This is a genomic window from Methylobacterium isbiliense, assembly GCF_022179325.1.
GTDB lineage: Bacteria > Pseudomonadota > Alphaproteobacteria > Rhizobiales > Beijerinckiaceae > Methylobacterium > Methylobacterium isbiliense.
Genome location: NZ_BPQQ01000056.1, coordinates 1 through 54,702, shown reverse-complemented (window position 1 = coordinate 54,702; position 54,702 = coordinate 1). Strand labels below are relative to the sequence as shown.

At 73.4% G+C, this 54,702-nt stretch carries 51 protein-coding genes, 1 tRNA gene and 1 pseudogene; 19 read left to right on the top strand and 34 right to left on the bottom strand.

Annotated features, from left to right (window positions below):
- Window positions 1-102: 102 nt before the first annotated feature.
- From rpsO to MFF61_RS22160, 3 genes are all read right to left on the bottom strand, one after another.
- The gene (rpsO, locus tag MFF61_RS22170) at window positions 103-372 is read right to left on the bottom strand and encodes a 30S ribosomal protein S15 (protein WP_238238771.1); all 270 of its coding nucleotides are present in this window, start codon (window positions 370-372) and stop codon (window positions 103-105) included.
- A gap of 239 nt (window positions 373-611) precedes the next feature.
- The gene (locus MFF61_RS22165; RefSeq protein WP_238238768.1) at window positions 612-1,358 is read right to left on the bottom strand and encodes an SDR family NAD(P)-dependent oxidoreductase; all 747 of its coding nucleotides are present in this window, start codon (window positions 1,356-1,358) and stop codon (window positions 612-614) included.
- A 4-nt stretch (window positions 1,359-1,362) separates the two neighbouring features.
- Window positions 1,363-2,223, bottom strand: coding sequence for a 2,4-didehydro-3-deoxy-L-rhamnonate hydrolase (locus MFF61_RS22160; RefSeq protein WP_238238766.1), 861 nt, complete (start codon window positions 2,221-2,223; stop codon window positions 1,363-1,365).
- A gap of 217 nt (window positions 2,224-2,440) precedes the next feature.
- Between MFF61_RS22160 and MFF61_RS22155 the strand changes: the two genes are divergently transcribed.
- Window positions 2,441-3,226 (top strand): IclR family transcriptional regulator, encoded by a 786-nt coding sequence (locus tag MFF61_RS22155; protein WP_238238763.1) that lies wholly within the window; start codon window positions 2,441-2,443, stop codon window positions 3,224-3,226.
- Between the two features lie 331 nt (window positions 3,227-3,557).
- The gene (locus tag MFF61_RS22150) at window positions 3,558-4,595 is read left to right on the top strand and encodes a PAS domain-containing protein (protein WP_238238760.1); all 1,038 of its coding nucleotides are present in this window, start codon (window positions 3,558-3,560) and stop codon (window positions 4,593-4,595) included.
- Window positions 4,596-4,634: 39 nt separating this feature from the next.
- Here MFF61_RS22150 and MFF61_RS22145 read toward each other — a convergent pair whose 3' ends face one another.
- The 3 genes from MFF61_RS22145 to MFF61_RS22135 all read right to left on the bottom strand — a co-directional run bounded on the left by MFF61_RS22145 (window position 4,635) and on the right by MFF61_RS22135 (window position 10,453).
- Window positions 4,635-5,444 carry an exodeoxyribonuclease III gene (locus tag MFF61_RS22145; protein ID WP_238238757.1) on the bottom strand — a complete coding sequence of 270 codons (810 nt, stop codon included), beginning with the start codon at window positions 5,442-5,444 and terminating at the stop codon, window positions 4,635-4,637.
- 112 nt (window positions 5,445-5,556) lie between these two features.
- On the bottom strand, window positions 5,557-6,486 hold the full coding sequence (locus MFF61_RS22140; RefSeq protein ID WP_238238754.1) for an outer-membrane lipoprotein carrier protein LolA: 930 nt from the start codon (window positions 6,484-6,486) through the stop codon (window positions 5,557-5,559).
- 139 nt (window positions 6,487-6,625) lie between these two features.
- The gene (locus tag MFF61_RS22135) at window positions 6,626-10,453 is read right to left on the bottom strand and encodes a DNA translocase FtsK (RefSeq protein WP_238238751.1); all 3,828 of its coding nucleotides are present in this window, start codon (window positions 10,451-10,453) and stop codon (window positions 6,626-6,628) included.
- Window positions 10,454-10,766: 313 nt separating this feature from the next.
- Here MFF61_RS22135 and MFF61_RS22130 point away from each other — a divergent pair, with 313 nt between their 5' ends.
- On the top strand, window positions 10,767-12,806 hold the full coding sequence (locus tag MFF61_RS22130) for an NAD(+) synthase (protein ID WP_238238749.1): 2,040 nt from the start codon (window positions 10,767-10,769) through the stop codon (window positions 12,804-12,806).
- A 164-nt stretch (window positions 12,807-12,970) separates the two neighbouring features.
- Here MFF61_RS22130 and MFF61_RS22125 read toward each other — a convergent pair whose 3' ends face one another.
- Both MFF61_RS22125 and MFF61_RS22120 read right to left on the bottom strand, forming a co-directional pair.
- On the bottom strand, window positions 12,971-13,606 hold the full coding sequence (locus MFF61_RS22125) for a PilZ domain-containing protein (RefSeq protein ID WP_238238746.1): 636 nt from the start codon (window positions 13,604-13,606) through the stop codon (window positions 12,971-12,973).
- Between the two features lie 168 nt (window positions 13,607-13,774).
- The gene (locus MFF61_RS22120) at window positions 13,775-14,362 is read right to left on the bottom strand and encodes a PAS domain-containing protein (protein ID WP_238238744.1); all 588 of its coding nucleotides are present in this window, start codon (window positions 14,360-14,362) and stop codon (window positions 13,775-13,777) included.
- Between the two features lie 446 nt (window positions 14,363-14,808).
- On the opposite strand from MFF61_RS22120, the gene MFF61_RS22115 reads away from it, so the two are divergent.
- Both MFF61_RS22115 and MFF61_RS22110 read left to right on the top strand, forming a co-directional pair.
- Window positions 14,809-15,633 (top strand): rhomboid family intramembrane serine protease, encoded by an 825-nt coding sequence (locus tag MFF61_RS22115; RefSeq protein ID WP_238238741.1) that lies wholly within the window; start codon window positions 14,809-14,811, stop codon window positions 15,631-15,633.
- A gap of 144 nt (window positions 15,634-15,777) precedes the next feature.
- Window positions 15,778-16,209: a CBS domain-containing protein gene (locus tag MFF61_RS22110; protein WP_238238739.1), complete on the top strand. Its 432-nt coding sequence runs from the start codon at window positions 15,778-15,780 to the stop codon at window positions 16,207-16,209.
- A gap of 62 nt (window positions 16,210-16,271) precedes the next feature.
- On the opposite strand, the gene MFF61_RS22105 is transcribed toward MFF61_RS22110, so the two are convergent.
- The 3 genes from MFF61_RS22105 to folE all read right to left on the bottom strand — a co-directional run bounded on the left by MFF61_RS22105 (window position 16,272) and on the right by folE (window position 18,558).
- Complete coding sequence (locus MFF61_RS22105) at window positions 16,272-17,333, bottom strand: patatin-like phospholipase family protein (RefSeq protein ID WP_238238736.1); 1,062 nt, start codon at window positions 17,331-17,333, stop codon at window positions 16,272-16,274.
- Between the two features lie 125 nt (window positions 17,334-17,458).
- Window positions 17,459-17,899, bottom strand: a complete 441-nt coding sequence (gene hisI / locus MFF61_RS22100) for a phosphoribosyl-AMP cyclohydrolase (RefSeq protein ID WP_238238734.1) — start codon at window positions 17,897-17,899, stop codon at window positions 17,459-17,461.
- A complete protein-coding gene (gene folE / locus MFF61_RS22095) occupies window positions 17,899-18,558 on the bottom strand; it encodes a GTP cyclohydrolase I FolE (RefSeq protein ID WP_238238732.1) in 660 nt (219 codons plus the stop codon). Before folE ends, hisI begins: the two co-directional genes overlap by 1 nt.
- A 295-nt stretch (window positions 18,559-18,853) precedes the next feature.
- On the opposite strand from folE, the gene MFF61_RS22090 reads away from it, so the two are divergent.
- The 3 genes from MFF61_RS22090 (at window position 18,854) to thrS (ending at window position 21,833) form a co-directional block, all read left to right on the top strand.
- Complete coding sequence (locus MFF61_RS22090) at window positions 18,854-19,318, top strand: iron-sulfur cluster assembly scaffold protein (protein ID WP_238238730.1); 465 nt, start codon at window positions 18,854-18,856, stop codon at window positions 19,316-19,318.
- Window positions 19,319-19,320: 2 nt separating this feature from the next.
- A complete protein-coding gene (yidD, locus tag MFF61_RS22085) occupies window positions 19,321-19,689 on the top strand; it encodes a membrane protein insertion efficiency factor YidD (protein WP_238238804.1) in 369 nt (122 codons plus the stop codon).
- 131 nt (window positions 19,690-19,820) lie between these two features.
- On the top strand, window positions 19,821-21,833 hold the full coding sequence (thrS, locus tag MFF61_RS22080; RefSeq protein WP_238238727.1) for a threonine--tRNA ligase: 2,013 nt from the start codon (window positions 19,821-19,823) through the stop codon (window positions 21,831-21,833).
- Window positions 21,834-21,936: 103 nt separating this feature from the next.
- Here the strand turns inward: thrS and MFF61_RS22075 are convergent, their stop codons facing one another.
- From MFF61_RS22075 to MFF61_RS22065, 3 genes and pseudogenes are all read right to left on the bottom strand, one after another.
- Window positions 21,937-22,377 (bottom strand): type II toxin-antitoxin system HicB family antitoxin, encoded by a 441-nt coding sequence (locus MFF61_RS22075; protein ID WP_238238802.1) that lies wholly within the window; start codon window positions 22,375-22,377, stop codon window positions 21,937-21,939.
- Window positions 22,377-22,562 (bottom strand): annotated as a pseudogene (locus tag MFF61_RS22070) (type II toxin-antitoxin system HicA family toxin); the annotation flags it as partial. The pseudogene MFF61_RS22070 and the gene MFF61_RS22075, both read right to left, overlap by 1 nt.
- Before the next feature lie 52 nt (window positions 22,563-22,614).
- Window positions 22,615-24,051, bottom strand: a complete 1,437-nt coding sequence (locus tag MFF61_RS22065; protein ID WP_238238704.1) for an aminotransferase-like domain-containing protein — start codon at window positions 24,049-24,051, stop codon at window positions 22,615-22,617.
- Between the two features lie 132 nt (window positions 24,052-24,183).
- Between MFF61_RS22065 and MFF61_RS22060 the strand changes: the two genes are divergently transcribed.
- Window positions 24,184-25,053: a DMT family transporter gene (locus tag MFF61_RS22060; RefSeq protein WP_238238799.1), complete on the top strand. Its 870-nt coding sequence runs from the start codon at window positions 24,184-24,186 to the stop codon at window positions 25,051-25,053.
- 144 nt (window positions 25,054-25,197) lie between these two features.
- On the opposite strand, the gene MFF61_RS22055 is transcribed toward MFF61_RS22060, so the two are convergent.
- Both MFF61_RS22055 and MFF61_RS22050 read right to left on the bottom strand, forming a co-directional pair.
- Window positions 25,198-26,112, bottom strand: coding sequence for an RgsD C-terminal domain-containing protein (locus MFF61_RS22055; protein ID WP_238238702.1), 915 nt, complete (start codon window positions 26,110-26,112; stop codon window positions 25,198-25,200).
- Window positions 26,084-28,471: a YfhO family protein gene (locus tag MFF61_RS22050; RefSeq protein WP_238238700.1), complete on the bottom strand. Its 2,388-nt coding sequence runs from the start codon at window positions 28,469-28,471 to the stop codon at window positions 26,084-26,086. The genes MFF61_RS22055 and MFF61_RS22050 overlap by 29 nt, the downstream gene beginning before the upstream one ends.
- A 117-nt stretch (window positions 28,472-28,588) precedes the next feature.
- Here MFF61_RS22050 and MFF61_RS22045 point away from each other — a divergent pair, with 117 nt between their 5' ends.
- The 4 genes from MFF61_RS22045 (at window position 28,589) to MFF61_RS22030 (ending at window position 32,258) form a co-directional block, all read left to right on the top strand.
- Window positions 28,589-29,152, top strand: coding sequence for a nitroreductase family protein (locus MFF61_RS22045; RefSeq protein ID WP_238238689.1), 564 nt, complete (start codon window positions 28,589-28,591; stop codon window positions 29,150-29,152).
- A gap of 42 nt (window positions 29,153-29,194) precedes the next feature.
- A complete protein-coding gene (locus tag MFF61_RS22040) occupies window positions 29,195-29,821 on the top strand; it encodes a flavin reductase family protein (protein ID WP_238238687.1) in 627 nt (208 codons plus the stop codon).
- Between the two features lie 165 nt (window positions 29,822-29,986).
- On the top strand, window positions 29,987-31,009 hold the full coding sequence (locus tag MFF61_RS22035) for a lytic transglycosylase domain-containing protein (RefSeq protein WP_238238685.1): 1,023 nt from the start codon (window positions 29,987-29,989) through the stop codon (window positions 31,007-31,009).
- Between the two features lie 28 nt (window positions 31,010-31,037).
- A complete protein-coding gene (locus tag MFF61_RS22030; RefSeq protein ID WP_238238682.1) occupies window positions 31,038-32,258 on the top strand; it encodes a DUF2336 domain-containing protein in 1,221 nt (406 codons plus the stop codon).
- Window positions 32,259-32,304: 46 nt separating this feature from the next.
- Here MFF61_RS22030 and MFF61_RS22025 read toward each other — a convergent pair whose 3' ends face one another.
- The gene (locus MFF61_RS22025; protein ID WP_238238679.1) at window positions 32,305-33,108 is read right to left on the bottom strand and encodes a TspO-related membrane protein; all 804 of its coding nucleotides are present in this window, start codon (window positions 33,106-33,108) and stop codon (window positions 32,305-32,307) included.
- A gap of 65 nt (window positions 33,109-33,173) precedes the next feature.
- Here MFF61_RS22025 and MFF61_RS22020 point away from each other — a divergent pair, with 65 nt between their 5' ends.
- Window positions 33,174-33,794 carry a TetR/AcrR family transcriptional regulator gene (locus tag MFF61_RS22020; RefSeq protein ID WP_238238676.1) on the top strand — a complete coding sequence of 207 codons (621 nt, stop codon included), beginning with the start codon at window positions 33,174-33,176 and terminating at the stop codon, window positions 33,792-33,794.
- Window positions 33,795-33,831: 37 nt separating this feature from the next.
- Here MFF61_RS22020 and MFF61_RS22015 read toward each other — a convergent pair whose 3' ends face one another.
- The 3 genes from MFF61_RS22015 to MFF61_RS22005 form a co-directional block, all read right to left on the bottom strand.
- Complete coding sequence (locus tag MFF61_RS22015) at window positions 33,832-35,313, bottom strand: methyl-accepting chemotaxis protein (RefSeq protein ID WP_238238673.1); 1,482 nt, start codon at window positions 35,311-35,313, stop codon at window positions 33,832-33,834.
- Window positions 35,314-35,839: 526 nt separating this feature from the next.
- Window positions 35,840-36,145 (bottom strand): hypothetical protein, encoded by a 306-nt coding sequence (locus tag MFF61_RS22010; RefSeq protein WP_238238670.1) that lies wholly within the window; start codon window positions 36,143-36,145, stop codon window positions 35,840-35,842.
- Between the two features lie 270 nt (window positions 36,146-36,415).
- Complete coding sequence (locus MFF61_RS22005; RefSeq protein ID WP_238238667.1) at window positions 36,416-37,186, bottom strand: NAD kinase; 771 nt, start codon at window positions 37,184-37,186, stop codon at window positions 36,416-36,418.
- Between the two features lie 80 nt (window positions 37,187-37,266).
- Between MFF61_RS22005 and cutA the strand changes: the two genes are divergently transcribed.
- Complete coding sequence (gene cutA, locus MFF61_RS22000) at window positions 37,267-37,638, top strand: divalent-cation tolerance protein CutA (RefSeq protein ID WP_238238665.1); 372 nt, start codon at window positions 37,267-37,269, stop codon at window positions 37,636-37,638.
- 24 nt (window positions 37,639-37,662) lie between these two features.
- On the opposite strand, the gene MFF61_RS21995 is transcribed toward cutA, so the two are convergent.
- From MFF61_RS21995 to MFF61_RS21985, 3 genes are all read right to left on the bottom strand, one after another.
- Window positions 37,663-38,637, bottom strand: coding sequence for an MBL fold metallo-hydrolase (locus MFF61_RS21995; protein ID WP_238238663.1), 975 nt, complete (start codon window positions 38,635-38,637; stop codon window positions 37,663-37,665).
- Window positions 38,638-38,854: 217 nt separating this feature from the next.
- Window positions 38,855-40,093, bottom strand: a complete 1,239-nt coding sequence (locus tag MFF61_RS21990) for a Zn-dependent hydrolase (RefSeq protein WP_238238661.1) — start codon at window positions 40,091-40,093, stop codon at window positions 38,855-38,857.
- A 93-nt stretch (window positions 40,094-40,186) separates the two neighbouring features.
- Window positions 40,187-41,149: an NAD(P)H-dependent flavin oxidoreductase gene (locus MFF61_RS21985; protein WP_238238659.1), complete on the bottom strand. Its 963-nt coding sequence runs from the start codon at window positions 41,147-41,149 to the stop codon at window positions 40,187-40,189.
- Window positions 41,150-41,280: 131 nt separating this feature from the next.
- Here MFF61_RS21985 and MFF61_RS21980 point away from each other — a divergent pair, with 131 nt between their 5' ends.
- A complete protein-coding gene (locus tag MFF61_RS21980; RefSeq protein ID WP_238238656.1) occupies window positions 41,281-42,525 on the top strand; it encodes a serine hydrolase domain-containing protein in 1,245 nt (414 codons plus the stop codon).
- Here the strand turns inward: MFF61_RS21980 and MFF61_RS21975 are convergent.
- The 6 genes from MFF61_RS21975 to MFF61_RS21950 all read right to left on the bottom strand — a co-directional run bounded on the left by MFF61_RS21975 (window position 42,501) and on the right by MFF61_RS21950 (window position 49,520).
- Window positions 42,501-43,292, bottom strand: coding sequence for a DUF2189 domain-containing protein (locus MFF61_RS21975; protein WP_238238643.1), 792 nt, complete (start codon window positions 43,290-43,292; stop codon window positions 42,501-42,503). The two genes, MFF61_RS21980 and MFF61_RS21975, sit on opposite strands and share 25 nt — an antisense overlap.
- A gap of 249 nt (window positions 43,293-43,541) precedes the next feature.
- Window positions 43,542-45,131, bottom strand: coding sequence for an ABC transporter ATP-binding protein (locus MFF61_RS21970; RefSeq protein WP_238238640.1), 1,590 nt, complete (start codon window positions 45,129-45,131; stop codon window positions 43,542-43,544).
- 1 nt (window position 45,132) lies between these two features.
- The gene (locus MFF61_RS21965) at window positions 45,133-46,230 is read right to left on the bottom strand and encodes an ABC transporter permease (RefSeq protein WP_238238638.1); all 1,098 of its coding nucleotides are present in this window, start codon (window positions 46,228-46,230) and stop codon (window positions 45,133-45,135) included.
- Window positions 46,227-47,147, bottom strand: coding sequence for an ABC transporter permease (locus MFF61_RS21960; RefSeq protein WP_238238788.1), 921 nt, complete (start codon window positions 47,145-47,147; stop codon window positions 46,227-46,229). Before MFF61_RS21960 ends, MFF61_RS21965 begins: the two co-directional genes overlap by 4 nt.
- A gap of 276 nt (window positions 47,148-47,423) precedes the next feature.
- Window positions 47,424-49,064, bottom strand: coding sequence for a peptide ABC transporter substrate-binding protein (locus MFF61_RS21955; RefSeq protein WP_373324780.1), 1,641 nt, complete (start codon window positions 49,062-49,064; stop codon window positions 47,424-47,426).
- A gap of 21 nt (window positions 49,065-49,085) precedes the next feature.
- A complete protein-coding gene (locus tag MFF61_RS21950; RefSeq protein WP_238238635.1) occupies window positions 49,086-49,520 on the bottom strand; it encodes a GlcG/HbpS family heme-binding protein in 435 nt (144 codons plus the stop codon).
- Between the two features lie 318 nt (window positions 49,521-49,838).
- On the opposite strand from MFF61_RS21950, the gene MFF61_RS21945 reads away from it, so the two are divergent.
- Complete coding sequence (locus MFF61_RS21945) at window positions 49,839-50,735, top strand: FkbM family methyltransferase (RefSeq protein ID WP_238238632.1); 897 nt, start codon at window positions 49,839-49,841, stop codon at window positions 50,733-50,735.
- A 29-nt stretch (window positions 50,736-50,764) separates the two neighbouring features.
- Here MFF61_RS21945 and MFF61_RS21940 read toward each other — a convergent pair whose 3' ends face one another.
- The 4 genes from MFF61_RS21940 to MFF61_RS21925 all read right to left on the bottom strand — a co-directional run bounded on the left by MFF61_RS21940 (window position 50,765) and on the right by MFF61_RS21925 (window position 52,457).
- Window positions 50,765-51,016: a hypothetical protein gene (locus tag MFF61_RS21940; protein ID WP_238238629.1), complete on the bottom strand. Its 252-nt coding sequence runs from the start codon at window positions 51,014-51,016 to the stop codon at window positions 50,765-50,767.
- 340 nt (window positions 51,017-51,356) lie between these two features.
- Window positions 51,357-51,680, bottom strand: a complete 324-nt coding sequence (locus MFF61_RS21935; RefSeq protein ID WP_238238627.1) for a hypothetical protein — start codon at window positions 51,678-51,680, stop codon at window positions 51,357-51,359.
- A 257-nt stretch (window positions 51,681-51,937) separates the two neighbouring features.
- A tRNA-Leu gene (locus MFF61_RS21930) sits at window positions 51,938-52,022 on the bottom strand.
- Window positions 52,023-52,151: 129 nt separating this feature from the next.
- Entirely contained in the window at window positions 52,152-52,457 is a 306-nt protein-coding gene (locus tag MFF61_RS21925) for a FliM/FliN family flagellar motor switch protein (protein ID WP_238238625.1), read from the bottom strand.
- A gap of 81 nt (window positions 52,458-52,538) precedes the next feature.
- Here MFF61_RS21925 and lipB point away from each other — a divergent pair, with 81 nt between their 5' ends.
- Window positions 52,539-53,261, top strand: a complete 723-nt coding sequence (gene lipB / locus MFF61_RS21920) for a lipoyl(octanoyl) transferase LipB (RefSeq protein ID WP_238238623.1) — start codon at window positions 52,539-52,541, stop codon at window positions 53,259-53,261.
- Between the two features lie 7 nt (window positions 53,262-53,268).
- On the opposite strand, the gene MFF61_RS21915 is transcribed toward lipB, so the two are convergent.
- Window positions 53,269-54,156: a cation diffusion facilitator family transporter gene (locus MFF61_RS21915; RefSeq protein ID WP_238238620.1), complete on the bottom strand. Its 888-nt coding sequence runs from the start codon at window positions 54,154-54,156 to the stop codon at window positions 53,269-53,271.
- A 249-nt stretch (window positions 54,157-54,405) separates the two neighbouring features.
- Here MFF61_RS21915 and MFF61_RS21910 point away from each other — a divergent pair, with 249 nt between their 5' ends.
- On the top strand, window positions 54,406-54,639 hold the full coding sequence (locus MFF61_RS21910) for a hypothetical protein (protein ID WP_238238618.1): 234 nt from the start codon (window positions 54,406-54,408) through the stop codon (window positions 54,637-54,639).
- Window positions 54,640-54,702: the final 63 nt, after the last annotated feature.

Here is a 54,702-nt window from a genome sequence, read left to right as displayed (position 1 = left end):
TCGGGACGCGCCCCCCGCGACGGGGAGCCCGCGTCGGGCCCGGGGCTCCTCGGGACCCCCGGGCGAGAGCGCGGCCCGGAGAGGCCGGACCGCGCGATGGCCTTAGCGGCGGATGCCGAGGCGCTCGATGAGGGTGCGGTAGCGCGCCTCGTCCTTGCGCTTCAGGTAGTCGAGGAGCGACCGGCGCTGCGAGACCAGCTTCAGCAGGCCGCGGCGCGAGTGGTTGTCCTTGGTGTGGGTCTTGAAGTGCCCGGTGAGGTTGGCGATCCGCTCGGTGAGGATCGCGACCTGAACCTCCGGCGAACCGGTGTCCTCGCCGCCGCGGGCATAGTCCTTGATGAGCGCCGTCTTGCGCTCCGCCGTGATCGACATCGCGTGTCCTTCTTGCGTACGGGTTGAGGTCGTGTGCGGCGTGCCGCCGCTTCCGCTCCGGCTGCGGCCGGGCCGGGATGTCGTCCAGCGCGGTCGTCCAAAGCGAAAAGCCCCGCCATGCGTCAGGCGAGGGGCCGCCCTCCTATACACGATCCGGCCGGCCGCGCCACTCCCGGATGCACGGGGGGCGCGGCCGCGCGGGGTGTCGTCACGCCCGGCGCCGGCTCCCGGGGCCGCCGTCAGTAGGTCGCCCGCCCGCCCGAGACGTCGAAGACGCCGCCGGTGCTGAAGGAGGCCTCCTCGCTCGCCAGCCAGCAGATCAGGGCCGCGACCTCGTCGACGGTGCCGAACCGCCCGATCGGGATCTTCGAGAGCATGAAGTCGATGTGCTCCTGCGTCATCTGATCGAAGATGGCGGTCTTCACGGCAGCCGGGGTGACGCAGTTGACCCGGATGTCGGTCCTGGCCAGTTCCTTGCCCAGCGACTTGGTGAGCCCGATCACCGCGGCCTTCGAGGCGCTGTAGGCGGAGGCGTTCGGGTTGCCCTCCTTGCCGGCGATCGAGGCGACGTTGACGATCCGGCCGTAGCCGGTCTTCTCCAGAACCGGGATCGCGGCCCGGTTGCAATAGAACAGGCCGTGGACGTTGACGTCGAAGACGTGCTTCCAGGCCTCGGTCGGGTAGTCCCGCACCGGGCCGTTGGGGCCGGTGATGCCGGCGCTGCAGACCAGCACGTCGAGGCCGCCGAGGGCCGCGACGCTCGCCTGCATGGCGGCCTCGACCCGGGCCGGATCCACGATGTCGAGCGCCTGGACGTCGGCGGCGCCGGATTCGGTCCTGGCGCGGGCGAGCGCCTCCGCGTTGACGTCCCACAGGCTGACCGCGGCGCCCTCGGCCGCGAGGCGCGCCGCGACCGTGAGGCCGATGCCGGAGGCGCCGCCCGTGACGATGGCGCGGCGGTTGCGGAAGCGGTTCGCGTCGGTCATCGCCTCAGCCCTCCTGCCGCCGCCACGCCATCACCTCCTGGCGCTGCTCGCCGAGCTTGGCGATGCCGAGCGTCATGACGTCGCCGGGCTTGAGGTAGACGGGCGCGGGCTTGATGCCCATGCCGACGCCGGGCGGGGTGCCGGTGGTGATGATGTCCCCCGGCATCAGGGTCATGAAGCGGCTGACGTAGGACACGATCTCGGCGCAGCCGAAGATCATCGTGCGCGTGCTGCCGGTCTGCATGCGCCGGCCGTTGAGGTCGAGCCACATGTCGAGATCCTGCGGGTCGCCGACCTCGTCGGCCGTCACCAGCCAGGGTCCGACCGGCCCGAAGGTGTCGCAGCCCTTGCCCTTGTCCCAGGTGCCGCCGCGCTCGATCTGGAATTCGCGCTCGCTGACGTCGTTGACGAGGCAGTAGCCGGCGACGTGGGCGAGCGCCTCCGCCTCCTCGACGTAGGCGGCGCGCCGTCCGATCACGATCCCGAGTTCGACCTCCCAGTCGCCCTTCACGGAATCGCGCGGCAGCATCACCGGGTCGTTCGGCCCGCTGAGAGAGGAGATCGCCTTGGTGAAGACCACGGGCTCGGTCGGGATCGGCAGGTTCGATTCGGCCGCGTGGTCGGCGTAGTTGAGGCCGATGGCGATGAACTTGCCCACGCCCGCGACCGGCACGCCGAGCCGCGGCGTGCCCTCGACGAGGGGCAGGGAGGACGGGTCGAGCCGCGCCAGGGCGGCGAGGCGCTCCGGCGCCAGGGCGTCGGGGCCGAGATCGGGCAGGTGGGCCGAGAGGTCGCGGATGCGGCCCTCCGCATCGAGGAGGCCGGGCCGTTCCCGGCCCGCCGGGCCGTAGCGCAAGAGCTTCATGTCGGAGGGTCCTGGTGGCGTGTGCAGGGTGCTTCTTGGCAGGGTGGCGGCCGGGCGGGCGCGCCACCTGGCCGCGCGGGGCCGCGCGGGGCCGGCGGATCGGAATCAGGGTCGCTGTGCGGGCACGGTCATCGGCGTCCTCCCGGGCAGCCGCTGGCGGGCTCGCCCAAAATCCCATATGTTGGGATGATGTTCTTGTATGTGGGACGATAGCCGGATGGGCGCGAAGGCGTCAACAACGGGGCGGGAGCCTGCGGCGGGCAGCCAGACGCTGCTGCGCGGCCTCGACATCCTGGAGGCGGTGGCGGCGGGAGCGACCGACCTCGCCGCCCTGTCGGCGGTCCTCGGCACCCCGCGCAGCACGACCCACCGCCTCGCCGCGGCGCTGGCCGAGCGGCGCTACCTGAACTTCGTGCCGCGCGAGGGCTACAGCCTGGGGCCGAAGCTGCTCGAACTCGGCTTTCGCGCCCAGCACGCCGTGGCGCTCACCCGCGTGGCCCGGCCCCATCTCGACCGGCTCTCGGCGGTCTGCGACGACACGATCCATCTCGGCGTCCTCGACGGGGAGTGGACGCTCTACCTCGACAAGATCCCGGGACGGCGGCGCATCGAGGTGAGTTCGCGGGTCGGCGAGCGCCAGCCGGTCTGGTCGACGGGGATCGGCAAGGCCCTGATCCTCGACCTGGGCGAGGCGGAGTGGCGCCGCTTCCACGCGGTGGGCGAGGCGCGCGGCGCGCGGCGCGAGCGGGACCTGGAGGGCTGGCTCGACCGCATGCGCGCCTATGCGCGCCGCGGCGTCGCCTTCGACCGGGAGGAGAACGAGCCGGAGGTCCGCTGCGTGGCGGCGCCGATCCGGGACGCGAGCGGCGCCATCGTGGCGGCGTTCAGCGTGACCAGCACGGTGCAGTACATGGACGAGGCGCGGATGGAGCGCCTCGCCGACGAGATCCCGGGCTGGGCGGGGGAGATCAGCCGGGCGCTGGGCTGGCCGGGACGGCGGTGAGCGGGGCGACGGAGCCATCCGTCTTCACGACGGCGGTCCAGGTCGATCCGCCGCATGCCCCAGCGTCTTCGGCCCGGCCTCTGCCGCTTCGGCGGCTGGACCTCAGGCCGAGTATGTCTATGATCGGGCGCGATCCTGCGGAACCAGGTGGGATCTGCTTCCGCCTCGAGCAAAGGAAACCTTCACATGCCTCGAGAGTTTTTGCTGAACTGGTATTTCTGAGACGGCCGGCGGCCGGATCGCTCGCCTCCGTTCCGCCGGCCTCTCACCCGCGCACGGGGAGCACCCCCGGTCCGGGGATGGCCCCAGTCCGTATTCGTGGTCGCCCATCATGCATTCCATCGCTCTTCCGCAGACGGAACTGTCCTACTCGTCACCGAGCTTCGTGCGCCTGCTCGAATCGCACCACCTGTCGGGGACATGGAGCTGGACGTTCCGGACGGACGAGCATGTCTGGTCGCCGGGCCTTCTGCGGCTGCTCGGCATCGACGCCACTGCGGTCGCGCCGAGCTACGCACTGCTGACGCGGCTGGTCCATCCCGAGGACGCGCACATCCTCGAGAGCCCCGCGCAGGTGAAGCGCGACGGCATCGTGGGCACCCACACGGTCCGGTTCATCCGGCCGGACGGCACCCTGCGCATCCTGACGAGCCGCGGCGAGATCTACGTCGACCCGGACGGCCGGCCCCGGGCGGCCGCGGGCATCCTGCTCGACGTCACCGACACGGAGCGCCTCGCGCAGGCGCAGCGCGAGGAGCAGCGCCGCCGCCGCGCGCTGTTCGAGCAGACGCAGTCCTGGACCCACGCCTCGCTCTATGCCAGCTCGCGCCGGGTCGGGTCCCGCGAGATCCTCAGCCTGACCGGGATCACGCAGGCGGATTTTCAGGCCGACTGCACCCGCGTGATCGCCCCCGACGACCGCTCGCGCATGACCGCGCACATCCGGGCCATGATGGAAGCCGGCGGGCCGTTCGAGGCCCGCAAGCGCCTGATCCTGGCCGACGGCGCGCAGGGCGACTTCCGGTTCGTCTACGTGCCGATCCGCGACGAGCAGGGCCGGATCGGCAGCTGGGCCACGCTGGCCTCCCGGCTCGCCGGCCCGAAGGCCGCCCCCCTCGACCAAGCCGTCCGCGACGGGCTCGTGCAGGCGGTCGAAGGGTACCACCTGCGGGCGGCGCGCGGATTGCTCGGCTGGTCGATGAACGACCTCGCGCGGGCGAGCGGGCTGTCCCTGTCGACCATCCGCCGGATGGAGGACGGCGCCGAGGGTACGGCGCGCAGCCGGCCCGCCGCCGTGGCCGCCCTGCAGAGCGCCGGGATCGGCTTCCTGCTCGTGGACGGCAACACGCTCGCGGTCGCCAAGCGCTGAACCGGGCAGGCGCTGAACCACGCGGGTGCCGGGCGGCGCCTACAGCTCCAGTTCGACCGTCACCGGCACGTGGTCGGAGGGCCGCTCCCAGGCGCGGGTGTGCCGCGCCGCCGTCACGGCGCGCACGCTGCCGGCGAGGTCGGGCGTGACCCAGATGTGGTCGAGGCGCCGGCCCTTGTCGGCGGCGGCCCAGTCGGGGGAGCGGTAGCTCCACCACGTGTAGATCTTTTCCGGCTCGGGCCGCAGGTGCCGCATCGTGTCGACCCAGCCGGCCTCGCCCCGCAGGGTCTCCAGGCGCTCGGTCTCGACGGGCGTGTGGCTCACCACGTCGAGGAGCTGCCGGTGCGACCAGACGTCGTGTTCGAGCGGCGCCACGTTGAGGTCGCCGACGAGGATCGCGGGCCCGCGCGGGCGCTTGGCCCCCCAGGCGCGCAACTCGTCCATGAAGGCGAGCTTGTGGGCGAACTTGTCGTTCAGGGCTGCGTCCGGCACGTCGCCGCCCGCCGGGACGTAGAAGTCGTGCAGCACGATGCCGGCCGCCGCCCCCGCCTCGGGCCCCAGCACCGCCGCGATGTGGCGCGCGTCCCGGCGCTCGCAGAACGCCATCCGCTCCTCGGAGACGAGCGGCAGGCGCGACAGGATGGCGACGCCGTTATAGCCCTTCTGCCCGGCGAAGACGACGTGCGGATAGCCGAAGCCCTGCAGCTCCTTGAGGGGAAAGCGGTCGTCCGGGCACTTGGTCTCCTGCAGGCACAGCACGTCGGGCCGCGCCTCGTCGAGGAAGCGGCGCACGAGGTCGATGCGCAGGCGGACGGAGTTGATGTTCCAGGTCGAGACGGTGAGGCGCACCGGGGATCTTCCAAGAGGTTCGGCGGCAGATTTCGCGGCAGGTTTCACCTGCGGCCCATGCGGACCCGCGTCGGCACCACGCCGCAGGCCTGCCGGACGGGGATGGCGAGGATCAGCGCGTCTGCGATTGCTGGCGCATGCGCTGCTCCAGTTCCTTGTCCTCGGCCCGGCCGTAATTGATGACGAACATCATCCCGTCGATGGGCCGGCCGCGCTGCAGGTTGGAGAGCACGACGGTGGTCTGGTAGCCCTGCGGATCGGTGATCCGCCACTGGCTCAGGGTCTTCATCGCCTCGTCGAAGTAGAGGACGATGCGCGAGGTGCCGCCCAGCGTCGAGCGGTCCTCCAGGCTGATGCGCACGCCGCCCGGATCGGCCGCCACGTCCGTCACCGTGAGGTCGCGGGCGAGGTCGATCTTCTCGCGCAGCAGGAATTTCAGCGGCGTCTGCGAGATGAAGTAGAGGTCCTGCGTCGCGAGCTTGCGGTCGCGCACCGCCACCGAGGTGCCGTCGGCGACGACTTCGAGCGGCGAGGGCTGGTCGTAGTCGAAGCGCAGCCGCCCGGGCTTGGCGAGGTAGAGCTTGCCGCCGATCTTGCGCCCGTCCGCGCCGATCTGGACGAAGCCGCCGGTGAGCGTCGAGACCCCGTTGAAGTAGGCGTTGGCGCGCTCGACCACCGCGGCCGGGTTCGCCGGGTCGACGGCCGCCGGCGTGGTGACGGCGGCGACCTGCTGGGGCGGTGCGGCGGGGATGGGGGCGGCCTCGGCGGTCTCGGCCGGGGCGCGGGTGCCGCCGAGGGCGGCGGGGCGGCGGGGCGGCAGGGGAGCCCGCACGCCCGAACCCGAGCCGGCCCCGGCCGGGGCGCCCGCCGGGGCCGGCTCGGGCGCGGGAGCGGGAGCGGGCGCCGGGTCCTTGCGGCCGAACAGGCCGTCGAGGAAGGACGTCACCTGCGCCTGGGCGGGCGGGGCCGCGAGCGCGCCTGCGACGCAGAGGGCCGCCGCGAGGACGGGGAGCGGGCCGGGACGGGTGCGACGGCCGGTCATCGGCAAGGGCCTCCCTGGGAACGGACGCGGGGCGGGTCCGTCCGCCGGACCGGGTGCGCCGCGGCGGACGAGCCGGCGTTAGAGCCGGCCCCTGTGGCGAATATGCGACTGGGCGCGCCGGAGACGGGCCGGGACATGCTCACGCCTCCTCGCCGGCTCCGGCCCCCGCCGCACCGGCCGCGGCCTCGACCAGAATCTCGCGCTTGCCGGCATGGTTGGCAGGGCCGACGATGCCCTCGCGCTCCATCCGCTCCATCAGCGAGGCCGCCCGGTTGTAGCCGATCTGCAGCCGCCGCTGGATGTAGCTCGTCGACGCCTTCTTGTCCCGCAGCACCACCGCCACCGCCTGCTCGTAGAGGTCCGCCGCCGGTTCGGCGAAGCCACCCTGGTCGAAGACCGGCGTGTCGGCGGCCGCCTCCGCCGCCTCCTCCTCGTCGGCCGTGACCGCGTCGAGATAGGCCGGGCGCCCCTGCGTCTTGAGGTGGGCCACCACGCTCTCGACCTCGGCATCCGAGCAGAACGGGCCGTGCACGCGCGTGGTGCGCCCGCCGCCGGCCATGAACAGCATGTCGCCCTGGCCCAGAAGCTGCTCGGCGCCCATCTCCCCCAGGATCGTCCGGGAGTCGATCTTGCTCGTCACCTGGAACGAGATCCGGGTCGGGAAGTTCGCCTTGATCGTGCCGGTGATCACGTCCACCGACGGACGCTGCGTCGCCATGATCAGGTGGATGCCCGCCGCCCGCGCCATCTGCGCCAGGCGCTGGATCGCCCCCTCGATGTCCTTGCCGGCCACCATCATCAGGTCGGCCATCTCGTCCACGATGATCACGATGTAGGGCAGGGCCGAGAGGTCCATCACCTCGTCCTCGTACACCGCCTCCCCGGTCTCCCGGTCGAAGCCCGTCTGCACCGTCCGGATGATCACCTCGCCCCGCTCGCGCGCCTCCGCCACCCGCGCGTTGAACCCGTCGATGTTGCGCACCCCCAGGCGCGCCATCTTCTTGTAGCGCTCCTCCATCTCGCGCACGGCCCATTTGAGGGCGATCACCGCCTTCTTGGGATCGGTGACGACGGGGGAGAGCAGGTGCGGGATGCCGTCGTAGACCGACAGCTCCAGCATCTTGGGATCGACCATGATCAGGCGGCACTCCTCGGGCTTCATGCGGTAGAGGAGCGAGAGGATCATGGTGTTGATGGCCACCGACTTGCCCGAGCCGGTGGTGCCGGCCACCAGCAGGTGGGGCATGCGGGCGAGATCGGCGATGATGGCCTCGCCGCCGATGTTCTTGCCCAGGCAGAGGGCGAGCTTCTGCTTGGTCTCGGCGAAGGCGGGGGCGGCGAGGAGTTCGCGCAGGTAGACGGTCTCGCGCTTGGCGTTGGGCAATTCGATGCCGATGGCGTTGCGGCCCTGGACGACGGCGACGCGGGCGGAGACGGCGGACATGGAGCGGGCGATGTCGTCGGCGAGCGAGATCACCCGCGAGGACTTGGTGCCCGGCGCCGGCTCCATCTCGTACAGGGTGACGACCGGGCCGGGCCGCACCGCCAGGATCTCCCCGCGCACGCCGAAATCCTGGATCACCTGCTGCAATTGCACGGCGTTCGCCTGCAGGACGTCCGCATCGAGGCTGCTGCCGTCGGAGGCGCGGGCCTCCGCCAGGAGGTCGAGGGGCGGCAGTTCGTAGGGCGCCGCGACGGCCCGCGGCACCGGGCGGGGCAGGGGGGCCGGATGGGCGAGGGGCGCGATGATGTCGTCCTCGTCCTCCGCATCGTCCGCGTCGAGCCCGAGGTCGAGGTCGAGCCCGGCATTGCCGATCACCACCGGGGCCGGTTCGGGCGGCGCGGGCTCGGCGGGCAGCGGCGCGGGGGCGGCCGGAGCGTCGTGCGGCGGCCGCGCGGCGGGCAGCTGCAGGGAGGCTGCGGCGAAGCGCCGGACCAGCCCGTACGCGACGGGCGGGAGGGATGCGGGCGCGCTCACCGCGGCCGGAACGGCGACGGGCAGGGATTCCGGCCGCACCGCCCCGGCGAAGGTGGGGACCGCCGCCGGCGCGGGCTGCGGGTCCGCGATCGGGGCGGCCTCGACCGGCCCGACGGGCCGGTTGTCCTGATCCTCGGCGGGGGGCTGGCGCCAGTCGCGCCGCAGCAGCGCGTCGAACGGAGAGGCTTCGAGCCGGGGCGTCGCGTCCGGCGGAACCTCCGCGGCGACGCAGGCCGCGGCGTCCGCCGAGGGAAGGGCGGGTTCTTCGGCCGGGGCGGCCCAGCCGGGCGCCGGTTCGGCGGGCAGGGGCGCCGGCCCGGCGGGCGAGGATATCGGCCCGGCGGGTGCGCCCTGCACCGTGACGCGCGCCGCCCAGGTTCCGACGAACGGCGCATCTGCCCGGTAGAGCGGAGGCTCGGGTTCGGCGGCCGGAGCCGGCACGGGATCGGCCTCCTCGGCCACCGGAGCCGGCGCGGCGGGCTCCGCGTCCACGGATCCGGCCGGGTCGGCCGGCGGCGCGCCGACGGGCGTCGCCTCGCGGGCGAACAGCGCCTCCGGCAGGTGCGGCACCACCGGCGGCCACGCGAAGCACAGGAGGGCGCGAGCCGCCCCGAAGGGGGGCTCGCCATCCGGCGCGGGGGCCGGTGCGGGCTGCATCGCCGCAGCCGGGTCCGGGTCGGCCTCGGACGGTCCGGCGACGGGCTCCGGAACCGGCACGAATTCCGCGATCGGCGCAAAGTCCGGGATCGGCGCGAACTCCAGGCCCTGTGCGGACTCCAAGCCCTGTGCGGGCTCTTGGACCCGTACGGCCTCTTGGACCTGTACGGCCTCTTGGACCTGTACGGCCTCTTGGACCGGCGCGGGCTCCGGCAGCGGGACGATCTCGGGAAAGGCCGGCGCGGGAGGGGCCATTCCCTCGACGGCGACATGACCTTCGACGACTTGGCCCTCGACGACTTGGCCATCAACGACGTGGCCATCAACGACGTGGCCCTCGGCGACGTGAGCGTCGGCGATGGGGCGCAGGAGATGGTCCGGCGTGCGGGTGAAGCGCACGCCGGGGGGCAGCACGTAGGGCTGGCGCCAGCGCGGCAGCGGCGGCAGGGCCTGCGCCTCCGCGGCGAGGCGCTCGGCCTCCGCGGCCGCCGCGACGGCGGCGCGCTCGGCCGCGGCCTGCTCCTCGGCGGCCCGCTGGGCGGCCTCGCGGGCCTGGGCCTCCTCCTCGCGCCGCCGCCGGCGGGCCTGGAGGACGTGGTCGGGCGTGCGGGTGAAGCGCAGGTCGGCTTCGGGCCGCGCCGGTGCGGGGCGCGGCTCGGGGGCCGGGCGCGGGGCGGCCGCCCGCTCGGCGTCGGCGGCCTGCTGGCGCGATTCCGCGGCCTGCCGGCGCACGCGCGTCAGGACCGTCCGGGCCGGGCCGGCCGGCGGGATCGCCAGCCACGCATCCTCCATGTCGGGACCGGGCCCGGCGGGGCGCGGCGGCTCCGGCGGGCGGGCGGGCGCCGGCACCGCGGCCCGCGGCGGCGCGACGGCCACGGGCGCGGCGGCCGGCACGGCGGGAAGGGCGGGGACCGGCGCCACGGCGGCCGGCGGCGCGACCGGGTCAGTCTGCGGCATGGCGGGCGCCACGGCTTCCGGCATGGGCGGCCACGGCTCGGCCGGATGCGCCCCGGAGACCGGGTGCGACCCGGGAGCAGGGTAGGACTCGGGAGCCGGGTGCGGCGCGTGGGCCGCACGGGATGCGGGATGCGGCGCGGTCGCGCGCACGAGGTCCGGCGTCCAGGACGGCGCCGGATGGGGCAGGTCGGTCATCCAGCGCGGGGCCGAGCGCCGGTCGAGGCCGGCGGGAGCGGGCAGGGCCGGCAGCGCCGGCGGCCGGTGGCTCGGCGGCGCGATGCGCCGCGCCAGCAGGGCGCGCAGGCTGGTGAGGGTGTGGGCCAGGGCGCCGAGCGTGAGCCCGCGGCGCGCGGCCGGTTGGGTGGCGTCGCGCATCCCGTGCGGGTCGCGGCGGGTCGAGTCGGAGAGAGGTGGCCGTCCCGATGATCTCATGATGCTGGCTGGCTTGGGCGGTCCGCGCCGCCCGCGGCCGCTGCTTGGCTCCAGTTAGGCGGGGTATCGTTAACGCCCGCTTAGGCGGCAGGCCGCGGCGGCGTCCCGCATCTCCGCCGGCCCGGAAGCGCGGACCCGGCCCGCCGCGGGCCCGGCCCGCCGCGCGGGTCTCTCCCGCACGAGGCCGGGTGCCGACGCGGCGCCTCGCGCGTTAAGGTTTGCGACACGACCGACCCGCCCGGAGGCCCCGTCCGCGATGTTCCGATCCCTCTACCGGCACGGCTTCGCCCGGGTCGCGGCCTGCGTCGGCCGCAGTCACATCGCCGCGCCCGCGGCGAACGCCGCCGAGGTGCTGGCGCTCGCCCGCCGCTGCCACGACGACGGCGTCGCGGTCGCGGTGTTTCCGGAACTCTGCCTGTCGGCCTACGCGATCGAGGACCTGCTCCTGCAGGAGACGCTCCTCGACGCCGTGGAGGCGGCGCTCGCCACCCTGGCGGAGGCCAGCCGCGACCTCCTGCCGATGCTGATCGTCGGCGCGCCGCTGCGGCACGGCCACCGGGTCTACAACACGGCGGTGGCGCTGCACCGCGGGCGGGTGCTCGGCGTGGTGCCGAAGAGCTACCTGCCGACCTACCGGGAATTCTACGAGAAGCGCCACTTCGCCGCCGGGGCGGGGATGGCGGGCGAGACCATCCGCCTGTCGGGCACGGAGGTCCCCTTCGGCACCGACCTGCTGTTCCGGGCCGAGGACCTGCCCGGCCTCGTCGTCGGGATCGACGTCTGCGAGGACATGTGGATCCCGGTGCCGCCGGGCGCGCTCGCGGCGCTGGCGGGCGCCACCGTGCTCGTGAACCTCTCGGGCAGCCCGATCACCATCGGGCGGGCGGAGAGCCGCAAGCTCCTGTGCCAGTCGGCCTCGGCGCGCTGCCTGTGCGCCTACGTGTACGCGGCGGCGGGGCCGGGCGAATCGACCACCGACCTCGCCTGGGACGGCCAGACCGTCATCTACGAGGACGGGGCGCTGCTGGCCGAGAGCGAGCGCTTCCCGGACGGGCCGCAGGTCACGCTCGCGGATGTCGACCTCGACCGCCTGCGCCAGGAGCGCGCCCAGATGGGCAGCTTCGACGACAACGCCCGGGCGGTGCTGGGCGACAGGCCCTGGCGGCGCATCGGCTTCACCCTGGCGCCGCCGGCGGCCGATCTCGGGCTCGCCCGCACGGTCGAGCGCTTCCCCTTCGTGCCGGCCGACCCCGCCCGCCTCGCGCAGGATTGCTACGAGGGCTACAACATCCAGGTGGCGGGCCTCGCCCAGCGCCTCTCGGCCATCAGCACCAGGAAGGTGGTGATCGGCATCTCGGGCGGCCTCGATTCGACGCATGCCCTGATCGTCGCCGCCAAGGCGTTCGACCGGCTCGGCCTGCCGCGCACCGACATCCTCACCTACACGATGCCGGGCTTCGCCACCTCGGCCGAGACCAAGAGCAACGCCCACCGGCTGATGGCGGCGCTCGGCACGCAGGCGCGCGAACTCGACATCCGCCCGGCCGCCCGCCAGATGCTCGCCGACATGGGCCACCCGTTCGGGCGCGGGGAGCCGGTCTACGACGTCACCTTCGAGAACGTGCAGGCGGGCCTGCGCACCGACTTCCTGTTCCGCCTCGCCAACCAGAACGACGCGATCGTGGTGGGCACCGGCGACCTCTCGGAGCTGGCGCTGGGCTGGTGCACCTACGGGGTCGGGGACCAGATGTCCCACTACACCGTCAACGCGGGCGTGCCCAAGACGCTGATCCAGCACCTGATCCGCTGGGTGATCGCCTCCGGCCAGTTCGCGCCCGAGGTCAACGCCACGCTCGACGCCATCCTGTCGACCGAGATCTCCCCCGAGCTGGTGCCCGCGGCCGAGGGCGAGGCGATCCAGAGCACCGAATCCAAGATCGGTCCCTACGCGCTGCAGGACTTCACCCTGTTCTACACCCTGCGCTACGGGTTCCGGCCCTCGAAGATCGCCTTCCTGGCCTGCCATGCCTGGGAGGACGCGGCGCGCGGCCCCTGGCCGCCGGGCTTCCCCGAGGCGCGCCGCGGCGCCTACGCGCTGCCGGAGATCCGGTCCTGGATGAAGGTGTTTCTCGGGCGCTTCTTCGGCTTCGCCCAGTTCAAGCGCTCGGCCCTGCCGAACGGCCCCAAGGTCGCGGCGGGCGGCGCGCTCTCGCCCCGCGGCGACTGGCGCGCGCCCTCCGACGGCAACGCGCGGGCGTGGCTGGAGGAGCTGGAGCGCAACGTGCCGGAGGCCTGACCCCGTCTCCGCCTGATCAAAGCGGAGACGGGCTCAGCAAGCCCGCGCGGTGGAGCCCACGGCTCCACACGACTGAGCGAAGCCCACATCCGCCATCCCGAAGGGATCAAGCGGATGGGGTATGAGCCCCCGGGCGGAGCGGCCGCCGAGGCGGGGGCTGAGGCTCAGAGCACCAGGTTCTCGTCGAAGCGGTCGGGAGAGAGCGGCAGGCGGAACTCCACCGCGAGGCCGCCCTTGAACTGGCGCACCACCTTGCAGGGCGTGCGGCCCACGACGACGGCGGCGTCGAGCGGCAGATCCGCGTCGCAGGCGATGGCCGCGCCCGAGAGGGAGACGTCGACGATGCGGGCCGGGATCTCGCGCCCGCTCTCGAGGCGCAGGGTCACGGCGGCCTGATGCGGCACCACGCGCTCGTGGCGGCGGTCCTCCGGCAGGCCGAGGCTGGCGCGGTTGGCGAGCCACGTGAGCTGCGAGGCGATTTTTTCGCGCTTGTGCGGCGTGGCGCTGATCGCCACCGCGAACCCGTCCGGCATCAGGCGGGCGATGGTCCCCTCGATCCGCCCGAGATGCTCCAGGTAGATCACCGTGCGCTCACCGAGCTCGCCCGGGACCGCGCAGACGATCCGGACGCCGCCGGGCGAGATGTCGACGGTCTGGCAAGGGTATTCCTTGCGGTCGGAGAGCATGTAGCGGCCGAGCAGCGCGACGCCGACCCGCTGGTGCCGGCGTCGGTCCTCCGCCTTGGCCGAGAGGGCCAGGGCCGTCGACAGGCGCAGACGCGACGGCGCGGCGTGGGACATGGGCGCGGACCTGGGCGCGGACATGGGCGCGGAGCCTATCGGGACCACCAATTCCCCATCCTTGCGCCCGCAATCGTTAAGGAAACGCATCGGCGGCGCCCCCCGTCCCGATCCGCCGCGGGCGGGCCGCATCGGTCTCGACGGCCCGGCCGCTTCGGCGAACGCGGCTCAGCCGCGCCCGCCGCGATGCAGGACGAGCCGCGGCCGGCCGACGGCCCCCGGATCGTTGGCGGGCCGGGGCGGCAGGCCGGACGGCGCCTCGCTCCCGGAGAGGATCCGAAGCGAGACCGTGCGCAGCCCCGCGAGCGGCCGCAGGCCGAGCCAGGCGGGCGCCGTGCGGGCCGAGAGGGCGCCGATCACCCGCGCCTGGGTCTTGCCGCGGTGGCGCAGGGGCAGGAGCAGGAGTTCGAGATCGACCTCCTCGCCCTCCCGCGTCACCCCCACGAGGCCGACCACGACGCCGACCGTCTCCTGGACCACCACCTCGATCAGCCGCCAGGGGTCGGCGGCGGGGCTCTCGCCCCACAGCGTCCCGAAATCGCGGCCCCGCAGCTCGCCCCCGAACAGGGCGCAGAGGCGGGTGCCGGCGAGCCGGATCACCGCGCTGCGCTGCACCGGCTCCACTTCCAGGATCAGGCTGTCGGCCAGGATGTGGCGGATCTCGCCCGGCTCGATCTCTCCGCGCTCCGGCGCGGCCCGCGCGCCGCGCAGGCTGTTCCAGTAGGCATGGAGCATGGCGCTGGTGGGGTGCTTCATGGCGTCTCTTCGTGGCACAGGCCCACGCGGCCCTGGCGGTTTGGTCCGGTCCGATCCGGAGCAGCGAGCTGATGCCCGCCCTTTCCTGATTCGATGCAGCAGACCCTATGCCGAACCGGACCGGCGGGAACGGGCAAGGTTTGCTTAAGGTTAACGGTGGCATCCGGTGCCGCGCGATCCGCCGCGCCACAATTTTGACGCGTCCGACCGTCCGGGGGCTGGCGCGAGAGCCCCAACCGCTCTACAGAATGGGTCATCAAGGGGCGGGGGCCACCGGCCCGCGTCGTCACGGTCCAGACGCCGTCCGCGGCGGGTCACAAACCCGACGCGGTCGCTCCGATCAAGGGAGAGCGGCAACGCTCTCCCTTCTTTTTTGCCCGCAGGTTCCGCCGTCCTGCCGGTGCGCACCCTTGCGGATCCGGCCGGGCGCCCCTCATGGTGGCGGCATGGATGCCACCCCCGATCTCCCGCGACCGCCCCGCGTGCCGGTCTTCAACATGCCGGCCGTCGTCACGGTCTCGGTCGGCCTTCTGGTGCTGATCCACCTCGTGCGCACCCTGGTGCCGGACGTGTGGGACATCACGCTCCTCCTCGACCTCGCCCTCGTGCCGGCGCGCTGGACCGCCGCCCTCGATCCCGGCCGGGCGGATGAGATCCTGCGCGCGGCCGCGGCGTGGCCCGGCAGCGCGCTGGAGGTGGAGGCGCGCACCGCCTTCGCGAACTACCTCCTGGCCGACCCTTCGGCGATGCCCTGGACCTTCGCCAGCTACGGGCTCCTGCACGGCTCCTGGGCGCACGTGATCCTCAACGTCCTGTGGCTCGCCGCCTTCGGCACGCCGGTGGCCCGGCGCTGCGGGACGTGGCGCTTCGCGCTCATCGGGCTCGTCTCGACGGTGGCGGGCGGCGCGCTCCACGTCGCCATCGATCCCTTGAGCACCCTGCCGCTCGTCGGGGCCTCCGCGGGGGTCTCGGGCCTGATGGCGGCGGCGACGCGCTTCGTGTTCCAGCCCGCGCCGGAGCCGGGGCTGCAGCCCGGCCTGCTGCCCTGGCAGCGCCCGGTCCCGGCCCGGCTGCAGACGATCCCCGAATTGCTGCGCAACCGCGCCGCGGCGATCTTCCTCGGCATCTGGCTCGTCACGAACCTGCTGTTCGGCCTCGCCGCGGTGCCGCTCGGCGTCAGCGACGCCGGCATCGCCTGGGACGCGCATCTCGGCGGCTTCCTGGCGGGGTTCCTGCTCCTGCCGCTCCTCGACCGCCCGGAGAGGTCCTGACTCTTTTCCCGCGGCTCGACGTTAAGTCCGACTTGCCAGCGATTCGCAGGAATCCCACACTCGGTCCAACGGATGGACGGACACGGCTTTTCGGGCCGCACACGACGGCGTCCACGGCCGCGTCCACGAACCGGGAGGAAGACGATGACCGTTGCGCGTATCCTGGCTCAGAAGGGTCGCACCGTCGTGACCGTGCAGCCCCACCGCACCCTGTCCGAGGCGGCGGCCCTGCTCGCCGAGAAGGGCATCGGCGCCCTCGTGGTGAGCGATGCCGGCTCCTCCGTGCTCGGCATCCTGTCGGAGCGCGACATCATCCGGGCGGTGGCCCGGGGCGGAGCCGCGGCGCTCGAGGCTCCGGTCTCGCGCCACATGACCGGCCGGGTGGTCAGCTGCACCCGCGGCACCGCCATTGAGGAGATCATGGAGCTGATGACCGACGGGCGCTTCCGCCACGTGCCGGTGGTCGAGGACGGACACCTCGTCGGCCTCGTGTCGATCGGCGACGTGGTCAAGCACCGCATCGCCTCGGTGGAGGCCGAGCAGCAGGCCCTGCGCGAGTACATCGCCACGGCCTGACGCGGCCCAGAGGGCCGCACGCCCAGAGGGCCGCACGCCCAGAGGGCCGCACGCCCGGCCGCTCACGCCGGCAGGGCGGCCGCGGCCACGACCTCGCGGATCTCGGGCAGCATCCGGCGCGCGGCCTGCCGCCCGAGTTCGATGCACTCCTCCGCCCGGTGGAACTCGAACAGGCCCATCTGGGCGAGCTTCGGGTTGATCATCACGTCGGGCGGGTCCCCCGCGAGGCGCGAGCGCGAGATGCGGTCCTGCGTGATGTTGAAGGCATCGACCATCACGCTGGCGATGCCGCCCGGCATCCCGGGCTCGGGGCGGGGCTTGGGCGCCCGGGTCGGCCGCAGCCGCCAGCGGCGCGGCGCCTCCTCGGCGGGCAGGATCTCGGCGGGTTCCTCCGCGGCCTCGGCCATCGCCGCCTCGCCATGCGCCTGGATGACCGTGCCGCGCACGCGGATGTCGCCGTTGAGGTTGACGCACAGCACCACGTCCGCGCCGAGGGCGCGCGCCACCGTCACCGGCACCGGGTTGACCAGCGCGCCGTCCATCAGCCAGCGGCCCCCGATCTTCACCGGGTCGAAGATGCCCGGCAGCGCGTAGGAGGCCCGCACCGCCTCGACCACGCCGCCCTTGGTGAGCCAGATCTCGTGCCCGGTGCCGAGTTCGGTCGCCACCGTCGCGAAGGTGACCGGCAGGGCCTCGATCCGCAGGTCGCCGAGGTCCCGTTCGAGCAGCCGGCGCAGCCGCTCTCCCGCGATCAGCCCCGAGCCGCTGAGGTGGAAGTCGAGCAGCCCCATCACCCGGCGCTTGGTCAGCGACCGGGCGAACTCCTCCAGTTCGTCGAGCTTGCCCGCCGCGTAGCAGGCGCCCACCGCCGCGCCGATGGAGCAGCCGGCCACCACGTCGATGGTGAGCCCGGCCTCGTGCAGGGCCTGGATGGCGCCGATGTGGGACCAGCCCCGGGCCGCGCCCCCGCCCAGCGCAAGGCCGAGCTTGGGCCGCCGGAGGCCGCGCTTGGGTGCAGAGCGGTGCGGCGTGGCCGACACGCCGATGTCGCCGCCGCCCTCGACACCCTCCGACAGGCGGCGGGTCGGCAGCCCCGAGAACAGACTGATGCCGTCCCACATCATGACGCTCTACTCCCTGAGGCCCGCTTGCCCTGCGGATCCCGTGCCAATCGCTTTGGCTCAAGCGGCTGACCTCCGACGCAGTGTGCGCCGGACAGATCAAGCGATCGTCAACGGTTCAGGTTTCATCACGGATGCGTGGATGGTCGGGGTGGATCCGCCGGGACGAGGCGGACCGCGCCCGTGCCCGGATCGGCCGCGACCGTCCGGTAGAAGCAGGAGCGGCGCCCGGTGTGGCAGCAGCCGCCGTCGCCGCCGACCCGCACGCGCAGCAGGAGCGCGTCCTGGTCGCAATCGACCCGCATCTCCACCACGGTCTGGATCTGCCCGCTGGTGGCGCCCTTGTGCCAGAGTTCGCCGCGCGAGCGCGACCAGTACCACGCCTCGCCGGTCTCGATCGTGCGGGCGAGGGCGTCGCGGTTCATGTGGGCGAGCATCAGGATCTCGCCGGTCACGGCATCGACCGCGAGCGCCGTGACGAGCCCGTCCGCCCCGAAGCGCGGCGTGAAGGCCGCGCCCTCCTCGACCTCGGCGCGGGTCCCGGGCGGGGGGAAGCCGGAGGCCGCCATCAGCGCTGGTCGCGCACCAGGGTCAGGAAGCGCACCTGCTCGTGCGGGTCCTGCTTGAACACGCCGGTGAACTGCGTGGTGAGGGTCGAGACGCCGGCCTTCTGCACGCCCCGCATCGCCATGCAGAGATGCTCGGCCTCCACCATCACGGCGACGCCGCGGGGATTGAGCACCGCGTCGATCGTCTCGGCGATCTGGGCCGTCATGGTCTCCTGGGTCTGCAGGCGGCGCGCATAGGCGTCCACCACGCGGGCGAGCTTGGAGAGCCCGACCACGCCCTTGCGGGGATAATAGGCGATGTGCGCCCGCCCGATGAACGGCACCATGTGGTGCTCGCAATGGGAGTGGAACGGGATGTCGCGCACCAGCACGATGTCGGAATAGCCCTCGACCTCCTCGAACACCCGGTCGAGGATGCCGGTGGGGTCCTGGCGGTAGCCGCCGAAGATCTGCTCGTAGGCGCGCGCCACGCGCTGGGGCGTCTCGCGCAGGCCCTCGCGGTCCGGGTCGTCGCCCGCCCAGCGCAGGAGGGTGCGCACGGCGGCCTCGGCCTCCTGGCGGGTCGGACGGTCGGTGACGCGCTCCGGGCGGGCCGCGTCGCTGCGCTTGTCGGCAACCTCCGGCATCCGGACCGACAAGGACTTCAGCACCGCATCCATGAGGCCTCCCGCCCGCCACCCTGCGGGCCCATCCGTCGCGCCGCCCGGATTCCCGCTCCCCCGCGGCGCGTGGGGGCATCTCGCGGACCGGCGCAGGCCCGCCTATATCGGGGGTAACGCCCCGGCGCGCAATGCGTCCGGCGGGACCCGGTCCACCATGAGGCGGGACGCGCGCCCACGTCCAGCAGGTCCTAAGTCCAGCACTCCACAAGTCCAGCAATTCACGAGGCCGCATCCCCGGCCCTCGCCCCGGGCGGGGCACCACCGGCCTCCCGGCCCCACGGATCGAACCGCGATGCTCGACGACATCTACAACCGGCGCATCCTCGAACTCGCCGCCGACATCCCGCGCCTCGGCCGCCTGCCGGCGCCGCAGGCGAGCGCGAGCAAGCACTCGAAGCTGTGCGGCTCGACCGTGACGGTGGATCTGACGACCGAGGACGGCCGGGTCACGGATTTCGCCCACGACGTGAAGGCCTGCGCGCTCGGCCAGGCCTCGTCGTCCCTGATGGCCCGCCACGTGGTCGGCGCCAGCGCGGAGGAGCTGCGGGCGCTGCGCGAGCGGGTGCGGCGCATGCTCAAGGAGGGCGGCCCCGCCCCGGACGGCCGCTTCGCCGATTTCGCGGTGCTGGAACCGGTCCGGGACTTCAAGGCGCGGCACGCCTCGACGCTGCTCACCTTCGACGCGGTGGTGGACGCCCTCGACCAGATCGCCGCCCGGACCGCCGGAACGCGCGCACCCGCGGAAGCCGGCGCGTGAGCCTGCCGCGCCGCGCCGCGCGGCTCCCGCGCCGCGCCGCGCAGCTCCCGCGCTGCGCCGCGCATGGGGCGATCCGCTTCTACCAGCTCACCCTGTCGAGCCTCGTCGGGCGCCAGTGCCGCCACTGGCCCTCCTGCTCGGCCTACACGGACGAGGCGATCCAGCGTCACGGCCTGTGGGCCGGCGGCTGGATGGGGTTTTCCCGGATCTGCCGCTGCGGCCCGTTCGGCACGCACGGCATCGACCTCGTGCCCGAGCGGCTCCCGGCGGGCGCGGCGTGGCATCGCCCCTGGGCCTACGGGCGCTGGCGCGGGGTCAACGCGCCGCCCTCGCCCTTCGTGGCGGAGGAGGCGGAGCCGCCCCGCGCCTGACCGCGCCGCCGGACCGGCCCCGCGGCGCGGCCGCCGCGCCCCTGTCATTTCCCGCTCCGGCTGCTATGAGGGCGGCCCCATCCCATCCCGCTTACCTGCACGGTGCGCAGGAGTGAGCCGCAGGAGCCTCCATGCCGATCCTGACATTCCCCGACGGCGCCACCCGCGCCTACGACGCCGCGGTGACCGGCCGCGCGGTGGTCGAGGGCATCGCCAAGTCGCTGGCCAAGCGCACGGTGGCGATGGCGCTCGACGGCACCGTGCACGACCTCGACGACACGATCGCTCACGATGCCCGCATCGAGTTCCTCGACCGCACCGACCCGCGGGCGCTGGAGCTGATCCGCCACGATTGCGCGCACGTGCTGGCCGAGGCCGTGCAGTCCCTGTGGCCGGAGACCCAGGTCACGATCGGCCCGGTGATCGAGAACGGCTTCTACTACGACTTCCACCGCGAGACCCCGTTCTCGCCCGACGACTTCCCGGCGATCGAGGCGCGCATGCGCGAGATCATCGCGCGCGACGCCCCCTTCACCAAGGAGGTCTGGGCGCGCGACGACGTGCGCCGGCTCTTCGCCGACAAGGGCGAGAGCTTCAAGGTCGAGCTCGTGGACGCGATCCCCCCGGGCGAGGACCTGAAGCTCTACCGGCAGGGCGAGTGGTTCGACCTCTGCCGCGGGCCGCACATGACCTCGACGGGCAAGGTCGGCACCGCCTTCAAGCTGATGAAGGTGGCGGGCGCCTACTGGCGGGGCGATTCCTCCAAGCCGATGCTGAGCCGCATCTACGGCACGGCCTGGGCGAGCCAAGCGGATCTCGACGCCTACCTGCATCGGCTGGAGGAGGCCGAGCGGCGCGACCACCGCCGGCTCGGCCGCGAGATGGACCTGTTCCACTTCCAGGAGGAGGGGCCGGGCGTCGTCTTCTGGCACCCGAAGGGCTGGACCCTGTTCCAGGCCCTCATCGCCTACATGCGCCGGCGCCTGAAGGGCGACTACGCCGAGGTCAACGCGCCCCAGATCCTCGACAAGGCCCTGTGGGAGACCTCGGGCCACTGGGACTGGTACCGCGAGAACATGTTCGTCACGAAAACCGAGGACGAGCGCGTCTTCGCGATCAAGCCGATGAACTGCCCGGGCCACGTGCAGATCTTCAAGCACGGGCTGAAATCCTACCGCGACCTGCCGCTGCGGCTGGCCGAGTTCGGCTCGGTCTCGCGCTACGAGCCCTCGGGCGCCCTGCACGGGCTGATGCGGGTGCGCGCCTTCACGCAGGACGACGCCCACGTCTTCTGCACCGAGGACCAGCTCGCCGCCGAGTGCCTGAAGATCAACGACCTGATCCTCTCCACCTACGCCGATTTCGGCTTCGACGAGATCGTCGTGAAGCTCTCAACGCGCCCTGAGAAGCGGGTCGGCTCGGACGCGCTCTGGGACCATGCCGAGGAGGTGATGACCCGGGTGCTGGCCCAGATCGAGGAGCAATCGGCCGGGCGGATCAGGACCGCGATCAACCCGGGCGAGGGGGCGTTCTACGGCCCCAAGTTCGAATACGTGCTGCGCGACGCGATCGGCCGCGACTGGCAATGCGGCACCACGCAGGTGGACTTCAACCTGCCGGAGCGGTTCGGCGCGTTCTACGTCGATGCGGACGGGCAGAAGAAGACGCCCGTGATGGTCCACCGCGCCATCTGCGGCTCGATGGAGCGCTTCACCGGCATCCTGATCGAGCATTTCGCCGGGCATTTCCCGCTCTGGCTCGCGCCCGTGCAGGTGGTGGTGGCGACGATCACCAGCGACGCCGACCCCTACGCCCGCCGCGTGCAGGCGGCGGCCGAGGCGGCGGGGCTGCGCGCCGACCTCGACCTGCGCAACGAGAAGATCAACTACAAGGTCCGCGAGCACTCGCACGCCAAGGTGCCGGTGATGCTGGTGGTGGGCCGGCGCGAGGGCGAGGAGCAGACGGTCTCGATCCGCCGCCTCGGCAGCCAGCAGACCCGCACGGCGCCGCTCGCCCAGGCGCTCGCCGACCTCGTCGCCGAGGCGACCTTCCCGGATCTCCGCCGGACAGAGGCCGTCGCCGACAGCCTGCCGAGCGAGGGGGTGGCCCTCGATTCGCATCACGGGGTGGCGGCGGTGCCCTGAGGCATCGTCGGCGGCCGGCTCAAGTGCCGGCCGCTCGCGCGGTTGGTCCGGCGCTCCCGACCTGCAATGACTTGACCCTGGAACAGCCAATGAGGACTGGGTCTCAGGCCCCCCGGCTCACCGCCACCGAGAGGCGACGGTTCAGCGCCGCGAAGGCCGCCTCGAAGCGGTCGAGCCGCGCCTCCCGGTCGAGGGCAACCAGGTCCTCCACCGCCTCGGGCGGCCACCCGAGGCGGCCTGCCAGATCCGCGCGGGAGATCCCGGACTCCTTCAGGACGGCGTACAGCAGAACCTTCAGCGATGTAACGAGAGGCAATCGGACGGATGCGGAGCGCGCATCGGGTGTGACCGGAGCCTGACCCGGGAGCGGCACATCGCGGTCGTCATCGATCAGGCCCGCGATCCAAGTCTCGATGGCATCGCGGGCCTGGGCGACGGCCTCCATCTCGTCGGCGCCATACGTCACCACGCCGGGGAGATCGGGGCATGTGACCAGCAGCGTGTCGTTGTCGTCGGGTTCCAGGACGATCCGGTACGCCAGCATCACTTCAGCCCCAAATCCTTCAGGATGCGGTTCACGAGCCCCGTGCCGAGTTCCTTTCGGCTCCCATGCATCGGCAGCTCGGTCCGGCGATCCCCTCGCTTGACGATCAGGTGCCCGGACCCGCCGCGCTTCGCCTCGAAGGTGCAGCCCTGTGGAGCCAGCATCTTCCTGAGTTCCTGCGCATTCGTGCCCTCTTAATCTGCATCCCCCAGAGGAAGGCAAGACCGACCATCCCGCTCACCCTTCCATCGCCCGCGCCAGCACCCCGAAGACCCGCGGTTCCGCGCATTGCGCCACGTTGAAGCGCAGGTGGCGCCCGGCGCTCTGGGACAGGCTGAAGACGTTGCCGGGCGCCAGCACCACGTCCTCGGCGAGCGCCCGGCGGGCGACCGCGGCGGCGTCGAGGCCCTCGGGGAGGGCGGCCCAGAGGAAGAGGCCGCCGCGGGGCATCAGCCAGGGGACGAGGCCGAGCGCACCGAGGCGCTGCGCGGTCAGGCCCATCGCGTCGGCGAGCCGGGCGCGCAGGGCATCGAGGTGGCGCCGGTAGTGGCCATCCGCCAGGACGGCGTGGACCAGGGACGCCGAGAGCCGGCCGCTGCCGAAGGAGGTGGCGAGCTTGAGGTCGACGAGGCGGTCGACCCAGTCGGGCCGCACCGCGATGTGGCCGCAGCGGATCGCCGCCGAGAGCGTCTTGGAGAAACTGCCGATGCGGATCACCCGGTCGAGCCCGTCGAGGGCGGCGAGCCGCGGCGAGGGCGCGGGCTCGAAATCGTCGAACAGGGCGTCCTCGACGATGAGCGCGTCGTGCGCCGCGGCGAGCCGCAGCACCCGGTGGGCGCTGGCCGCGCTCATCGTGGCGCCGGTCGGGTTCTGGAGGGCCGAGTTGGTGAGGTAGAGGCGCGGCCGGTGGGCGGCGAGCGCCGCCGCGAAGGCGTCGAGATCCGGCCCCGCCGGCGTCCAGGGCACGCCCACCACCCGCGCCCGGTGCGCCTGGAGCAGGGCGCGGAAGTTGAAGTAGCAGGGGTCGTCCACCAGTACGGCGTCGCCCGGCTCCAGCAGCAGGCGGGCGATCAGGTCGAGGGCCTGCGTGGCCGAATCGGTGAGGATGATCTGCCCGGGCTCGGCCGGGATGCCCTGCTCGCCGAGCCGGCGGGCGAGGCGGGCGCGCAGGGGCGCGTGGCCGAGGGGTTCGTCGTAGTCGAGGAGGTCCGCGGCCTCGTCCCGGGCGAGCGCCCGCAGGCCGCGGCGCAGGCCCGCGTCGGGCATCCAGGACGGCGGCAGCCAGCCGCAGCCGGGCTTGAGCACGCCCGGCGCCGCCTCCAGGGTCTGGCGCGTGACCCAGAGCGGGTCCACCGCCCGGTCGAGCCGCGGGCCGATCGCCGCGAGGGTGAGGGGCCGGGTCGCCCCGGCGACGTAGAAGCCCGAGCCCGGCCGCGAGACGATGGCGCCCTCCGCCACGAGCCGGTCGTAGGCCTCCACCACGGTGGATTTCGACACCCGCATCGCTGCCGCGAAGCCGCGCACCGAGGGAAGCCGCGCCCCCGGTACGAGCGCCCGGGCGGCGATGCGCTCGCGGATCGCCGCGGCCACCGCCGCCACACGGGTGAGGTCTTGGGCGGGATCCGGGCCCGGCGCTCGGCTCGTTCCTGGGGCAAGATCGGGCGCGGCGCGCATCCGTACTGGTCTCCGGGTCCGGACAGTTCGACGCAACCGTACCGCCTGCGTGCCTGTCGCGACAGGGGGTTGGGCGGCATGGTCCCGGCCCGTGAACGGGAGGACGGCATGCAGGGGCTGGCAGTGGCAGGAATGCGGGCGGGCGGGCGCGGGCGGCGGGCGCTCGCGGACGGGCTCCTCGGCGTGCTGATCTTCTCCGGGTCGCTGCCCGCCACCCGGGTGGCGGTGGCGGATCTCGACCCGCTCTTCCTCACGCTGGCGCGCGCCGCCATCGCCGGGCTCGCCGCGCTGGCGCTGCTGGCGCTGCTGCGCCAGCCCCGGCCGGAGCGGGGCGATCTCGCCGGTCTGGCGCTGGTGGCCCTCGGGGTCGTGGTCGGCTGGCCGCTCTGCACGGCCTTCGCCCTGCAGGAGGTCACGGCCGCGCACGCCACCGTGACGGTGGCGTGCCTGCCGCTCGCCACCGCGCTGTTCGCGGTGCTGCGCGGGAGCGAGCGGCCGCGCCCGGCCTTCTGGCTGTTCGCGGGCGCGGGCAGCGCGCTCGTCGCCGGCGTGGCGCTGCGCCACGGGGGCGGGGCGCTGTCGCGGGGCGACGGGTGGCTCCTCCTCGGCGTCGCCCTGTGCGCCCTCGGCTACGCGGAGGGCGCGCGGCTCGCGCGGCGGCTCGGGGGCTGGCAGGTGATCGCCTGGGCGCTGGTGCTGTCGCTGCCGCTGATGCTGCCGGCCGCAGTCGCGACCCGGCCCGCCTCCTGGGCGGGGGTGGGGCTGCCGGCCCTGGCCGGTCTGGCCTACGTGTCGCTGTTCAGCATGCTGATCGGGTTCGTGTTCTGGTACCGCGCCCTCGCGCGGGGCGGCATCGCGGCGGTGGGGCAGGTGCAGCTGCTCCAGCCCTTCGCCAGCCTCGTCCTCGCCGGGCTGGTGCTGGGCGAGCCGGTCGATGCGGGCCTCGTGGTCGCCTGCGCGGCGGTGGTGGCGACGGTCGCGGCGGCGCGGCGCTACGCGTGATACCCCATCCGCTTGATCCCTTCGGGATGGCGGATGTGGGCTTCGCTCAGTCGCGTGGAGCCTTGGGCTCCACTGCGCGGGCTTGCTGATGCCGTCTCCGCGTTGATCAAGCGGAGACAGTATCAGCCGTCGGCGTCCCCCCGCTCACGGATCCTTGGCGATCGCCTCGATGTCGCGGTCGAGGCCGCTCTCGACCTTGAAGTCCTGGGTGTAGACCTTGCCGTCGTGGCGGGCGATGAGCTGGTACTCGCCCTCGGCGAGCGTGACCTGCGGGAAGGCGCCGATCGCCTCGCGGATGGTGTCGCCGCCCGGCGTCAGCACCGTGAAGGAGGTGCCGGCGAAGGCCTCCGTGCCGGGGGCGGCCACGAGCTTCAGGGTGACGGTGGCGGCGCGGTGGTTGAGGGTCGCGTCGGTGATGCGCCCGTTCTCGACCTTGAGGTCGGCGCGCTGGATCGCGTTCGAATCGCCCCAGGTCGAGACCACGTGGTAGGTGCCCTCGGGCAGCCGCACGAGGTCGCCGGCCCGCAGGCCGTCGCGCACGAGCCGGCCCTCCGGGTTGTTGCCGATCGGCACGAAGACCGCGAAGGCGAGCTGGTTGCCGGGGATGCGCACGTCGCCGACCGCGCCCGCGAGCCGCAGCGCCCCCGCATTCACGGTGATCCGCTCGGCGAGGCCCGCGGGCGCGAGCGCCACGCGCTTCGAGGTGCTGACGAAGCCGTAGGTGACGTTGGCGAGGTAGGTGCCGGGGGGCAGCCGGAAGGTCGGCTGGGCCTCGTCGGAGCGGGCGAGGATGGCGGGGCGGCCGGCCTCGGTGCGGTCCTCGTAGATGCGCCACGTCAGGCCGCCGCGGATCGGCTTCGCCTCGCTGGTGAGGACGGCGCCGAGCGTCAGGGGCGCGGTCTCGGGCGTCGCCGGGACGGGGGGCGGCAGGGGGGTGCGGATCCCGGAGGGCGCCGGGCCGCGCGGAACGAGATCCGGGACGTCCTGCGCGCGCGCCGGCAGCGCCGCCAGCAGCGCGAGCAGCAGCCCCTCACCGCACCGCCGTCGCACCCGCCTCATCGCCGTCCCTCTCCAGGAGCTCGCCCGCCGCCGCCATCAGGTTGTCCACCGAGAGGGGCCGGAAGCGGAATTCCACCACGTGCCGGCCGGCCGGCACCTCGACGCCCCGGAACAGGAGGTTGGTGCGCAGGATGGGGCGCCGGGCGCCGTCCACCCGCGCCTCCCAGCCCGGATAGTAGAGGTCGTGCAGCACCAGCACGCCGTCGCGGTCGGTGTCGACCTCCACCGTGACGACATTGCGGCGATAGGCCAGGATGGTCGCGGTGCCGCGGGCCGGTCCTTGCGTCCCCGCGTAGGTGCCCTTCACCTTCGGCAGGCTCTCCTGGTCGACGAGGGCGGTGTCGTCGCTCTCGAAGTCCGGGAGCTCGTCCTGCGAGAGCACGCTCTCGGATTCCACCGGCACGAGGCGGGAGGCGAGATAGGCGCGGGGCTTGGCCGGATCGAGGCGGTAGATCCACATCTGGCCCGAGCCGTAGAGGAGCTGCGCCCCGGTGAGCTGGGGGAAGTGGCGCGGCAGGCGCTCCGCCGGGCGGTCGAGGACGAGGTATTCGAGGCCGAGCAGGCTCGCGAGCCGCGAGCGGTAGCCGCGGAACAGGCCCGGGAACTGGCGCAGGTTCGGGTCGGCGGCGTTCTCGCCCGGCCCCACCGCGCGCTCGTAATCCGAGAGCCGCAGCGGGTTGTAGCCGATCGTGTCCTCCAGCCCCAGCACCATCGAGGCGTTCTGCCACGCCCCGCCGAGGCCGAGGATCTCCACCCGCGGGTGCTCCCCCCGGGCGTGGCGCGCGTCGAGTTCGGTCTTGAGCAGGTTGAGGCCCTGGAGCTGCTCGGGCGGGAGCTGGTGGAACACGGCGTAGCGCCCGGCGGGCTCGGCGTTGAGCGAGGAGCCGGCGTTGCGCCAGATCAGCTCCGCGCCGGTCCCGGCGACGAGGAGCGCGGCCGCGAGTGCACGGCGGCGGGGCGCGCGCAGCAGCAGCACGGCCGCGAGCGCGAGGCCGGCCCCCGCCGCGACGTCGCGCAGGGCCTCGACTCCGCGGCCGGCGGGCAGCGCGAACGCGAAGGCGCCCGCCAGCGCCCAGGCGACGAACCCGAGCGCCAGGAGCGGCAGGGCGAGGCGCCAGCCGCGGGGGAGCGCGGGCGCCCCGTCGCGCACGAAGCGGTGGACGAGATAGCCGGTCGCGACGGCGAGCCCGATATTGACCAGGAAGGTGGCGTCGGCGGGCCGGCGGTAGAGATCGATGCCCGGGACGTGGTCGAAGAGCAGCGGGAAGACCGGGGTGTAGCGGCCGAGCGCGTACAGGAGCGCGCCCGCGAGCAGGAGGGCGAAGAAGCGGATCTCGCGCGCGAACAGCCGCCCGCCCGCGAGGCCGTGCCAGAGCACCAGCAGCGCCGGCAGCGTGCCGGCAAACAGGTAGTTGATCGCCCGGTCGGTCCAGGTGCCGCCGATCAGCGACTGCCAGTCCGGGCCCCAGTAATCGTAGGTCCAGCGCAGCGAGCCGAACACGTCCGCGAACAGCCCGGTGGCGAGGCTCTCGGGCGGCAGCGAGCCCATGGCGGCGACGCCGTAGCCGAAGGACGGCCGGGTCGAGGTCATCAGGAACTGCATGGTGAGGAGCGAGGGCACGGCGAGCAGCGCGCCGCCCGCGAGCGCCATCGCGGCAAGGAGCCCGAGCCGCGCGCGCAGATAGGCCAGCGGCCGCGGGTCGCTCGCCGCCGCATGCAGCGCGCAGGCGATGAGCGCCACCCCGCACAGGAACGCCACCTGGTCGCGCCCGACCGTCATCAGCGCCGCGACGGCCGCGAAGCCGAGCCCGAAGGCATAGGAACGGCGCGCCAGCGCCTCCTCCAGCAGCCAGAGGGCGAGGGGGAAGTAGCCGTAGGACAGGATCATGCCCGTGTGCTGCAGCCGGGCCGAGGCCGAGCCGCCGAGCACGAACACCATCGCGGCCACGACCGCGCCGGCCGGGTGCCAGCCGCGGCGGCGGAAGAGCGGCAGCATCGCCACCGCGCCGGGCAGCAGATGGGCGAAGACCACCGCGTCGAACAGCTCCATCGAGGGCGACGGGACCGCCCAGGCGAAGAGCAGCATGGTGGGGGTGAACAGGAGCGATTGCGGGTCGGCGACGGAGGGATGGCCGGCGAAGTGGTAGGGATTCCACAGCGGCAATTCGCCGTTCGCCAGCGCGGCGCCGAGATAGCGCAGCATCGGGTAGAAGTGATTCTTGGAATCCCACGGCACCACCGACCCGGTGAGCGGCCAGACCGCCGCCGCCGCGGCCCAGAACAGCAGCACCGCGCCGAGCGCGAGAAGAAAGCTCCGCCCGGTCCAGTCGCTGGCGGTCGGCGGGTCGGGCAGGCGCATGATCGGCGTTCGTCCAGAGGGATGGGCGCAGTTGCAAAGCCGGCGCCGCGGCGCCTATCTGGGCGGCGCAAGGCCCCCGGTCGCGCTTAACCTTGAATCGATCGCACTGAAAGCCAGATGAACGACACTCTCGTGCTCCTGCGCACCCGCCGCTCGGTGGCGCCCGCCCAGCTGACCGGCCCCGGCCCGACGCCGGAGGAGGTGGAGACGCTGCTCACGATCGCCGCCCGGGTGCCCGACCACGGCAAGCTCGCGCCCTGGCGCTTCATCGTGATCGAGGGCGAGGGGGCGGCGCGCATCGGCGCGGTGATCGCCGCGGCCTACGCCGCCGACCATCCGGAGGCGGACGAGGCCCGCCTCGCCCTCGAGCGCAACCGCCTCGCCCAGGCGCCCCTCGTGGTCGCGGTGGTGTCGCGGGCCGGCCCCCACGTGAAGATCCCCGAATGGGAGCAGGTGCTCTCGGCGGGGGCGGCGGCCATGACCCTGTGCGTCGCCGCCAACGCGATGGGCTTCCGCACCGCCTGGCTGACCGAGTGGATGGCCTACGACCGGCGCATCCTCGACGCGCTCGGCCTGACGCCCGGGGAGCGGCTCGCCGGCTTCGTGCATGTGGGCCGCGCCGCGCAGACGCCCCCCGACCGGCCCCGGCCGGAGCTGTCGGCGGTGGTGACGCGGTTCTGACGGCCGCGCGCCCGACGTGATAGGCTGCCCCAAGGAGCCCGCATGCACTACGATCCCGAGACCCGCACGCTGCCGCACAACCCGTTCAAGGCGCTGGTGGCGCCGCGGCCGATCGGCTGGATCAGCGCGCTCGACGCGCAGGGGCGGCTCAACCTCTCGCCCTACTCGTTCTTCAACGGCGTCGCCGACAATCCCGAGATGGTGATGTTCTCCTCCCTCGGGCGCAAGGACGCGCTCGCCTTCGCGGAGGAGGGGGGCGAGTTCGTGTGCAGCTTCGCGAGCCTCGACCTGAAGGACGCGATGAACGCCACCTCCGCGCCGCTGCCGCGGGGCGAGAGCGAGTTCGCCGTCGCGGGCCTCACGCCCGCGCCCTCGCGCAAGGTGCGCCCGCCCCGGGTGGCGGAATCGCCCGCCGCCATCGAGTGCCGCTGGCTCCAGACCATCCCGCTCGTGCCGCTCGGCGGGGGGGAGGCGACCTACTTCATGGTCGTGGGCCAAGTGGTCTCGATCTACATCGACGACCGCTTCGTGACGCCGGAGGGGCGCGTCGACACCGGCGCCATGCGGCCGCTGATGCGCGGCGGCTACTTCGACTACTTCGCGGTGGACGCGCAGGCGCGCTTCGAGATGCGCCGGCCGGCGGGCGGGGGCGACACGCCGCGCGGCTGAGCGGCCGGGCCTGCTTGCGGCCGGACCTTGGCGGCCGGGCGGACCCGGCGCTGGCGCGCGGGACGATCGCGCGCCATTCGACTTCAGGCTTCCTTTACCATGATCCCCGCATCGTGACCCCAGGACATCCGGCGCGCGCGTCGCGCAGCCGGTCCCCGGGTCACCATGTTCCTCTTCACGACCTCCCCCGCCCCCCGCGACGCGACTCGCAGCCCGACGGCCGCCGCGAGCCCGGTGGTGGAGGCGATCCGCCAGGGGGCGGAGAAGACCGGCACCGGCTTCGACTACCTGCTCGCCACCGCCCGGCGCGAGTCGAGCCTCGACCCGGGCGCCAAGGCGGCGACCTCCTCGGCGACCGGCCTGTTTCAGTTCATCGAGCAGACCTGGCTCGGCATCCTCAAGCAGGACGGGCCGTCGCTGGGCCTGGGCGCCTACGCGGAGGCGATCACCGCCAAGCCCCAGGGCGGCTACACGGTGAGCGACCCGTCGGCCCGGCAGGCGATCCTCGACCTGCGCCGTGACCCCGAGACCTCCGCGGCGATGGCGGGCGCGCTCACGCGGCGCAACCGCGACGCGCTCAGTGCCGAACTCGGGCGCGAGCCGACGCGCGGCGACCTCTACGCCGCCCATGTGCTCGGCGCGCGGGGCGCCGCGGCGCTGATCCGCGCGGCGCAGTTCACGCCCGCGCGGCCGGCCGCCGCCGATCTTCCCGAGGCGGCGGCCGCGAACCGCAGCCTGTTCTACGACAAGGCCGGCCGGCCCCGCGGCGCGGCCGACCTCTACGCGCATCTCTCGGCCAGCCAGTCCGGCCCGCCGCCCGCCGCCGCGGCCGGGTTGTCCGCCGTCGCGGCCGGGTCGCCGGCCGCCGAGGCCCCCACCGCCTTCGCGCCGGAGGCCGGGACGGGCCTGCGCTCCCTGTTCCAGACCGATGCCCGCCGCGGCCCGGTCTCGGAGGGGGTGGCGCGGCTGTGGCAGACCCGCAGCCCCGAGACCGCCGCCGCGCCGAGCTACTTCCCGCGCTCGGACGGGTCCGCCGGAGGCGAGGGGACGGCCGCGACCGCCGCGGCGCCCAAGCCTGCAGCCTCCGAGACCGCCGCGCCGCTCGTCGGCGCGCCGCTCCCGCCCGCCCGCCCGCCCGAATTCGGCGGGCTTCCGTCGCCCGCCCTCGCCCGCGCGGGACGCCCCTGATGCCTCCCGCAGCCCCGGACCCGCGCCGATGACGATCCGCCAGTTCCTGCTCTGGACGCAGCACGACTCCGCCGGCCGGCGGGCGGAGGCCGCCTCGGCGCTGGCCCGGGCCTACCTGTATGGCGGCCTCGACCCGGAGGCGCGCTGGGAGGCCAAGACCGCCGTGACGGCGCTCCTCGACGATGCCTCGCCGCTGGTGCGCCGCGCCCTGGCGGAGGCCTTCGCCAACGCCGCCGGCGCCCCCCGCCCGGTGGTGGTGGCGCTCGCCCAGGACGTGCCGGAGATCGCCGCCCTGGTGCTGGCGCGCTCCCCCGTCCTCTCGGATGCCGACCTCGTGGATTGCGCGGCGATCGGCGAGGAGCCGGCCCGGCTCGCCGTCGCGGGCCGGCCGAGCCTGTCGCCGATGGTCTGCGGCGCGCTCGCGGAGATCGCCGGCCCGGCGGCCCTGCGGGCGCTCGCGGCGAATCCGGGCGCCGCGATCACGCTAGGGAGCCTGATGCGCATGGTCGAGCGCCACGGCGGCGACGGCGCCCTCCGGGAGGCGCTGCTGGCGCGGCCGGACCTGCCGCTCGACGTGCGCCAGGCGGTGACGGCCGAACTCGCCCGCTCGCTCTCGGCCTTCGTGGTCGGCTGCGGCTGGCTCAGCGCGGAGCGCGGCGAGCGGGTGGCCCGCGAGGCGCGCGAGCGCACCACGCTCGGCCTCGCCGAGGGCGCGGCCCAGGAGGAGCGGCGGCGCCTCGTCGCGTATCTGCGCCGGCACGGGCAGCTCACCGCCGGGCTGATCCTGCGGGCCATGCTGTCGCGGCAGATGGCCTTCACGGAGACGGCCTTCGCGGATCTGAGCGGGTTGCCCGGCGAGCGGGTGGCCGCGCTCCTGCACGACGGGCGCGGCCAGGGCTTCCCGGCCCTCTACCGCCGCGCCGGCCTGCCGGCGGCGCTCGAACCCGCCTTCGCGGCGGCGATGAGCGCGTGGCGCGAGGAGGCGGACGGGCTCGCGGCCGAGGCCGGCCCGGCCCTGTCGCGCCGGATGATCGAGCGGGCCGCCACCGCCTGCGCCGGCCTGCCCTTCGCCGAGAGCCACGCCATCGTCGCCCTGCTCAACCGCTTCGAGGCCGAGGCCGCCCGCGACGAGGCCCGCCTCGTCGCCCGCACGCTGGCGGACGAGGCCGCGGTGGCGGCGGTGCTCGAGTCCATCCCGGCCGCCCTGATCGAGAGCTACCGCCAGGACCGGATCCGGATCGCCGCGTGAGCCGCGGCGCGGGCCGGCCGCCCTCCGTCTCCGGCGCCGCCTCGCATCAGCTCATCCCGGCCGGATTCGCCTGGGCCGCGCCGCCGGGACGGCCTGCCGGCTCGGCATTGTCCCGGATGCGAACCGACGTCAGCACGCCCAGCGCGGCGAGGAGCAGGGCCGCGGCCGCCGCGACCGCCGGGTCGCCGCGTTCGAGATTGCCCACCACCACGCCCACCAGCGCCCAGCTGATGGTCAGGGCATACGGCAGGGCCCCGCGGGTGAGCCGGATCATCACCGCCGCCGTCAGGCCGGCACCGGCCAGGAAGGCGAGCGCCTGCAGCGTGCGGGTCGGACGGTCGGCGAGGTTCCACTCCGCCAGAACGACCGACCAGTTGGCGAAGATCGCGACCGTGACCCAGGCCGCCAGCATGCCGATGCCGCCTCCGACCGTCCAGCGGTCGGCCCCCTGCAGCGCCGGCTCGCCGCCGAACACGCGGAGGGCGGCCGCCAGCATGGTGACGAAGGTGACGAGGAAGACGAGGCCGGTGAGGACCAGGGGAAACTGGAGCTGCGCCAGGACGCTCCAGACGGCGTTGGCCGCGAAGGCGGCGGCCGTGAGCCAGCCGATGCGGCGGAACACGGGATCGGCCGCCCGCGACGGCCTGGCCTGCTCGACGGCGTAGACGAGGCAGAACAGGAAGATCGCGCTCCAGATGGCGAAGGTATAGCCGGCCGGGACGACGGGCGTCTTGATCACTTGGTAGGGCGCGTCCACGGTCCGCCCGAGGAGACCCGCGTAGCCGAGCGCCGGAACGGCGGCTTGCGCGAGGGCGGCAGCGAGGTTGGCGATGCGACGGATCAGGGACATGACGGTGGCACCTCCATATCTTAGTCTGATCCGTATAAAATAAGACGAGGCAGGGAGGCAAGCGCGTGACCCGGTCCCGCGGCGCCCGGAACCGCGACTACGAGGAGCAGCGCCTCGCGCTGGCCGTGCGCCTGCGCGAGCGCCTCGGCAATGCCGGAGGGGCGCAGCCGTCCCTCGCCGACCTCGCCAAGGCGGCGGGGGTCAGCGTGGCGACGCTGCGCCACTATTTCGGCGACCGCGACGGCCTCGTCGCGGCCGTCCTGGAACTGCACGGCGCCCAGGGCACGGAGCATCTCGCCGTCCTGCGGCAGCCGTCCGGCCCCTTCGCCGCGTCGGTGGGCGACGCGGCCGCCTATCTGGCGCTCGGGCTGTCGCAGCCGGTCGTGAGGGAGCTGCACGCCCTGGGCCTGAGCGAAGGGCTGGGTCATCCCCGGTCGGGTCCCGCCTACCTCGCGCACACGCTCGAACCGCTGGTTCAGGCGCTGGAGGACCGCTTCCGGGCCCATATCGCGGCCGGGGAGATGCGGGACGCCGACCCGCGCGCCGCCGCGCTGGCGCTGGCCGCTCCCCTGCTGCTCGCCCACCTGCATCAGGACCGGCTCGGCGGGACGACGGTCCGCCCCCTCGACCTCGACCGGTTCCGGGCCGAGCACGTCGAGGCTTTCGTGCGGGCCTACGGGCGCTGAACCGGCCGCCCGGGCCTCGCCGCAGCGCGCGGGGTCCTCAGCGGGCGAGGATGCGGGCCGCCTGCTTGGTCGCCGTCACCGCGTCCGAGACGTCCGTCACGGCGCGCGAGATCGCCTGGACGTTCTCGGCGATGGCCGCGACCGCGCCGGCCGCCTCCTGCATGCTCACCGACATGTCGCGCGTGACGGCGCTCTGCTCCTCCACGGCGGCGGCCGTGCTGGTGACGTACTGGAGCATGGTTCCGACCGAGCCCTGAATCGCATCGAGCGCGCCCACGACCTCCTGGGAGACCGCCTGCAGGCCGGTGATCTCGGACGAGATCTGCTCGGTGGCGCGCGAGGCTTGGTTGGCGAGCTGCTTCACCTCGCTCGCCACCACGGCGAAGCCGCGGCCCGCCTCGCCGGCCCGCGCCGCCTCGATCGTCGCGTTGAGCGCCAGCAGGTTGATCTGGCCGGCGATGGTCTGGATCAGGCCGACGATGCTGCCCATCGCATCGGCCGCGCGGGAGAGGTGCTGCGTGTGCGCGCCGGCGGTGCGCACCTGCCCGTTCGCCTGATCGGTCACGGCCCGGGCCTTGCTCATGCTCTCCGAGATCTCGGCCACCGAGGCCGCCAGCTCCTCGGACGCGGCCGCCATCGTCTGCACGTTGCCGGCGGTGCCGCCCGCCGCCCGCGCCGCCCGGCCCGCCTCGTCGGTCGAGCGCAGGATCGCGCCGTCGATCTCGCCGAAATTCTGCTCGATCAGCCGCTCGAGGTTCGCCAGGAGGGCGACCTGGGCGGTGATGTCTGTGGCGAACTTCACGACCTTGTAGGGCCGGCCGCTCGCATCGAGGATCGGATTGTAGGTGGCCTCGATCCAGATCTCCCGGCCGCCCTTGCCCAGGCGGCGGAACTGCCCGGCCTGGAACTCGCCCCGCCGCAGCCGCTCCCAGAAGGCGGCGTAATCGGGGCTGGCCTGCTGGGCGGGATCCACGAACAGGCTGTGGTGCCGCCCGACGATCTCGGACCGCGCGTAGCCGACGGCGGCGAGGAAGATGTCGTTGGCGTCGAGCACCGTGCCGTCGAGGTCGAAGGCGATCACCGCCTGCGCCTTCCAGAGCGCCGCGATCTGGCCCGCGCGGTCGGCATCCTCCCGCTTCTGCCGCGTGATGTCGGTGGCGACCTTCACGACCTTGTAGGGCCGGCCGGCGCGATCGAGGATCGGGTTGTAGGAGGCTTCGATCCAGATCTCCCGGTCGCCCTTCCCGAGCCGCCTGTACTGCGCGGATTGATGCTGGCCGCGCGCGAGCGAGGCCCAGAACTCCGCGTAGTCCCCGCTGTCCTTGTACGACGGCTCGACGAACAGGCTGTGGTGGCGGCCCTGTATCTCCGGCAGCGTGTATCCGACGGCGTCGAGGAAGTTCCGGTTGGCCGTGAGGATCGTCCCCGACACGTCGAACTCGATGATGGCCTGCGACCTGTCCAGAGCCGCGAGCTTGGCATCCGCCTCGGAGGCAGCCTTGATGAATGGACCGAACATGATCTGCCCCCGACGGGCCTGCCGCCACGCACCCGTCCAAATGACGTCCGGAGTCGCGCACACGGCATCACCGCGCCACCGCTCGGAGGTAAAAGTGGCGGCATAATCCTAACTTTTAGCAAATGAGATCGCCGGGGTATCGACTGAGCGATTCCTGATCGTAAACGCATCCCCGCACCCCGGGCGTGCCGCGGATGGCATGATGTACCCTGGGTCATTGATCAAACGACCTGATCCACGGCAGATCCTGAAGAGCCCGCTGGGGTTCATCTCGAGCCGGAGGCGGCGCCCGCACCCTGCGCGGCCCGCACCCGCAGGTGCGACATCACGCGAGACAGCGCCGACGCGGCGATCCCCGCGGATGCCCACCGGCCCGAGCCGAGCGCTCCACCCTTGCGCTTGACCGACGCTGCCCCTGCGGCCTCGCGGGCACGATCATCGCCCGTCGCGTCGCCCGCGCCGACACACGTCCTGCGGCTGAGCTCCATCAGATGGCCGCGGCCTTCTGCGTCCTCGCGCCCCCTCGTCACGAGATCATCTTCGCCGCCCGCCCGATCGCCACGTCGATGATCTCGAAAGCTTGATCGATGACACAAGGAACGTTGTCGGCTTCCCTTCCTCCCTCAAGACATTTGTCGACTTTCCTGTATATCGCCCAGCGCAATTTGGCGAGCAGATCGGGGTCGTCGGCCTGATGATGCGTGCAGGCAAACGCCAAGACGTGCTCCAGGGCCTGACCGATCAGTATCGCGACCTGCGCCTGCTGCTCAGCCGAGAGGGGATGGATATCTATCCCTGCATCGAGCGCCGCAAGATTCAAATTACCGGGCATCGATTTTTATTCTCCGAATTTGGCTTTAAATCTAGAGAGTTAGGTATTTAAAATCTGTTTAAGCAACATTCTACAGCGCTCGTCCGGAGGGCATATCGCTTATGGCTTAGTCCGGATCACAGCCCCGACGGAGGGATCGCGCAGCACTTTGCCCGCTCCGCCGGAGAGCGCGGCCGATCTGCGCGGCCGGCAGTCGAACAGCGCGCGATGCATGGCGCGTGCGCCCCGAAGGGACCGCGGCGCGGGCGCAGCGCGGCCGGACGGCGCTCCTCAGCCGAACTGCTCGCGCAGGATGCGCTCGTCCATGCTGTGGCCGGGGTCGTGCAGCATCACGAGGTCGGTCGAGCGGTCGAGCTGGGTCTCCACCCGGGCGACCCGGCGGAATTCGGTGTGGTCGGCCACCGCCGCGACGGGGCGGAACTCGGGGTCCTTCACCTCGATGCGGATGCGGGCGTGGTTGGGCAGGAGCACGCTCGCCTGGCGGCGGGGACGGAAGGCCGAGATCGGGGTGAGGGCGATGAGCTGGGCCGAGATCGGCAGGATCGGGCCGCCGACCGAGAAATTGTAGGCGGTCGATCCGACCGGGGTCGCCGCCAGCACCCCGTCGGCGATGAGTTCGGGCAGCCGGACCTGCCCGTCGATGGAGATTTTCAGCTTCGCGGTCTGGTGGGTCTGGCGCAGCATGTAGACCTCGTTCACCGCCCGCGCGGTGTGGGTGAGGCCGAGCACGTCGGTGGCCACCATCAGGAGCGGGTGGACGATGCTGCGCTGGGCCTGTTCGAGGCGATCCGGCAGGTCGTCGAGGTGGAACTCGTTCATCAGGAAGCCGACCGTGCCGCGGTTCATGCCGTAGATCGGCTTGGCCGTCCCCATGAAGCGGTGGAGGGCCTGCAGCATCAGGCCGTCGCCGCCCAAACCCACCACCACGTCCGCCTCCTCGGGCGGCACGTGGTCGTAGCGCTGCATCAGGAGGGCGGCGGCCTCGCGCGCGTCGGTGGTGGGGCTCGCGATGAAGGCGATCCGGTTGAAGCGCCGCGCCATGCCCGTCCTGCCCCGCTTGACGCCGCAGCGCCCCGTCCCCCAGGTCGGGGGATCGGACGCCCTCACCGGAGACGCATAGCATGGAGCGCGGGCTTCTCGTCTACACGACCTTTCCGGACGCCGAGACCGCGCTCGCGGTCGGCGAGGCGCTGGTGCGCGAGGGGCTCGCCGCCTGCGTCAACGTCCTGCCCGGGATGCGCTCGGTCTACGCCTGGAAGGGCGCGGTCGAGCGCGGGGAGGAGGTGGTGGCGATCCTCAAGAGCCGCGAGGGGCTGGCGGAGGCCTTGAGCCACGCCCTCAAGGCCCGCCACCCCTACGAGACGCCGATCGTGCTGCACTGGCCCGTCGGCGCCGAGGCCGGCACGGCGGCATGGCTCCTGGCCGAGACGTCCTTGGCCGAGACGTCCCTGGCCGAGACGGGCGGGGAACCGCCCGGCACCGGGAGCGCCTGAACCCGTGCCTCCCGGCCCGGACGCTCAGGCCGGGCCGACGCCCCATTGCAGCGGCACCAGCTCGTAGCCGTTGCCCGCCTTGGCGATGTGCCCGGCGGCCGGGAAGGGGGCGTGGTAGAAGGCGACCGGCAGGCGCTCGACGGCGGCCATCTCCAGCATCCGGCGGCGGGTCGCCCGCGCCTGGTCGGCATCCATGTCGAACACCGCCGACCAGTCGGGGTTGCGCACGAACAGGGCCGGGTGGTTGGTGACGTCGGACATCACCACCAGCTTGCGCGCGCCGGTGCCGGCCAGGAAGGCGGTGTGGCCCGGCGTGTGGCCGGGGGCCTCCAGGCTGGTGAGGCCCGGCACGATCTCCTTGCCCCAGCCGTAGCGCTCGACCTTGAGGTCGGTGCCGCCGAAGACGCGCTTGACCGCCCCGAGGGTCCCCTTCAGGGCCTCGGGCGGGTTGGCCATCCGGGTCTCGTCCATCCAGAACGCCGCCTCGGGCTCGGGGATCAGCACCTGCGCGTTCGGGTAGGTGGGCGAGCCGTCCTTGCGGCGCAGGCCCTGGATGTGGTCGGGGTGGAAGTGGCTGATCACTACCGCGTCGACGCGCGCCGGCTCGACCCCGGCCGCCGCGAGGCCCCGCAGCGTGCCTCCGGTGGTGGGCGGGCCGTTGTCGGCAAAGCCCGTATCGATCAGGACGTTGCGGCCGCCGAGGGTCAGGAGCAGCGTCGTGAAGGTGATCGGCAGCTGCTCCTTGGGCAGGAAGGCGCGCTCCATCGCCGCCTGCACGTCGGGCAGCGGCGCGTTGCGCACGAAGCTCGCGTCGAGGGGGCGGGCGGCCATGCCCTCGTGCAGGGCCGTCACGGTCGCATCGCCCACCGCGTAGCGGTAGACCGACGGCAGCGCCGCGGCGGGGGCGGGGGCCTGCGCGGCGGCGGGGCCGCCTGACAGGCCGGCGGCGCCCGCGGCGACGGGACCGGCGGCGAGAACGGTGCGGCGGGTCATCGACATGGTCTCAATCCCAGGAAGGGCGCCCCGAGGCGGGCGCGCAAGACGAGCGCCGCCCCGCAGGTAGGTCAGGCGGGCCCACCGTCAAGCCGCGACCTTCTGTATCGGCCCGGCTCGACTGTTCTTCGCCGCCCGGCATCCGGCCGTCCGGGCGGATGCTCCTGCGGCCGGGGCGCCGTGACCGTCGGCGGCACCGGCCTGTTCCGTCGCCGCGGGCGGCTCAGCGGTTCGCCCGGGCCAGCACCGCGTGCAGCAGCACGGTCACGCCGGGCAGCGTCGCGTCGAGGGCGATGTCCTCCGCCTCGTTATGGGTGATGCCGCCCCGGCAGGGCGTGAAGATCATGCAGGCGGGCGCGACGCGGGCGACGTGGTAGGCGTCGTGGCCGGCCTGCGAGCGCAGGTCCAGGGTCGGCACGCCGAGCCGCCCGGCGGTGTCGCGCAGGAGCCCGATCAGGCCGGGATCGAAGGAGAAGACCCCGAAGCCCCATTCCTCCGCGATCCGGATCGCCGTGCGCGAGCGCGCGGCGCAGTCCGGCAGCGCGGCGCGCAAGGCGGCCTTCATGGCCTCCAGCGTCTCCAGGGCGGGGGCGCGCATGTCGATGAACAGCTCGGCGTATTCCGAGAGCGTGCCGGGCAGGTTCGGCACGAGGTCGAGGCGCGCCGCCGTGGCCTTGGCGTCGGTGTCGGCGTGCGCCCAGCCGATCTCGTTGACGGCGACCGCCACCATGGCGGCGCCCACCAGCGCGTTGCGGCGCTCGGCCATCGGCGTCGGGCCGGTATGGGCGGTCTCGCCGTCGACGGCGATGCGCATGCCGCAGCTCGGATAGCCGCCCGTGACGATGCCCACCGGCACGCCGGCCGCGTCGAGCGCCGGCCCCTGCTCGATGTGGAGTTCGAAATAGGCGTCGATGGCGCGCCCGCCGACCGGCTCGGGGCCGCGATAGCCGATCGCGTCGAGCGCGTCCGAGAAGCGGATGCCGTCGCGGTCGACCCGGCCCTCGACCCATTCGGGGGTCTGCTGCCCCGACCAGGCCAGCGAGCAGAGCATCGGGGGCGAGAAGCGCGCGCCCTCCTCGTTGGTCCAGTTCACCACCTCGATGCTGCGCTTCGTCGCGAGGCCGAGGTCGTCGAGGGTGCGCAGCACTTCGAGCCCGGCGAGCACGCCGAGGATCCCGTCGAAGCGCCCGCCCGCCCATTGCGTGTCGAGATGGCTGCCGATGAGCACCGGGGGCAGGTCCGGCTCGGTGCCGGGGCGGCGCAGGGTCATGCTGCCGAGCCGGTCGACCGACAGCGCGTAGCCGCCCTCCCGCGCCCAGGCTGCGAGCTGGTCGCGCATCAGCCGGTCGGGCTCGGTGAGGGTGAGCCGCCGCAGGCCGCCGCGCGGCCCGGTGCCGATGCCCGCCGAGACCATCAGGGTGTCCCAGAGCCGGGAGCCGTTCACGGAGAGATTGGTGGGCATCGGGACCTCACGCCTGGGACAATCATCGCGGGCGCGACCATGCGAGGGCCGTGCCCGGCGGGCAAGCGGCGGGTGCGGGGCAGGGCTGCGCGGTCAGGACGCCCGCGGGAGCAGACGCTCCCTGGCCGCCGCGTACTCGGCCTTCAGGCGCGCGATCACCTCCGCGGCGGGGGGCGCGTCGTCGATGGTGCCGACGCCCTGGCCGGCGCCCCAGATGTCGCGCCACGCCTTGGTGGTGCCCGAGCCGAAATTCATCTTGGTCTTGTCGGATTCGGGCAGCGCGTTCGGGTCGAGGCCCGCCGCCGCGACGCTGGGCTTGAGGTAGTTGCCGGGCACGCCGGTGAAGAAGGGCGTGTAGATCACGTCCGCCGCGCTCGTGCCGACGATCATCTCCTTGTAGGCCGGCGCCGCGTTGGCCTCCTCGGTGGCGATGAAGCGGGTGCCCATGTAGGCGAGGTCGGCCCCCATCGCCTGGGCGGCCAGGATCGCCGCGCCCGTGGTGATGGCGCCCGACAGGATGATCGGCCCGTCGTAGAAGCGGCGCACCTCGCCGACGAGCGCGAAGGGACTGAGCGTCCCGGCATGCCCGCCGGCCCCGGCGCAGACCAGGATCAGCCCGTCGACCCCGGCCTCCAGCGCCTTCTCGGCGTGGCGCACCGTCGTCACGTCGTGGAAGACGAGGCCGCCCCAGCCGTGCACCGCCGCCACCACCGCGTCGGGGGCGCGCAGCGAGGTGATGATGATCGGCACCCGGTGGTCGGCGCAGACCGCGAGGTCGTGCTCCAGCCGGTCGTTGGACGCGTGGACGATCTGGTTGACCGCGTAGGGCGCCATGATCCGGTCCGGCTCGGCGGCCCTGGCGGCGGCGAGCGCCTCCTCGATCCGGGTCAGCCAGTCCCCGAGCGCCTCCTTGGGCCGGGCGTTGAGGGCCGGGAAGGAGCCGACGATGCCGCCCAGGCACTGCGCGATGACGAGGTCCGGCCCGGAGACGATGAACATCGGCGAGGCGATGACCGGCAGCGCGAGCGCGCGGGCGAGGCGGTCGGGCAGGGGCATCGGCGGCGTGTCTCCCGGGGGTCGTTGCGGCCCGGCATGGCACCGGCCCCGCCGAGCGTCAATCGGCCGGTGACGCCGCCGCCCGGGGCGGGATAGAAGCACGGACCGGACCCGCCAGCAGGAGCGCCGCCGTGCAGGACCCCACCCCCGTGACGCCCGAGGCGGTCGGCCTCTGCTCCGAACGCCTGGAGCGCATCGACGCCTGGATGCGCGCCTACGTGGAGGCGGGCAAGCTCGCGGGCCTCTCGGTGACGGTGGGGCGCGGCGGCGCGGTGGCGTGGTCGCGCGCGCGGGGCCTGTGCGACCTCGACCGCAACCGGCCGATGGCGCCCGAGACCATCGTGCGCATCTACTCGATGACCAAGCCCCTGACCTCGGTCGCCGTGATGATGCTCTACGAGGAGGGCCGCTTCCAGCTCGACGACCCCGTCACCCGCTTCCTGCCGGAGTTCCGCGGCATGCGCGTGCTCACCGGCGGCAGCCGCCGCAAGTGGGAGAGCGTGCCGGCCGAGCGCGACATCACCGTCCGCGACCTCCTCACCCACACCGCGGGGCTGACCTACGGCTTCATGGAATCGACCCTCGTCGACGCGATGTACCGGGACGAGGGCGTGGACTTCCAGACCGCCGAGACCTCGCTCGCCGAGGTGGTGGCCAAGGCCGCGGCGCTGCCGCTCCTGTCCCAGCCCGGGGCGGAGTGGAACTACTCGATCGCCACCGACGTGCTCGGGCACCTCGTGGCGGTGGTCTCGGGGATTCCCTTCGACGTCTTCCTGCGCGAGCGCGTCATCCGCCGGCTCGGCATGCGGGACACCGACTTCCACGTGCCGCCCGACAAGCTCGACCGCTTCGCCTCGAACTACGCCTTCGGGCCGGACGGGCGGCTCGCGCTCATCGACGACGCCCGGGAGGGCCGCTACGCCCGGCCGCGCGCGGTCGCCTCGGGGGGCGGCGGGCTCGTCTCGACGGCGGCCGATTACGCGCGCTTCTGCCGCTTCATCCTCAACGGCGGCGACCTCGACGGCGTGCGGCTCCTCGGGCGCAAGAGCGTCGCGCTCATGACCACGAACCACCTGCGCGGCGACCTCGCCGACATGGGCCAGCCCCGCTTCTCGGAATCGAGCTACAGCGGCATCGGCTTCGGGCTGGGCTTCTCGGTCATGCTCGACCCGGCCAAGGCGCAGATCCTCGGCACGCCGGGCGAGGTGGCCTGGGGCGGCGCGGCCTCGACCGCCTTCTGGATCGACCCGGCGGAGGACCTGTTCGTGATCCTCCTGACCCAGCTGATGCCGTCCTCGGCCCTGCCGCTGCGGCGCGAACTCCGGGTGCTGACCTACGCGGCGCTGGTCGATCAGGCGCCCAGCGCCCGCCGGTAGAGGTGCCAGGTGGCGTGGCCGAGGATCGGCAGCACCAGGGCGAGGCCGACGAACAGGCTCGCCATGCCGAGGACGAGGAGGCCGGCCACGATCGCGCCCCACAGCGCCATCGCGCGGGGATTCTCGCGCACCAGCTCCACCGAGGTCTCGATCGCCGTGCCCGCATCGGTGTCGCGGTCGACGACCAGGGGGATCGACACCGCGCTCACCGCGAGCGCGAGCAGCGAGAAGGCGGCGCCCGCGAGGTTGCCGAGCACGATCAGCGCCCAGCCGCGGGGGGTGGTGAGGATCTCGGCCGCGAAGCCGAGCACGGAGGCGTGGGTCGTGCCGCCGAACAGCGCCCGGTAGAGCCCCATCGCCACGGTCAGCCACGCGAGGAAGATCGCGGTCAGCACGAGGCCGATCGCCAGCAGCGCCCGGGGCGAGCGGGTGGTGAGCGGCGCGTAGGCCTGCATGAGGTCGGTGGACAGGCCCTGCTCGCGCCGCCGGCTCATCTCGTAGAGGCCGATCGCCGCGAAGGGGCCAATCAGCGCGAAGCCGGAGGCCAGCGGGAAGAGCAGCGGGGCGAGGTTGTTCTCGAAGGTCGCGGCGGCGATGATCACGCCCGCGATCGGGTAGATCATCACGATGAACAGGATGTGGGTCGGGTTGTCGAGGAAATCCTCGGTGCCCTTGCGAAGCGCCGTGATCAGGTCGGCCGTGCCGATCCGGCGCACGGCCGGTCGCGCCGCCGCGTAGCCGGGCGAGAAGGTTGAAGACACCGTCATCGCAGATCCTCCGCTCAGAAGAGAGGCGCGCGCGACGGCCGGACGAGCCGGGCGTCGAATCAGGGCAGCATCGCGGTCATCGCGGGCGCGGGTTCCACTCGTCGGTTGGCCGTCCCGCGCTCGCGCGGGCTCGCGGCCGATCCTAGCCCGATCCCTGCCTGCGCGTCACGCAGGGATCGCCGGGCCGTCCTCTGCGCGCGGCGATCACGTTGTCTCGATGAACGCAGAGGAAGGCGGCCGACCGGGCGGTCAGGACTGCCCCTCGGGAGCGAGGTCGGCCGCCGCCACCAGCGCGCGGGTGTAGGCCTCCCGCGGGCGCGCCAGCACCGCGGCGGTCTCGCCGCGCTCCACCTCCCGGCCGTCGCGCAGCACCAGCACCGTGTCGGCGAGCGCGCGCACCACCGCGAGGTCGTGGCTGATGAACAGGTAGGCGAGGCCGTGCCGGGCCTGCAGGTCGCGCAGGAGCGCGACGATGTCCCGCTGCACCGTGCGGTCGAGGGCCGAGGTCGGTTCGTCGAGCACCACCACCTTCGGGCGCAGGATGATCGCCCGGGCGATGGCGATGCGCTGGCGCTGACCGCCCGAGAAGGCGTGGGGCTGGCGGTGACGCGTCTCGGGATCGAGGCGCACCTGCGCGAAGGCCTCGGCCGCGCGGGCGTCGCGCTCGCGGGCGGAGAGGCCGGGCGCATGCACGCGCAGGCCCTCCGCGACGATCTCGCCCGCGCTGAGCCGCGGCGAGAGCGAGCCGTAGGGATCCTGGAAGACGGGCTGGAAGAAGCGGCGCAGGGGCCGCAGGCCGGCCCGGTCGAGCCGGGTCAGGTCGCGGTCCTCGAAGCGCACGAGGCCGGTGGCGGCCGGTTCGAGCCGCACGAGCGCCCGCCCGAGGCTCGACTTGCCCGACCCCGACTCGCCGACGACCCCCAGGGTCTGCCCGGCCCGCAGGGCGAGGTCGATCCCCTGGAGGGCGCGGCGCGGGGCGGCCCGGGTGAAGAGGCCGCCGCGGCCCGGATAGGAGACCGAGAGGCCGCGCGCCGCCATCACCACCGGCGCCCCCGCGGGCACCGGGGCCTTGCGGCCGCGCGGCTCGGCGGCGAGGAGGTCGCGGGCTTCCGGGCTCTGCGGCCGGGCGAAGATCCGCTCCGTCGGCCCCGTCTCGACGAGGCGGCCCGCCCGCAGCACCGCGACGCGCTCGGCCATGCGGCGCACGAGGCGCAGGTCGTGGGTGATGAACAGCAGCGCGAGCCCGAGCCGGGCCTTGAGGTCGGCGAGCAGGGCCAGGATCTGCGCCTGCACGGTGACGTCGAGCGCCGTGGTCGGCTCGTCGGCGATCAGGAGGTCGGGCTCGCAGGCGAGCGCCATCGCGATCATCACCCGCTGGCGCTCGCCCCCTGAGAGTTCGTGCGGGTAGGCCGAGAGGCGCCGCTCGGCATCGCGGATGCCGACCAGGGTGAGAAGGTCGAGGGCGCGGGCGCGGGCCTGCGCGCGGGTGAGCCCGCGATGGGCCTGGAGCGGCAGGGCGATCTGGCGGCCGACGGGGAAGAGCGGGTCGAGGGCGCTCATCGGCTCCTGGAAGACCATGCCGATCCGCGCGCCGCGGATCCGGTCGAGGGCCGGGCGGGGGAGCCCGATCAGCTCGGTGCCGTCGAACCGCACCGAGCCCGAGACCCGGGCCGCCTCGGGCAGGAGCCCCATCACGGCGAGCGCCGCCTGGCTCTTGCCCGAGCCGGATTCGCCGACGAGGGCGAGCGTCTCGCCGCGGTGGAGCGCGAGGTCGAGGCTGTCCAGCGCCGTCCCTCCGGCATAGGCCACCGAGAGCCCGCGGACCGACAGGAGCGCCACGTCAGGCCGCGCCCGGTTCGAGGGCCGCGCGCAGGCGGTCGCCGACGAGGTTCAGCGCCGCGAGCGTCGCCACCAGGACGGCGGCCGGCGCGACGAGCATCCAGGGCGAGGTCTCGATGCTGCGCGCGCCCTCGGCGATCAGCACGCCCCAGCTCGTCATCGGCTCCTGCACGCCGAGGCCCAGGAAGGAGAGGAAGCTCTCCAGCAGGATCACCTTCGGCACGAGGAGCGCCGCGTAGGCGACCACGGGGCCGAGGGCGTTCGGCACCACGTGGCGGCGCAGGATGGCGCCGGTGGAGACGCCCAGCGCCTCGGCGGCCCGCACGTAGTCGCGGCGGCGGATCGACAGGGCCTCGCCGCGCACGATCCGGGCCATGTCGAGCCACTCCACCGCGCCCACCGCCACGAACACCAGCACGACCGAGCGGCCGAACACCACCACGAGCAGGATGACGAAGACGATGAAGGGCAGGGCGTACAGGATGTCGACGAGCCGCATCATCGCGGCATCCGCCGCCCCGCCGAGATAGCCCGCGAGCGCCCCGTAGGCGACGCCGATGAGGAGCGCCACCGCGGTGGCGAGCAGCCCGAGCGCCAGCGAGACCCGGCCGCCCACCAGGATGCGGGTGAGGAGGTCGCGCCCGAGGGCGTCGGTGCCGAGGAGGAAGCGGGTCTCGCGCACGGGCGCCGTCACGGCGAGGCGGCGCCCGTCCGCGCTGCGCGCCGCCACGGCGGCCGGGCCGAACAGATCCGAGCGGGAGAAGAAGGTGAGCACCCGCTCGTCGATGGGGCGGTCCGACGCCAGGGTGAGCCGGACGGTGCCGTCCGCGACCGCCACGTCCTCGGCCCGCACCCGCATGCGCAGCGCCAGCCGCTCCAGGGCGGGGACGATCGTCTCGGGCCGCGGATAGACCGCGAGCGAGGGGGGCGTGCGGGGATAGTCGTAGGCGATGCGCTCGGCGGCGTGGCCGGTGAGCGCCGGGCCGGCGAGGCAGGCGAGCGCGATCAGGCCCAGCACCGCGAGGCTGGCGCGCGCCAAAGGATCGGCGAGCAGGCGGCGCCGGGTGCGGCCCGCGAGCGAGAGGCCGGCGGCGCTCATGCGTGGCGCACGCGCGGGTCGACGAGCGCGTAGGCGAGGTCGACGAGGAGGTTGAACGCCACCACGAACACCGCGACCAGCACCACGGTGCCCATCACCAGCGTGTAGTCGCGGTTGAGCGCGCCATCCACGAAGGCGCGCCCGATCCCGGGCAGGCCGAAGATCGTCTCGACCACCACCGAGCCGGTGAGGAGCCCGGCCGCGGTCGGGCCGAGATAGGAGATCACCGGCAGCGCCGCCCCGCGCAGCGCGTGGAGCGCGATCACCCGCCGGGGCAGGCCCAGCGCGCGCAGCGTGCGCATCGGCTGGGTCGCCAGCACCTCGAGGAGGGCGTTGCGCGTCAGCTGGGCGATCGCCGCCGCCTGCGGCAGCGCCAGCGTGACCACCGGCAGCACGAGATGGGCCGGCGCGCCGCCCTCCCAGCCGCCCACCGGCAGCCAGCGCAGCGAGAGCCCGAAGGCGATCTGCAGCAGCGGCGCCACCACGAAGCCCGGGACCGTGAGCGCGACCGTGCGGAGCGCCGTCACGGCGTGGTCGAGGGGCCGGCCCTTCGCCGCCGCCGCGAGGCCCCCGAGCCCGGCCCCGAGGACGAGCGCCGCGAGGAGGGCCAGCGCGCCGAGCGTCATCGAGACCGGCAGGCCGCGCCCCAGCAGCTCCGCCACGCTCAGGTCGCGGACCGAGAAGGAGGGGCCGAGATCGCCGGTGAGCAGGGCGCCGAGGTAGCGCGCGTACTGCACCGGCAGCGGCTGGTCGAGGCCGTAGACCCGGCGCAGGTTCTCCATCGCCGAGGGGGCGAGCGGCCGTTCGAGGTCGAACGGGCCGCCGGGGGCGAGCCGCACCAGGACGAACGACAGGGTGACGACGAGGAAGAGGGTCGGCACCGCCTGGACGAGGCGGCGCAGCACGAAGGGGATCACGGCGTCGGTCACGGCCTCCCGGAGCGGGCGGCGGTCCCACCCGGGCCAGGATAGGCGACCGGCCCCGGCCTGGACAGGGGCCGGTCCGCCCGTCCGGCGCCGCAACGCCGCCCCGGCACCGCCGCCTCATCGCCCCCGGAGAGGAGCAGGGCGGCCGCGCCCACGCGCCGCGCGCGATGCGGGCAAGGCCTCGGCCGCCCGCCGCCACGTGCGCCGGGGAGTCCGATGGGCCGCAGGTCTGCGTGACGGAACAGGCCGCGACCGTCGCGACACCGCTCAGGGCGCCAGCGACAGCCAGCGGGTCGGCGCGACGCCGCGGATGTTGGGCCGCATGCCCTTGAGCCGCGGCGACACCAAGTGCTTGTGGCGGTAGTGCAGGAGTGGGATCCAGGGCAGGTCGGCGAGAAACATCTCTTCCGCCCGGTAGAGGATGCCCGCCCGCCGCTCCAGATCGACCGTCCCGGCGGCCTCCCGCATCAGCGCGTCGTAGGCCGGGTTGGCGTAGCGGCCGGAATTGAACCCGTCGTTGCCGCTCTCGACCAGGAACAGGAAATTCTGCGGATCGGAGTAATCGGCGATCCAGCTCATGCGCGCGAGGTCGAACGGGCCGCCGTCGCGCAGGTAGGCGAAATGCGTCTTGGCGTCGGTGTTGACGAATGCGGTCGCCACGTTGAGCGCCCGCCACATCTCGCCGATCGCCACCATGGTGTTGCGGTTGTTGTCGGTGGTGTTGTAGCGGATCTCGACCGTGAGCGCCCGCCCGCCGGGGCCGAAGCCGGCCTCGCGCAGGAGCGCCACCGCCCGGTCCTCGCGCTCCAGGGGCGAGAGGTCCTGGCCGGGCATCAGGGGCGGGGGCAGGGCGTTGTCGAGGCCGGCGGGCGTGAACGAATAGGCCGGCAGCATGGTCTCGCCCCACACGGCCTCGGCCAGGAACTCGCGGTCGATGGCGAGCGAGAGGGCGTGGCGCACCCGGGCATCGCCGAGCGGGGCCTTGCGCAGGTTGACCATGAGAGCGAGGACGCCGAGCGCGGGGGTGAGCACCACCTGATCGCCGAAGCGCGCGCGCAGCGACCGGATCTGGTCGGCCGGCAGGTCGTCGAGGGACTCGATCTCGCCCGCCGCGTAGCGCCGCACCGCGGCGGCCACGTCGGGGGTCGGGATGTAGGCGACCCGGGGGATGCGCACGCTGCCGGCCTCGCGGAAATGCGGGTTGCGCACGGCCGTGATGCGGTCGTTGGGCGAAAAGTCCTCCAGGCGGTAGGCCCCGTTCGAGACGAGCCGGCCCGGCCGGCTGAAGGCGTCGCCGAAGGCCGCGAGCGAGGGCCTGTGCACCGGCGTCGAGGCCTGATGCGTCATCAGTTCGAGGAGGTAGGGGGTCGGGCGCTCCAGCTCGACCACCAGGGTGAGCGGGTCGGGCGCGGCGACGCCGAGGGCTCCCGGCGGCAGCGCGCCCCGGTTCACCGCTTCGGCCCGGCGCAGGGGGAAGAGCACGTTGGCGTATTTCGCCCCCGTCGCCGGATCGAGCATGCGGCGCAGCCCGAAGGCGAAATCCTCCGCGACGACGGGGTCGCCGTTCGACCAGCGCCCGTCGGGGCGCAGGGCGAAGGTCCAGGTCAGACCATCCGGCGACGACGACCAGCGCTCCGCCGCCCCCGCCACCAGCGTGCCGCCCGCATCGTAGGTGGTGAGGCCCTCGAACAGGTCGAGCAGGATGGTGGCCTCGGCCACCGTCGAGGTCTTGTGCGGGTCGAGGGTCTCGGGATCGGCCCCGTTGCCGCGCCGGTAGAGGGCCGCATCCGCCCCGCGGGCCGGCCCCGGGGCGGCGCCCGCCGCGCCCGCGAGGCACGCGCCCGCCAGAAGGTCGCGGCGACTAAGTTCGCGACGACGGGGGTCGCGGCGACGGAGAGGGGGACCCACGCGGCGCTCCCTCACCGGCGCTCAGGCGCCGGTTTCGGCCTGCAGGCCCGCCGCCTCGATGCCGGCGACCGCCGCGGTCTCGTCGTTGTCCGAGGTGTCGCCCGAGATGCCGACCGCGCCCAGGATGCGGCCCTCGTGCCGGATCAGCACGCCGCCCGGCACCGGCACCAGCCCGAGCGGGCCGGCGACGTGGTTGACCGCCGCGACGAAGTAGGCCTGCGCCTCGGCCCGCGCCGCGATGGCGCGCGAGCCGATGCCGAGCGCCAGTGCGCCGTTGGCCTTGGCGGCGGCGATCTCGGCCCGCTTCAGGCTCGTCCCGTCCTCGACGGAGGCCGCCTTGAGCGCCCCGCGCGCGTCGAGCACCACCACGGCGAGCGGCTTGAGGGCGAGGCTACGGGCGGTGGCGAGCGCGGTCGCCACGATGGTCTGGGCGGCATCGAGCGTGAGGTCGGACATCGGGGGCTCCGGACGGCGTTGGCGAGCCTGCGCTTACCCCGGCGCGCGGACCGCGCCAACCCGTCGGGCCGCACGGAACCGGGAGGCCGGCCGTCACGGCCTCGCGCACCGGCCGCGCCGGCCGCGACGGCGTGGCTCTGCTTGATCGGGTCACGGGCTTGGCGCAGTAGAGCAGCGCCCGGACGCCGCGGCCGCCTTGCCGCTCATCCCGGTGCGGCCCGTTGACGGCCACGATCATGCGGCGCGGGCCAGCGCCCGCGACGGTTCCTCCGCGCCCCGTCGGGCCGGCGGCACCCGATACGAAGCAGGACGCGAACCATGCCCTCCGTAGACGTCAATTTCAATGGCAGCCTATTCACACTGAAATACGACGAAGCCGTCGACGCCGCCGCGGTTCAAGTGCATAGCGGATCTTTCGAACCGCCCCTGCCTTTGCTGATCTCGGTCATACTGAATCACTTCGGAGGAACATTTCTGGATGTCGGCGCGAATTCGGGTGTCTACTGCCTCGTCGCGGCATCGATCGCCAAGTGCAAGCGCATCATCGCCTTCGAACCGCTGCCGCACGCCTACGAGACCTTGAAGCGCAACATCGAGGACAACGGCCTGACGGCGCGGGTCGACCTCCGCCAGGTCGGGCTCAGCGACCGCACGGGCACGGCCAAGCTCAGCATTCCCGACCCGGGTCACGGCCTGATCCAGACGAGCGCGACGCTCGGCGCCCCCTTCTACGCGGTTCACTCCTCTCTCGACATCGCGATCAGCAGGCTCGACGACATCGCGCTTCCACCGGACATCACGGTGATCAAGGTCGACATCGAGGGGCACGAACCTGCCTTCCTGCGCGGCGCCAAGGACACGATCGACAAGAACCGGCCGATCATCTTCGGGGAGGTGCTCAGCATCGCGAATTTCGCGGAGCTCTCGGCATTCCTGTCCGAGGTGGGCTACGTCGATTTCCGCCTGCGTCCGGACATGGTGCTGCACGACGCATCCGTCGTCTTCGACAACGAGGCGTGGAATCACGCCTGGGTCCCGCGCGAGCAGGTCAGGTTCTTCATCTGGGCCTGCGAGGCCTTCAAGATTCCGGTCTATCTGAGGCACGACGTGGAGGCCTGGAGGTCCCCGTCCTTCAGGATGCCGCCCCGCGTTCGCCGCTGGGTCGATACCGTCCGGAGGCGGCTGGCCCGCCCCGCGGCGCGGCCGGGTCGCTGAGGTCGGCACCCGGCGCGCGCGGATGCGCCTCAGGGCAGCCGCCCGATCGCCGGCATCTCGGCGCCCGTGACCGGGTCGACGAGGAGCGCCTGCCGCCCGCGCGCCTCGCGCCCCGTGCCGGCGGGCGTGACGGCGAGCAGCACCGCGCACATGAGCCCGACCGCCACGAGGCCGAGGACGCCGCCGACGAGGTCGGCCCACCGCTCGAGACGGGTGATCACGAACAGGCCGGCCGTGAAGATCATGGTGGCGAGGAGAGGAACAAGGGGAGAGGCGGACACGTGAGCGGGTCTCCGGACGCGGCATGAGGCGAAGGAACGCCCTCACGGCCATTCGGCTCCACGATGGGCCGGCCGCGGCACGATCGGTCCCGCCGACCGCCAAGGTGTTGGCGGCGCTACCATTCGGTTCTCCTGCGGCGCCATCCGTGACAGGATGTCCGCCTCCGCAGAGGAGGCCGATCATGATCCGCACGCTCGCCTATTCGAGCTTCTTCGTGATCCTGCTCACCGGCATCGCCATCGCGGCGAGCACCTGAGGGCGCGGGCCGGCGCACGCGGACCCCGCCTCATCCGACGGGTTCGCCGCGCCGGCAGCCCGGGCCGGGACGCGCGGCCCAGGTTAATGTCCCTTGGCGTGCCCCGCGCCGTCCTGCAGGGCACCGACCGCCCGCACGTCCGTCGCGCGGGCGCACTCGGTTTCGCTGCCCCAGGTGCGGCAGACGCGCATCCACGCGCGGGTATCGTCCGCGCAGGACCCGAGCAGCTGTCCGGCGGCCTGCTTGAGATCGCCCTTGGGCGAGGCGGCGCCCTGGTGCCTGTGCGCCTGCTCGCGCAGGCAGTCGCGCAGCCGCTTGTCCAGCTCGAAGCTCTGAGCGCCGGCGGTGCCGGTCCAGCCGGTCAGGGCGGCGGCGACGAGGGTGGATCGGACGAGAACGGCGCGCATGCCGGGCTCTTACACGCCGGGGATTACCGCATCGTCACCGCCCGCGTCAGACGTCACACCTCGCGGTCGGCTGAGCGCAGCGATCGAGCCGGATGCTGCCGTGAGGCGAGCCTGCGAGCAGGAGCGGACCACGGCCGCGTGGACGCACGCGGTCGCCGCGACCGGAACGATTCACACTTGCGGGGGGGTGTGGCTGCAACAGGTCGGGCGTCTTGCCCGGCGCCCCGGCATCCATCCCGGAACCTCAGGGGTCGGGATGGTGCGGCCGAGAGGACTCGAACCTCCACTGGTTGCCCAACTAGCACCTCAAGCTAGCGCGTCTACCAATTCCGCCACGGCCGCGGAGCGCTCCCTCGTCGGCCGGGGCCGGCGGTGCGGGGGTGAAACCCGTCGAAGCGGCGCAGCCAATACCAGATCGATTCCGGGGCCACAAGCGGCGCGGGCGTTCGGCGGCGCAGAATCTCGCGGGGGTCAGGCGATCCCGGCGAGCGCGCCGAGCGAGGCGGCGGCGCCGTCGCCCACGCGCACGCCCGGCTCGCGCACCACCTCGGTCTTGCGGATCAGCTCCGTCACCTCGACCGAGATCCGGTTGCCGGTGACGACGATCTGTCCGCGGGCGATCGGGTGGTCGTTGGCGAGAATCTCGACCATATCGGAATCGGTCGCATCGAGTTCGATCACGGCACCCCGGCCCATGCGCAGCAGCATGTGGATCGGCATCCGCGTCCGGCCGAGGACGACCGTGAGGTCCACCTTGAGATCTTCGAGTACCGCCACTTCCTCAATCCCTTGCCCGGTTCCTTGGCCCCGCCCATGCGCCCAGATTCGCCCGCAGCTTTCCCCGGACAGGGTGAAGCCTTGGTAAACGCCCGCCTCGCGGTCGCCCCCGACGCCCTGCGGCCGGCGCCCGGCTCGCCCCCGGTCGAGTGGCTGGTGACGGAGGGCACCACGGCCTACCCGGCCGCGGAGGCCGCCATGGAGGCCCATGTCGCGGCGATTGCCCGCGGCGCGGCGCGCGAGCGCGTCTGGCTCGTGGAGCACCCGCCGCTCTACACCGCCGGCACCTCGGCCCGGGACGAGGATCTCGTGGCGCCCGACCGCTTCCCGGTCCACCGCACCGGCCGGGGCGGGCAGTACACCTATCACGGCCCCGGCCAGCGGGTGGCCTACGTGATGCTGGACCTCGCCCGTCGCCGGCCGGACCTGCGGCTCTACGTGGCGGCGCTCGAAGCGTGGCTGATCGCGACGCTCGACGCCTTCACGGTGCGCGGCGAGCGGCGCGAGGACCGGGTGGGCGTCTGGGTGCGCCGGCCCGAGAAGGGGGAGGGCGTCGAGGACAAGATCGCGGCGATCGGCATCCGGGTGCGGCGCTGGGTGACCTTCCACGGCATCAGCCTCAACGTCGAGCCCGACCTGTCGCATTTCGACGGCATCGTCCCCTGCGGGGTGCGCCGGCACGGGGTCACCAGCCTCGTCGATCTCGGCCGCCCGGTGACGATGCCGGAGGTGGACGCGGTGCTGCGCGGCCGGTTCGAGGCGGTGTTCGGCGAGACGGTGGCGGTCGACGGGGAGGCGGGCTGAGGCGGGCTCAGACCACCGGCACCCCGCGCTGCTTGGCGTGCTCGCCGGGCTCGACGTGGATCGTCACCACGGCGCCGGGCAGCGCCCCCTCGATGGCGGTTTCGAGCCGGTCGCAGATGCCGTGCGACTCCGCCACCGTCATCTCGCCCGGCACCACGAGGTGGAAGTCGATAAAGGTCGCCTGGCCCGCGTGGCGGGTGCGCACGTCGTGCGCTTCGAGCGCGCCCGCGCCGTGCTCGGAGATCAGGCTGCGGATCTGCACCAGCATCTCGGGGGAGGCGGCCTGATCCATCAGCCCGTTCACCGAATCGCGCACCATGCCCCAGCCCGACCACAGGATGTTGACGGCGACGAGGGCGGCGATGATCGGGTCGAGCAGGAGCCAGCCCGTGACGGCGACGAGGCCGAGACCCGCCAGGACGCCCAGCGAGGTGACGACGTCCGCCATCACGTGCCGCCCGTCGGCGACGAGCGCGGGCGAGCGCCACGCGCGGCCCCGGCGCAGCAGCAGCGCGGCCCAGACCGCGTTGATCACCGTGGCGAGCCCGTTCACCGCGATGCCGGTGAGCGGCATGTCGAGGGGGCGGGGCGCCAGGGCGGCCGCGGCGGCGTCCTTGAGGATCATCACGGCCGCGACGATGATCAGCGCGCCCTCGATCACCGCCGAGAAATACTCGGCCTTGTGGTGGCCGTAGGGATGGTCCTGGTCGGCGGGCTGGGCGGCGACGCGCAGCGCCACGAAGGCCGTCGCCGCCGCCACCACGTTGACGATGCTCTCCAGGGCGTCCGAGTAGAGCGCGAGGCTCCCGGTGAGCCACCACGCGCCGAACTTGAGGCCGAGCACCACGAGACCGAGGCCGGTGCTGGCGAGGGCGAGGGTCTGGGCACGGTCCATCGGGCACGGTCCGTCGGGGAGGGCTTGTGGCAAGGGCTTGCGTCGCGCGGCCCCCTCTAGGCGGCGACGGCCCGCCAAGGCCACGGCACACCTCTTAGCTCCGGCTAAGGCGTCCCGGCACCGGGGCCGCACCGGCCCTGCCCGCAGCGCGCCAGAACCGCGCAGTTTGCAGACGGCGTGAACATCCGGGCGTCCCGCGCGTCTCTTGAATACGGCCCCGATCGGAGGGCCGCCGACAGGGATGGTTCGATGACCTCGCTCAAGACCCTCGCCCTCGCGGCCGTGCTCGCCGCCGCCGCGGCCCCGGCCTTCGCGCAGGGCGGCTCGCCCTACAACAACTCGGGCGCGCAGGCCGGCGGCCCGCTCGCCGGGGAGGAGCGCGCGATGGGCGCGCGCGGCGGCACGCCGTCCACCCGCACGGCGCCGCGCAAGCAGCGCACGATGATGCAGCGCCGCATGAACCGGGTCGAGCGCGCCCGCTGACCCTCCGCCGCCGGGGGCTGCCGGTCCGGCGACGCCCCGGGACGGGATCGCGCGCCCTGGCGG

What these genes read in the sequence shown, in the direction of transcription:
- rpsO (WP_238238771.1), bottom strand. Translation starts at nt 372, where the DNA reads ATGTCGATCACGGCGGAGCGCAAGACGGCGCTCATCAAGGACTATGCC.
- MFF61_RS22165 (WP_238238768.1), bottom strand. Translation starts at nt 1,358, where the DNA reads ATGACCGACGCGAACCGCTTCCGCAACCGCCGCGCCATCGTCACGGGC.
- MFF61_RS22160 (WP_238238766.1), bottom strand. Translation starts at nt 2,223, where the DNA reads ATGAAGCTCTTGCGCTACGGCCCGGCGGGCCGGGAACGGCCCGGCCTC.
- MFF61_RS22155 (WP_238238763.1), top strand. Translation starts at nt 2,441, where the DNA reads ATGGGCGCGAAGGCGTCAACAACGGGGCGGGAGCCTGCGGCGGGCAGC.
- MFF61_RS22150 (WP_238238760.1), top strand. Translation starts at nt 3,558, where the DNA reads ATGCATTCCATCGCTCTTCCGCAGACGGAACTGTCCTACTCGTCACCG.
- MFF61_RS22140 (WP_238238754.1), bottom strand. Translation starts at nt 6,486, where the DNA reads ATGACCGGCCGTCGCACCCGTCCCGGCCCGCTCCCCGTCCTCGCGGCG.
- MFF61_RS22135 (WP_238238751.1), bottom strand. Translation starts at nt 10,453, where the DNA reads ATGCGCGACGCCACCCAACCGGCCGCGCGCCGCGGGCTCACGCTCGGC.
- MFF61_RS22130 (WP_238238749.1), top strand. Translation starts at nt 10,767, where the DNA reads ATGTTCCGATCCCTCTACCGGCACGGCTTCGCCCGGGTCGCGGCCTGC.
- MFF61_RS22125 (WP_238238746.1), bottom strand. Translation starts at nt 13,606, where the DNA reads ATGTCCCACGCCGCGCCGTCGCGTCTGCGCCTGTCGACGGCCCTGGCC.
- MFF61_RS22120 (WP_238238744.1), bottom strand. Translation starts at nt 14,362, where the DNA reads ATGAAGCACCCCACCAGCGCCATGCTCCATGCCTACTGGAACAGCCTG.
- MFF61_RS22115 (WP_238238741.1), top strand. Translation starts at nt 14,809, where the DNA reads ATGGATGCCACCCCCGATCTCCCGCGACCGCCCCGCGTGCCGGTCTTC.
- MFF61_RS22110 (WP_238238739.1), top strand. Translation starts at nt 15,778, where the DNA reads ATGACCGTTGCGCGTATCCTGGCTCAGAAGGGTCGCACCGTCGTGACC.
- MFF61_RS22105 (WP_238238736.1), bottom strand. Translation starts at nt 17,333, where the DNA reads ATGATGTGGGACGGCATCAGTCTGTTCTCGGGGCTGCCGACCCGCCGC.
- hisI (WP_238238734.1), bottom strand. Translation starts at nt 17,899, where the DNA reads ATGGCGGCCTCCGGCTTCCCCCCGCCCGGGACCCGCGCCGAGGTCGAG.
- folE (WP_238238732.1), bottom strand. Translation starts at nt 18,558, where the DNA reads ATGGATGCGGTGCTGAAGTCCTTGTCGGTCCGGATGCCGGAGGTTGCC.
- MFF61_RS22090 (WP_238238730.1), top strand. Translation starts at nt 18,854, where the DNA reads ATGCTCGACGACATCTACAACCGGCGCATCCTCGAACTCGCCGCCGAC.
- thrS (WP_238238727.1), top strand. Translation starts at nt 19,821, where the DNA reads ATGCCGATCCTGACATTCCCCGACGGCGCCACCCGCGCCTACGACGCC.
- MFF61_RS22075 (WP_238238802.1), bottom strand. Translation starts at nt 22,377, where the DNA reads ATGCTGGCGTACCGGATCGTCCTGGAACCCGACGACAACGACACGCTG.
- MFF61_RS22065 (WP_238238704.1), bottom strand. Translation starts at nt 24,051, where the DNA reads ATGCGCGCCGCGCCCGATCTTGCCCCAGGAACGAGCCGAGCGCCGGGC.
- MFF61_RS22060 (WP_238238799.1), top strand. Translation starts at nt 24,184, where the DNA reads ATGCGGGCGGGCGGGCGCGGGCGGCGGGCGCTCGCGGACGGGCTCCTC.
- MFF61_RS22055 (WP_238238702.1), bottom strand. Translation starts at nt 26,112, where the DNA reads ATGAGGCGGGTGCGACGGCGGTGCGGTGAGGGGCTGCTGCTCGCGCTG.
- MFF61_RS22050 (WP_238238700.1), bottom strand. Translation starts at nt 28,471, where the DNA reads ATGCGCCTGCCCGACCCGCCGACCGCCAGCGACTGGACCGGGCGGAGC.
- MFF61_RS22045 (WP_238238689.1), top strand. Translation starts at nt 28,589, where the DNA reads ATGAACGACACTCTCGTGCTCCTGCGCACCCGCCGCTCGGTGGCGCCC.
- MFF61_RS22040 (WP_238238687.1), top strand. Translation starts at nt 29,195, where the DNA reads ATGCACTACGATCCCGAGACCCGCACGCTGCCGCACAACCCGTTCAAG.
- MFF61_RS22035 (WP_238238685.1), top strand. Translation starts at nt 29,987, where the DNA reads ATGTTCCTCTTCACGACCTCCCCCGCCCCCCGCGACGCGACTCGCAGC.
- MFF61_RS22030 (WP_238238682.1), top strand. Translation starts at nt 31,038, where the DNA reads ATGACGATCCGCCAGTTCCTGCTCTGGACGCAGCACGACTCCGCCGGC.
- MFF61_RS22025 (WP_238238679.1), bottom strand. Translation starts at nt 33,108, where the DNA reads ATGTCCCTGATCCGTCGCATCGCCAACCTCGCTGCCGCCCTCGCGCAA.
- MFF61_RS22015 (WP_238238673.1), bottom strand. Translation starts at nt 35,313, where the DNA reads ATGTTCGGTCCATTCATCAAGGCTGCCTCCGAGGCGGATGCCAAGCTC.
- MFF61_RS22010 (WP_238238670.1), bottom strand. Translation starts at nt 36,145, where the DNA reads ATGCCCGGTAATTTGAATCTTGCGGCGCTCGATGCAGGGATAGATATC.
- MFF61_RS22005 (WP_238238667.1), bottom strand. Translation starts at nt 37,186, where the DNA reads ATGGCGCGGCGCTTCAACCGGATCGCCTTCATCGCGAGCCCCACCACC.
- cutA (WP_238238665.1), top strand. Translation starts at nt 37,267, where the DNA reads ATGGAGCGCGGGCTTCTCGTCTACACGACCTTTCCGGACGCCGAGACC.
- MFF61_RS21995 (WP_238238663.1), bottom strand. Translation starts at nt 38,637, where the DNA reads ATGTCGATGACCCGCCGCACCGTTCTCGCCGCCGGTCCCGTCGCCGCG.
- MFF61_RS21990 (WP_238238661.1), bottom strand. Translation starts at nt 40,093, where the DNA reads ATGCCCACCAATCTCTCCGTGAACGGCTCCCGGCTCTGGGACACCCTG.
- MFF61_RS21985 (WP_238238659.1), bottom strand. Translation starts at nt 41,149, where the DNA reads ATGCCCCTGCCCGACCGCCTCGCCCGCGCGCTCGCGCTGCCGGTCATC.
- MFF61_RS21975 (WP_238238643.1), bottom strand. Translation starts at nt 43,292, where the DNA reads ATGACGGTGTCTTCAACCTTCTCGCCCGGCTACGCGGCGGCGCGACCG.
- MFF61_RS21965 (WP_238238638.1), bottom strand. Translation starts at nt 46,230, where the DNA reads ATGAGCGCCGCCGGCCTCTCGCTCGCGGGCCGCACCCGGCGCCGCCTG.
- MFF61_RS21950 (WP_238238635.1), bottom strand. Translation starts at nt 49,520, where the DNA reads ATGTCCGACCTCACGCTCGATGCCGCCCAGACCATCGTGGCGACCGCG.
- MFF61_RS21945 (WP_238238632.1), top strand. Translation starts at nt 49,839, where the DNA reads ATGCCCTCCGTAGACGTCAATTTCAATGGCAGCCTATTCACACTGAAA.
- MFF61_RS21935 (WP_238238627.1), bottom strand. Translation starts at nt 51,680, where the DNA reads ATGCGCGCCGTTCTCGTCCGATCCACCCTCGTCGCCGCCGCCCTGACC.
- MFF61_RS21915 (WP_238238620.1), bottom strand. Translation starts at nt 54,156, where the DNA reads ATGGACCGTGCCCAGACCCTCGCCCTCGCCAGCACCGGCCTCGGTCTC.
- MFF61_RS21910 (WP_238238618.1), top strand. Translation starts at nt 54,406, where the DNA reads ATGACCTCGCTCAAGACCCTCGCCCTCGCGGCCGTGCTCGCCGCCGCC.